We start from the raw sequence: 57,671 nt of genomic DNA on the forward strand, positions 1-57,671 counted from the left end.
AATCCTGTACTCTCCTTAAAAATATCCCTTAAAACGCTGATATTTCAGCGTTTTTATTTTTTCCGGGAACCTAAACGGGAACCAAACAAAAAGCCCCAGTCAAAAATCGACTGAGGCTATTTCTTTACCTTAAATTTCCCTCTACACCAAACCCAAATGCTCAAAAGCATGGAGCAACCCGTCAGCATCAACATCATCGGTCACGTAGTCAGCGGCCTGCTTCACCGGCTCTGACGCATTACCCATGGCCACGCTATACCCGCAGCATTCAAACATGGACAAGTCGATCTGAGCATCCCCAAAAGCGATGGCATCCTTAGCATCCATCCCCAGATAGTCCAGGAGCGTCTCCACGGCATACTTTTTGGTAATCCCCTTAGGGCCCAGGTCCCCAAACAAGGCTTCTTCACCCTTGCCGCCCCAAGTATTGGCGATAAGATCCGGGAACTCCTCTTTAGAGTCCAGGTGGTCCTGGTAGCTGTGCAAGACGAAGGAGACCTTGTTCACGTCGTCGCGGTAGAGGTCCTCGCCATGTTTCAAGATGTAGCCCTTACCAAAATTCTCTTTATATTCACTAATGTCGCCGATCTCCTTACCCTTGCCGGCAATGTACTTGGCCATGGCCACTGGGCCGTCTTCTAGGTAGTAGTCGTTAATGTACATCCCGCTGTTGGCTTCCAGGTAAAAGCCGATGTGGCGGGCATTGCACCAGTCGACGATGTGTTTGACTTCGGCTTTGGACAGGCTCTGGTGAAGGATCACCTTGCCCTCGCTTTCGACATAGCCGCCATTAGCACCGATCATCCCGTCCAGCTGCATGGTCCGGAAGTCCCGCTGGGCAATTTCGGCCTTGGAGCAACCGGTGCAGATGTAGACCAGGTTTCCCTTTGATCTGGCCAGGTTGACCGCTTTTTCCGCTGATTCCGGCAAAATTGCCTCGTAGTTGATCAGGGTGCCGTCGACGTCTAATAGAATCAGTTTACTCATTTTTTTGCTCTCTTTCTTACTTATCTACTTAAAATTGTAACCGATTTCCATGCTTGAAAGCAATTTTTCTGCAAAAAGAAAAAGCTGCCTCAGGCAGCTTCAACTCATATTTCAACTAAAGAGCAGCTATTTTTTCTCTAACCTCGCCAACCTGCTTTAAAACAGATGCTGGCGTTGGTCCTCCTAAAGACGTCCGCTTCAAGAGGCAATTCTTTAAATCGATCGCCTCAAAGACGTCCTCGTCAAATAAATCGCTTTTTGCTTGGTAAAAATCTAACGGCAAGTCTTCCAAAACCGTATCATGGTCGATGCAGTAGGCTACAAGCTGCCCAGACAGGTGGTAGGCATCTCTAAATGGCATCCCCTTCTTAGTCAGGTAGTCGGCTAAGTCGGTGGCGTTGATAAAGCCTTTTTGGGCAGCCTTGTGCATGGCCTCTTTGTTGGCCTTCATGGTCTGGATCATCGGAATAAAGGTGGCCAAAACCATCTTGACCGTGTCGATCGCATCAAACAAGGCTTCCTTGTCTTCTTGCATGTCCTTGTTATAAGCCAGAGGCAGGCCCTTCAAGGTGGTCAGGATTCCCATCAAATCGCCATAGACCCGGCCGGTCTTCCCCCGGGCTAGTTCGGCCATGTCCGGGTTCTTCTTTTGCGGCATGATGGATGAGCCGGTCGTATAGGCATCATCTAAGCGGATAAAGTGGAATTCCCAGCTGGACCACAGGATCAATTCTTCACTAAGCCGGGACAGGTGCATCATGGCCAAGGACAGGTCGCTGATCATTTCCACCACGTGGTCCCGGTCACTGACCCCGTCCAAAGAATTGGCAACCGGCGCCGTGAAGCCTAAGAGCTCAGCTTCATAGACCCGGTCGGTGGGATAGGTGGTCCCGGCTAAGGCACATGACCCAATTGGGGAATAGTTCATCCGCTCGCCCATTTCCTTTAGCCGGTCGATGTCCCGCAAGAACATGTAGCTATAAGCCATTAATTGGTGGCCAAAAGTAATCGGCTGGGCCCGCTGCAAGTGGGTGTAGCCGGGCATGAGGGCATCCTGGTTCTTTTCAGCTTGGTCACAGAGTGCTGCAACCAATTTTTTTAGCAGGTCTACCAAGGCTGCGTTTTCCCGGCGCATGTAGAGCTTCACATCTAGCGCTACTTGGTCGTTCCGGGACCGGGCTGTGTGGAGCTTTTTCCCATCAGCACCAATCCGGTCAGTCAAGACCTCTTCGATAAACATGTGGATGTCTTCAGCTGCTGGGTCGATAGCCAGCTTGCCGCTGTCTAGGTCTTCATTGATGCCCTCTAAACCTTGGATAATGTTTTGACTGGCCGCCTGACTGATAATGCCCGTCTTAGCCAGCATCTTGGCATGGGCGATGGAGCCTTGAATGTCTTCTGGGTACATTCTCTGGTCAAAGCGGATGGAAGAGTCAAAGTCGTCTGCAATCTTATCAGTTTGGCCCATGGTCCGGCCAGCCCACATTTTTTCCATATTACCACCTAATGTCCCTTAATCAAATTTCTAGTTATTTTCCTTCTTCAGCTTTTGGTCCAGCTGGGCCTGCACCTTGATTGGCAGACCGAACAGGTTGATGAAGCCAGCAGCTTCAGCTTGGTCGTAGTCTGATTCGTCAAAAGTTGCCAGGTCCGTGCTGTACAAGCTGTATGGTGACGTTACGCCAGCCTTGATGATATTGCCCTTGTAGAGCTTCAGCTTGACGGTACCCGTTACCTTTTCCTGGGTTGAGTCCATGAAGGCATCCAGCGCCTTCTTTAACGGCGTAAACCATTGCCCGTCATAAACCAGTTCACCGTAAGTGATGGCCAGTTCTTCCTTCTTGTGCTGCACTTGCTTGTCCAAAGTGATGGTTTCCAAATATTCGTGAGCAAAGTAAAGGATGGTGCCGCCTGGGGTTTCGTATACGCCTCTTGACTTCATGCCGACCAAACGGTTTTCGACCAAGTCAAGAATGCCAATGCCGTTTTCCCCACCCAGCTTGTTGACTTTTTCCAAAATTTCCATAACTGGCATCTTTTCGCCATTTAAGGCAACTGGGACTCCTTGTTCAAAGTCCAAGCTGATATAAGTTGGCTTGTCAGGCGCGTCAATTGGAGAGACGCCCATTTCCAAAAAGCCTGGCTTTTCATAAGTTGGCTCAAGGCTTGGGTCTTCCAGGTCTAAGCCTTCATGGCTTAAGTGCCACAGGTTCTTGTCTTTAGAGTAGTTGGTTTCCTTGCTGATCCGGAGCGGTACGTGGTGGACCGCTGCGTAATCAATTTCGTCTTCTCTTGAGACGATGTCCCATTCCCGCCATGGGGCGATGATTGGCATGTCAGGAGCAAAATGCTTGATCCCCAGCTCAAACCGAACTTGGTCGTTGCCCTTGCCAGTTGCCCCGTGGGCAATGGCGTCGGCACCTTCTGCTAGTGCTACTTGAGCCAAGGCCTTGGCGATCAAGGGACGAGCGTTGGCCGTACCCAGCAGGTAGCCTTCGTACTTGGCATCAGCCTTCAGGCATGGGATCAGGTAGTCATTCACGTATTCTTCTTCCAGGTTGGCCACAACCAATTTGGAAGCACCGGAATTCTTGGCCTTTTCTTCCAAGCCGTCCAGTTCATCGCCTTGGCCCACGTTGGCGGAAACCGCGATGATTTCTGGGTCATTATAGTTTTCCTTCAGCCAAGGAATGATCACGGACGTGTCCAAGCCGCCGCTGTATGCCAATACGATTTTCTTGATCTTGCTCTTGTCAATTTTCATTATTCAATTCTCCTTATATATTCTAATTACTCTTTAATCTGAACCCGTGCTTTGCCTCATTTTTTCCACCTTTTCTATAAAAAAATCGTCCTTTTGCTCATGCAAAAGGACGACAAATATCGCGGTACCACCTTAATTCCTGACTTAGTCAGGCACTCGAGATCTTTAACGCAGACCTACGGCGACCGCTACTCGGCCACTTTCCCGGATGCGTTCCCTGCGCTGGCTCTGTTTCCTCTCAACTACGAAACTCGCTTGAAGAGTCAGGGGAGCAGGTACTACTTCCTTCGTTTCTTGATATTTGCTATTCTAACACGTTTTTCATTTAATGCAAGCTATTTTCAAAAATATTTTGAAAATAGCGATTTTATGCACCTTTGTTAAATCTTAATCATCATATGCTTTGACTTGGATATGGCTAGATAGTAACATTATCAGTTAGATTATAATAGATGAGGTTAATCAGTAATACTAACAATGAATACAGATAAGCTTAAAATCTTTCTCAACCTGGCTGAGAGCCTCAGTTTTTCTCGGACTGCCCAAAACTTAGGCATCACCCAATCAGCCGTTTCTCAATCAATTTCTTCTTTAGAAGACTATGTTGGCACCAAGCTTTTTTACCGGAGCCGCAAGTCCGTGTCCTTGACCCCTGCCGGCAAGCTCTTGGCGGGCGGCTTAAAGCCGGTTATTACCCAGTATGACAAGGCAGTGACCCACGCTAGAGAGGTTGCCGACGCTAACGGCAACCTGCTGACCATTGGCTTTAGTGGGTCTGGATATGACAATTACGCCATTAAAAAGCTGGTCACTGGCTTTCAAAAGGACTATCCAGAAGTCAAGATTTTCCTAGAAAACTATGACCACCGGACCCTGATCAACCGCTTAAAGCAGGGCTTTTTAGACGTAGTCTTGACCCGGCCTGAATCTTTTGGATCAGTGATGGGCCTGACTTATGAAAAAATGCTTGAAGGCAAGTTTTATGCCGTTTTTTCTGATGCATATGAATATACCGGTGAAGTCCCGGTTACCCGCGAGGATCTAGCTAAAGAGCGGATGATTTTTCTTGATAAAAACTGGTGCCTGACCAAGCAAGCCAACCTGCAGCAATACTTGATTGCAAAAGTCAGCCACTTAGATTATGCAATTGCCAACAACATGACCGACTATACCCAGATGATTAATGCCGGGCTAGGAATTGGCATCTGCACCGACTTTGTCGTTAACCCTAAAGAAGCAAACCTGCATCTGCTGCCTTTGGCCAAAGAGGTCAACGATGAAATCGGTCTAGTACGCTTGACAGACGGCCAGATGCCGGCCGCTGAATCCTTTATGACTTGGGTTAAGCACCGCGGCTTGCCAACTACCCACCCAGTAGACCGCTAGAAAGGAGCCTGCCGTGAACACGGAACATATCGCAATTTTTCTCAATCTTGCCAATACCCTGTCTTTTTCCAAAACAGCCATGAACATGGGCATCTCCCAATCAGCTGTTTCCCAAGATATCTCGTCAATCGAAAAAGAGCTGGGTACTGAGCTTTTTTACCGCACAAGGAAAAAGGTCGCTCTAACCAAGGCGGGCAAGGCATTTTATGAAGACATACTACCCGTTTACCAGGACTATATCGATACCTTCAGAAAGCTGGAGGCGATGAACGAGCAAAATCACATCGAAATTCACCTAGGCTTTTCTGGTACCCCATATGAGATCTTTGCTTTAAACGAAGTGATCAAGAAGTACCGACGTGAACACCCAAAGGTCCAGTTTGTAGTTAACCACAACTCCCCGCAAGAGCTAGCCGCCAAGCTAAGCGAAGGAATTCTCGACATTGCCTTTTTGACCAAGGACTGTCTGTCAGATTCTGGCTTGAAGTTTAAAGCCCTGACTCAGGGCAAGTACTGCGCTGTTTTTGCAGATGGCGTACCGGTTCCGGCTGGCAAGAGCCTCAAGCACTTGGACCTAGCCAAGGAGAAAGTGCTCTTTTTAGATGAAAATATTTGCTCGCCGCAACAGGCAGCCTGGCAAAAAGCACTTGATCAAGATCAACCTCAGCTAAGTGTAATTAATGCCAATTCCATAGCAGCTGAGTTTTTCAACTTGAACGCTGGCCTGGGCATCGGGATCCTGCCAAGTACTGCATTACCGAAACTAGCCAGGGTGACCTGCCTCCCCCTCTCTGGTAAAAACGAAGTTACTTACGGTGTAGCTATTTCCAAGCATCCTTTTTCTAATCTAGTTGTTGACTTTTTCAACTGGCTGGATGCCGAGCAAATGCCAGAAACGATTGCTTATTAGCACCATTTAGCAAAATATCAGACGAAAGAAAAACGGAAGTGACTTACTATCACTTCCGTTTTTCTGCGTTAAATTTTCTTTTGCTGTCAGGGCCTCATCCCAAGTCAGCCAGTCTTGGTCGCTTTCCAGCCACTTTTTAAGCTTGCCAGCGCCAATCGGCACAATCTGGAGCCAGGCAGCCGGCGTTAGGCCATTGGCCTTGATTTGACCGGCTGGAATTTTGGCCAAAAAGCGCAGATCCTCTGGATCAAATCGGGCTTCTGATTTTTCGCCAAAAAACTTGACCTGGATCCCGCAAAAAGCGATTAGGTGGGCAATTGCCGCCAGCTCTAGCTGGTGTCTCTCGCTTAGCTCGGTTAAAGTCAGGCAGTCTGCAAGCTCTGTCCCCTTGAGCGGCCAAAAGTAGCGCTTGTGCCAGTCGGGGCAAGGAGAAAATGCATCCTCATCCCGGTCTTTTAGCTCTTCCGTGATCAAGGCGATATCTTCATCGTACTGGCGGACCTGGTCTGCCTGATAGGCCTTGAGCTTGATCAGGGTCTTGGCATTGACCCGGATCTCTTCGCCCCGCTCTTTAGCGGCATCTGCCGCCGTATCGGTCAAGAGGCTGCCAAAAATAATGGCCCACCGCCCCTGCCTTTTTTCTAGCAGAAGTTTTTTTAATTCACTGCTCTCATAGTCAGCTAATTCAGACATAAGGCACCTACTTCAGGAGATCCTTTAGTGGCTTAAATTGCCGGTCGTCTGCCGAACAATCCCGAACCAGCCACATGAACTCCCCTTCAAATTTGCAGTAAAGGTAGCAATAGTCCAGATAGTCATCTTGAAAGTCGGTGGCCCGGTCAAAGACTTCGATATCTGGATAATTTTCCTTGATCAGGTCATCATGGCCGTCTCTGGCATAGGCATAAGACTTTTCAGGGCTATCCCCTAAAGTCTTCAAGTCGCCTAAGTTGACCAGGCTCAAGACCCTTTCATAGTCTTGGTAGTGGTCAAGGAGGGTCTTGCCGGCTTTAGCCAATTCCCCATCGCGGTCCAGTAATAGGCTGGTGATGGTGTTGTCTTTTTCCTGAACGGCAATCATGCTTTGCTTGTCTGTCATGAAACGGATCTTCTTTTTCTCTCAATACTTAATAAATTACTTGAAGAAGCGGTCGAAAAAGCCCCGCTTCTTTTCTTCGTGCGGCTTTGCCAATTCTTCTTCCTTGGCTTTGGCCTTGGCCAGCTCGTCTTGCAGCTGGTGGATCTGGTCAGCCTGCTCTTGGTTCTTGGCCGCTGCTTCTTCGTTTTTAGCAGCTTGCTCTTCTTTTTCCGCCAGGAGCTGGGCATTTTGCTCGGTAACCTTCATCATCCGGTCCATCATTTCTGCATTCTTCTTCAGGTAAGGCGCGATATTGGCCCCCATGGTCTGGCCCTGAACTTCGGCAGCCGCCTTGGCCTTTTCCATTTCAAAGCGCTCCGCCGCAATCCCGGTCGCCTGTTCATAGCGGTCAACCAGCAAATGGTTGCCCTGCCACAGGTCCATGTTGGTAATATTGACGACTAAGCCCTGGCTGTCAAAAGTCTTGCAGATCTCGGCACTGGCCGGCAGGTAGCCAAAGTAGCGCTTGATGTCATTTCCCTTGTTCGGGAAGACCCGGGCCGGAATAACGCATTCTTGGCTTTCTCTAGCAAAAGAAATCTCGCGCAGAGTTGCTTCATCGTGCAAGAGGATAGACCAGTTCCGCCGGCCTAAGTCTTCCACGATAGAGTAGTTCTTCATGGAGAAGTAGTGGCTGGTTTCGGTGTTGACCAGGCCATATTCTTCCACCAGCTGCCAGAAGGCATGCTTGACCGGGTAGAGGAAGTCCCGCTTCAGCTTCAAGTAGTCGTCTTCGCTCATCTCGTCTAGCCAGCGGTCGATTTGCCGGGTTAGGTAAAGGTAAAGGGTGTTATTCAGCCAGTGACCGTGGTTGTCGATATTGCCATCCAGGTATTCAAAGAAGTGGATGTCGGCGTCGGTCTTTTTCCTAAACTGGTTGCCCTGGCTGATCACGTAACCGCGTCGACCCACTTCGGCCAAGAGCTCAATGTCCTTGCCCTTGGAGTTCATGGAAAAAATAGCCACTGGCTCAACTCCCAGCTTGTCCCCATGCCGGTTAGACCGCTTTTTCAAAAAGGTTTGGGCAGCCGCAGAAGAAAAGAGCGACACTTCTGGGTCATCGATGCAGATTGGGGTAATCACCTGAGCTTCATCCATGTAGTGGTCGGTGAAGTTCCAGATGTTCTTGTTAATGACCTTAGCGTTTGACGAGTAGGCATTGACCTGGTCCTGCTTGGTCAGGTTCTTGCCGGCCAAGAGCTTCTTGCGCACGGCTGCCGTCATGCCAAACAGCTTTTCTTCAGAGCTGGCTTGAACGATGGCCTTGGTGTTGCCAATGGTCAGGTTAGACGCAATCTTGAGCAGGGTCGACTTGCCCGTTTCCCCCTGGCCCACCAGGCCAACCACGATCGGAACGTCTTCGACGATACCGTTTCTGGCGTCAATTGCCTTGCGGATCTTCCAGATGCTGCCGCTTTCTAAGACGTACATCAAGAAGGAGAAGGCCGCTTGAGATTCGTTGTCCTGCTTGCGATCCCGGTAGAAGCGAATAATGTCAAAAATAGCTGAAACGTCTTGCCGGGTCGGCTTTTGAACAGGGGCTGGCTCTTCTTCATAAGAATCAACGGCTGGCTTTTCAATAATGGTGCCGGTCGCTTCATCTTGGAGGTAAAGCGGGCGCGGGTAGTAGGCAGCTTCGTTTGGCAAGACGAGAGCTTCGCCTTCCCCGCCGCCTTGGCTAAAGGCAATCTTGGCCAGCTGGTCGCCAATTTCCCCCTCTAGGAGGTCGGAAGCAGACAGCTTTTTGCTGTCAGCGGCTTCTTTTAAGCGCAACAACTTGGCAGTCTTCTTAAACTCGCTCCCCTCCTGGCTGTGCTTGACCTGGCCGAGGCGAGTAGCTTCTTTAAAAGTCTTGAGCGATTCTTTTTCTAAGGCATCAGCTAAGCCAGAGACTTCAAGAACATACTTTGGCCGGTCTGCTTCTTCCAGCTCTTCGTACTTTTGGCAGATTTTGTCATCTAAAAGCGTTTTGGAAGCGGTCAATAGGTCCGCCACCAAAAGCTCGTCTACTGCCCAGGCCTCGTTTTCAGCACTTTTGGCCCCGTAATTTAGCCAAAAAGTCTCCCCGTACCCCCAGTAGAGGCGGTAGTCGCTCTTGCTGGTCAAGAGCAGATAAGTATTGCCTTGACCGAGGGCCTGCATCACCTTCAGCTTGCCCTCTTTAATGGCCTGGTACAAATCCGGATGGTCTTGGGGCAAGAGGGCGAGAGCCTGGGCCAGGTCTTCAGCTAAGGGCAGCTGCGGAATTGCCCCCTCCTTGGTCAAAACCAGGGTGACTTGCCCAAACCTAGGCAAGTACTCTCTTTCCACCAAATTCCAGTCAATGTCGCTGGTAATTAAGGTCATCTGGTCATACTTTTCAGTTGCTTGCTTTAAATCTTCCAGCAGGCTGTGCTGGAGGAGGATCTTTTTCTGATTATCAATAATTTTTGCCATATTATTTCCTACTCATTTTCTTTTTTGGCCAAAAAGGCGAAGCGGTTTTCATTATTAATCCTAAAAAAGATTATAGCACTTGTACCGGGATTTGAGACCGTTTGCGGCCCCTTTTCTCCCGAGTAAAAAAAGTATTTTTCCATTATTTAAGCAAAGGATCTAGAAATAGTTTACTATAAATATGAGAATCAATGAAATGAGGAATGTTCAATGACGATCATGCAATACTGGATTGTCGGCTGGATCGCGGTGGGGGTCTTCGCTATTTTCGCCATGACCTGGCTGATTGGCCTGATCACCGACCAGCCAAGTCTCCGCTTTTTCTGCGACTTCTTGATGGTGATTGCCCTCTTTGGCATGCTGGTCGGCTTTGGGGGCCGCTACAAGCAGATCCGCCTAGCCAATGCCCGCAAAGAAGCTGCAGCCTTAAAGCGGAAAAAGCTGACTAAGGCCGAGACGACTTTTAAAGACCGGGCTCAAGAGGCCTACGACTTAATCAGCAGCTCAAGCAGCGATATTTCTGGTTCTTGGTCAAAGGCGGTCAGTGATGCCAAAAAGGCTGCCAAAAAAGCTGCCAAAAAAGCGAAAACCAGCAAGAGTAAAGGCAAGACTAAGAAGACAACGACAAAAACCGTTTCGCCTAGTGAAGCTGTAAGTTCGGCTTTTAAAAAGCACAAAGACGACATCGCAAAGGCCCAGAAGCTGTTAACTGATCAAAAGACCTACTTAACCCGGATTTACCAGTACGGGGCAAAGGCCAACTACCAAAAGTACCAAACGGCCGAGAAAAAGGAAGTTGCCTACTATAACGCAGTCGTCTCGATCAACAAGCTGACTTTGCCCAAATATCAGGAAAAGGTTAAGACGGCCAAAGCCGAATACCTAGCAGCCTGGAGGCTATTGATAAATAGTTAGTATTTTTTAACTGTTTGGCATTTTTTGAAAAATCATGATTTTTCAAAAGTTTTTTCGCCGAAAATCACAAACGATAAGGTTCAAATTATAGGATTTTTTCTGAAAGCCACCGCTTTCATGCATGTTTAGCTATCAAAAAGCCATTTTTTAACCTGAAAATACTAATTATTATTTGCTTTTCGCCCTGAGTATTCCAAAAAAGACTAGAATTAATATTCTTTGACTAATACGAAAAAGGCGTTATAATAATCTTATTGTGAATTTGAATTTGCAAATCAATTCACTGATTAAAGAGAGCGTGTAAGATGAAACAAGACGTACTTTACCAAATCTTGACAACTGCAGAAGAATGTCAAACTGTTAGTGATATTGCTAAGAAGCTATTTCTTAGCCAGCCATACGTCAGCCAGGTGCTGAGCAAGGCTGAAAAGAAGTATAATGTCGTTCTTTTGGAAAGAAGAACTCTGCCAATCGAACTGACCGAAGCCGGCAAGACCCTGTGCGAAGGCTTGGCTAAGCTGCACAGCGATCAAATGAAGATTGAACAAGACTTGCGCCGCTACACGGAAGAAGAACAATCTTACATCAAGATTGGTTTCTCTCCAATTTGGTCACCAGGCGAAAGTGGTCGGATTATCCCAGTTTTGCAAAAGCAATTCGAAACCACCCGCTTTGAACTGATCAAGACCTTCTCCACCAACTCTGCTAAGCGTTTGATCGACAACCGGATGATCGACATCTATATCGGTCCGCTTTTAAGAGGTGAAGACTTGAAGAACTACCTGCTCTTCCAGCCTAAGGTTTACCTGATCATCCCTGAAACCAGCAAGCTCTACCAACCAGGTAAGAAGGAAATCGAATTTAGCCAACAACTCTTAACTGACCTGAGCGAAGAAAAGATGGTTTCTTTAAGTGAAGATTCCGGCTTCCAAAAGACGGTTGACCACTTCCTGGAAGACCAAAACCTGTCCGTCAACAAGGCTATCAAGGTTAACGACTACGACGTGGCTGTCCAAATGGCAGTCGGCGGCTTGGGCTGGACGGCAACTTTGGAATACATGCTGTCTAACTTAAAGACTGACAACAAATTCAACCTGGTAGAATTGCCAAATACCACGATTCAATCCGACAACGGCTTGACCATTCACACTGAAACCAGTGAACGGGCTAAGGAAGTTGCTCACGTGATGAACGACTTGATGAAGGAAAGCGTTGAAAAGAATCGTTCCTTCAATGCCTAATGGCAGAGAAAAAGCGCTGAAAATCAGCGCTTTTTTTGTGCTCTTTTTGCTTTTTCCAGTTCTAGGTAAAAGCAGGCAAGCAAGATTAATGCCGCAAGAGTAGAAATAATCAAGCCGGTCCGCAGTCCTGGCGTTTGGTAGTACAAAACCAGGCGATGCTTGCCCTTTCTTACCTGGATGCCGACAAAGGCTTCATTGGTCTTAATGACCTTGACTGCCTTGCCGTCAAGCGTGGCATGCCAGCCGCTTGAATAGGGAATGGTTGACGTCATGATGCTGGACTTTTTGGCATTTAGCATCCCCGATAAACGGTTTTGACTCAATTTCAGCTGCTTGATCCCCTCCTGCTGAATTTGCCGCACCTCTTTGACGTAAGCGTGATTCAGCGGGATGGCCACTACCTTCCACTTTAGGCGGTAAGTGCCCAGCTTGCTTGGCTTCAAAGTAAGTGAAGATGGCAGAGTTTGGTAGCTGCCCAGGTTCAAAGTCCCGCCGTCAACCAGTCTAAAGAAGGAGGTCATCTCCTGACTGGGCTGGGCCAAAGTCTCAGTCGTCTTTTTCGTTGAAACTGATAATTTGTAGCTAGGATCAGGGCTGCCGGCCAACAGGTGGTAGCGCCAATACTTGTATTTAGTCTGGGTCTGGTTAAAAGCCTTACCCGTCAGGTCAGCCTGCTGTTTGGCTTTTTTCAGCTCAAGATCCAGCTGCTGAGACAGGGCCAAGGGCTGGTAAGACACCTGACTAAGCTCTACATGCAGTTCGCACTTGCCCAGTTTGGCCAGGGCCTTTTTGCTCAGCTTGATAGTGTATGTCTCCTGGCTATCGGTATAGTTGATTTTGTTCTTATTCACCTTTTGTCCCTGGTTGTTGACCAAGCTTGCTTTAACCGTCTTGACGCCGGACAATTTGGCCTTTTGGTAATTCCCCTTGGCGCTAGTCACGACACCACTGGCCAGAGCCCGCTCTTTTTGGCTGTCTGACAGCTTTTGGTAGCGGCTCGGGCTAATCACCTTATTCGTCAGCCAAACCAGCGGGAAGGCCTCTGTGGTCTTATAGAGCCGGGCCTGGTAGCTGATGGCCGTGTCTGGGTCGGTGACTGCCTTGGAAGCCCCAATCAGGTCATAGGTACCAGGAGTTTTTTGCGCATTCACGCTCCCCTTTTGGCTAAATATGTAGCGGACGCCAAAGAAATTGTTCAAGATGGTCCGGTCATCCAGCTGGTGGAGCGGGATGTTATTGTCATATTGGACATTGCCCAGGTCCATACTAAACTGTCCTAGGTATTTATTTTGGATGGAGTAGTAAGACGACACATTAGCCAGGCCACTGGTCAGGTCATTCCACAGCTTCTTTTGGCTGACAAACTGGTTGCTTGAGACGGTGTTGACCCGGTAAAAGCTCCCCGTCGGCAAAATTTTGTTTAAACCGCCGTACCGCTTTTCCGCAATCTGCTCATACTCACCTTGGGCCAGCATGCTGGAGGCAAAGGAGCCGTTATATGGCAAAGCGGCATAAACGGCGTTAAAGGCCAAATTAAGGACGACCACGCCGCTGATCGCCTTTTCCGGGGCAAGCCCCTGGGTATATGCTAAACAGGCGGCTAAGCTAAAGAATAAAAAGACCACCGGCAAAAAGAGATTGTAGTCGTTTTCTAGGAAGGACAAGACCACCAGGTAGATGAGGTAGATCCCGCATACTAGCAAAATGGTCCGCCATTCCTTTTTCGTGACTGCCTTTTCACTGACCGCCTTGAGGAAAATCGTGACCGTCAAGGCCAGCGGCAAATACAAAAGCAGGGTCCAGCGGTTTGACGGGGACATCCCCCCGTTAAATAGCGCCCCAATGGCCGGAATCAGGGTAAAAATGAAGCCCAGGATCAAGCTGGCCGCAATTACCCGGTACTTGCGCCAATTGGCAAAAAGATAGGCCAGGGCCGGCAAGATGATGCTGGCTAGGCCCAGCGCTGACCAAAACATCAGCTGCCAATTGTCCCCGTTGATTAGTTGCTTGGGCAAAAGCAAGTAGTAGTAAAAGGGGTAAAAGACCAGGCCATTGGCGAATTCTGAGCCGGTTCTAGTCGAATTCATGACGGCAATCAGTTCTGGGATCAGTAGGCCTGCCGACAAGGCAATGGCACCCACCGCCGCAAAGAGCAGCTTTTTAAAAGTAGCCCAAAAGTCGATCTTTTGGTAGTAAACCAGCCCATAGCGCAAGGCCAGGTAGAGTATGGCCCCAAGGCCTAAGACAAAGGCCAGATAGTAGTTGGAGACCAGCATCCAGACAAAAACGGCCAGCAGGCCCCAGGACTTTTGTCCGGTTAAGACTTTTTCCAGTTGGACGACAATGATCGGGAAGATCATGAAGGTCGTCGCAAACATGGGCTGGGCAATGGCCGCATAGAGTAAGTAGGCATTGACCATGTAAACGCCGCTCCCGACCAGGATGATCCAGTTTTTAAAGGCAAAATGTCTAGCAAAGTAGACAAAGGCTAGCCCTACGCAGTAGAGGCGCAAGACCAGGATCAACTGGTAGGCGAAGACCAGATGGCTGGTTGGAAAAAGCAAGGCGATATAGGCAAAAACATCCCCGATCGTGTAGTAGGAAAAAATCGAGAACAAGTCGCTCCCGACCCCAGCCGTCCAGGACCACTCAGCCGGCCCTTGGCTAAGGTGCCGCAAGAAGCTGAGCAAGTACTCCCGGTACTTGACCATCAGGGGCAGGTGCTGGTTGGCCGCATCCGTGTTCCAGATCAGGCTGTGCCCGGTTATTAGGTATGGGCCAAAGAAGCAGGCAGCGATCAAAAGGTAAAAAAGCGTGTACTTCCAGTAAATGTCGCGCTTTTTCTTGGTAAAGTCGAAGTGCATGGAAACCTCCAAATTTTGTGCTTATCTTTTATTTTACCGCTTGAAGCATTTTCTGTAAAAAAAGAACGCGGAATCATTTCCGCGCCCTAATTGTTCTATTCTTAAAATTTTATAGTTTCAACTTTGAGACTTTGCTCTTAAGCTAATTCTTGGTACAAAGCCTGCATCTCTTGGTCGTCTGGGACCAAGTCCAAGTAGTGCTTCAAGAGTTCGGCCGTCAAGTCCTTTTGCCCGCTGGCCTGGCCAAAGTCGATCATCTGTCTTAAGAAGGCTGGGTTGTCCTTGAGACTTGGATAAGCCAACAGATACTCGCTCTGAGCCTGTTTAAAGTCTTCCAGGCCCTGGTAGCTTCTAGCCATATTCAAGTGGCCTAGAGGCTCAATTTCGCCTTCTGCCAGGTCCTTAAAGAGGGCTAGGCTGTCTTCATACCGACCCTCTTTTAAGTAGAGGTCACTTAAAAGAAGCCGCAGGCTGGCGTTATCAGCGTTCACCTTGAGCCCCCGGGTCAGAAGGTCTTCAGCGTCGTCGTCTTTGCCCAGTTTCATGGCGGCTTGGGCCCCCATTTCGTAGAGCTCTTCGTCTAGCTCGTTATAGCCAAGACCTGTTTGCGCAGCATACAAGACTTCTTCTTGGTCGTCTTTAGCCTGGTAAGCTCTTGCTAAAAATGGATAGGCGTTAACGTAGTCAGGGCTTTGTTCAATCACCTGATCCAAAAACTTGATGGCGGAATCAGCCTGGCCAGCTTCCAGCATGATCACGCCGGCTTGGTACTTGGCATCAATGTCCAAGAGGTCTTCTTGGTGGGTCTTGATAAAGTCAGCCGCTTCTTCATACCGGCCGAGTTTAGCCAAGGTTTGGAAGATCCGCTGGTTCAAGTTGACTTCGCCAAACATGGACTGTCTGGTCGCCAGGTCCTGGTAAAGAGGCAAGGCTTGTTCGTTCAGCTCGCTCATGTAGTCTAGCTCTGCCAAGCCAAAGGTGATCGCATCTTCATCTGGTGCCAATTCTTTGGCCTCATTCATCTTGGCTCTGGCCGTTTCGATCAAGCCTTCGCTTTGGTAGTAGTCGGCCTGAACCAAAAGGCTTTCCAGGTAGGAATCAGAAGACTTTTTCACATTATAGAGCAGGCTTAAGCCATCGTCTTCTTCCCCATCATTTAAAAGGATTTCCGCTAGATAGACCTTAAACAGGTCTTCTTGGGGAAAGCTGCCGATCAGGCTGCGGTAGACTTCCTTGGCCAGGTCGGTAAAGCCTAAATCTGTCAGGTTTTCCGCTAAAGAAGCCAGGATTTCAGGATCGTCGTGGTTTAAGGCTTGCTTAAGCAGGCCCTGGCTTTCGCTAAAACGGTGTGCCTGGATGGCATCCAGCAATTGTTCAGAATATGTCATGTCAACCTCACTAGCTCAAAAAATTATGTCTTAAATACAGTCTGCATTCTATCTTTTCACATTAGTGGAATTTTTGCAAACAAAAAACGCTAGGAAATGCCTAGCGTTCTTTGTTTTAAAGCGCGTCAATTACTTAACAGCGTCCTTAAGAGCCTTACCTGGCTTAAATGCAGGAACCTTGCTTGCTGGAATTTCGATTTCAGCACCGGTTTGAGGGTTGCGACCCTTACGAGCGGCACGGTCACGAACTTCGAAAGTACCGAAGCCGATCAATTGTACCTTTTCGCCCTTAGCTAAGTCTTCTTGGATTGCTTCAAAAACTGCGTCAACAGCTTCAGCAACGTCCTTCTTAGTCAACTTAGTCTTAGCAGCTACTTCTGAAACTAATTCTGCCTTATTTGCCATGTGGAATTCACCTCCTATAAATTAGACCCAGGTCTAATTACTTCATCTCTTGAAAAGAAATGAGGGACACTGAGCGCTAGTGCATTCAATTAATTCCCTGTTCTCTAAAATATCACAAGAATGCGATCCCGACAAGCTTTTTCAAGCTTCCAAGGTTATTTTTCTTATCTTTTTCAAAAATGAAAAAAGTTCCGCTCACTACTTGCGCTTGCGTGGCAAAATCTTGATCGGCGTACCCGTGAAATCAAAGTTTTCCCGCAGCTGGTTGATCAAAAAGCGCTGGTAGGAGAAGTGCATCAGTTCTGGGTCATTGCAGAACACAACAAAGGTTGGTGGATTGGTCTTGACCTGGGTCATGTAGTAAACCCGCAGACGCTTGCCCTTGATCATTGGGGCTGGCACCAGGCGGCTGGCTTCCAGCAGCAGATCGTTTAAGACGCTGGACTGGATCCGCTGGTTCTTGTTCTTGTAGACCTGCTTGACCATTTCTGGCAACTGGTCGATGTTCTTGCCAGTCTTGGCGGAAACAAAGACGATTGGTGCGTAGTCCAGGTATGAAAATTCGTCCCGGATCACGGCTTCAAAGTCCTTGCCACTTGAAGAATCCTTCTTTGGCAGGTCCCACTTGTTAACAGCAATAATCACGCCTAGGCCCGCTTCATGAGCGTAGCCGGCAACGTGCTTGTCTTGCTCTCTGATGCCGGTTGAAGCATCTAAGACCAGGATCGCCACGTCAGACCGCTCCATGGCAGACATGGCCCGCATCACGGAGTACTTTTCGGTCTTTTCGTAGACCTTGCCCCGGCGGCGGATCCCAGCCGTGTCAACGACTCTAAACTTGGTATCGCCTTGGGTAAAAGGCGTGTCGATGGCATCTCTGGTCGTGCCTTCTTCGTTAGCCACGATCACCCGGTCTTCGCCAAGCAGGCGGTTGACGATGGAAGATTTGCCCACGTTTGGTCGGCCGATTACACAGAAGGAAATCACGCCGTCTTCGGTCTTTTCGCTGTCAGCTGGGAAGTTTTTCACGACTTCGTCCAGCAAGTCCCCGATCCCGGTCCCATGAGAACCAGAAACCGGAATTGGATCGCCTAAGCCCAGGCTGTAGAAGTCATAGATATCGTTTCTTTGTTCAGGGTTGTCGGCCTTGTTGACCGCCAACAAGACAGGCTTCTTGGCTTGGTACAAAAGGCGAGCAATCCGCTCGTCCAGGTCGGTTACGTGCTTGGTCACGTCACAAAGCATCACGATGACGTCAGCTTCCTCAATGGCGATTTCGGCTTGGGCCCGGATTTCTTCGTCAATCGTGCTGTCTTCCCAGGTAATTCCACCGGTATCGATGATGTTAAATTGGTGGCCCATCCAACTGGCTTGGGCATAGTTCCGGTCACGCGTTACGCCTGGTTGGTCTTCGACGATGGCCACCCGCTCATTGATAATGCGGTTAAACAGGGTTGACTTGCCGACGTTGGGCTGGCCAACAATGGCAACTACTGGTAATGGCATAGTATCACCTCTTTTATTTTCTCTTATTTCATAAATAGTCTTCTCATCAAAACAAAAAAACCGACCTGCGGTCGGTTTCTTGTTTGATTAACGGTTCTTCAATTGGTCACCGATCATGTCACCAAGTGAGAAGCCGTTGTCGTCGTTGTTCATGTACTTACGAGCAACTGAGTCGTTGTTTGATGAACGACGAGCGCGAGGTCTGTCATTTGATGAAGAAGCGTTCTCTGGGTCAGCTTGCTTGATTGACAGGGAGATTCTTCTTTCACTTGGGTCAACGTTAAGAACCTTAACCTTAACCTTTTGACCAACAGTTAAGACGTCGCTTGGCTTGTCAACGTGCTTGTTAGAAATTTCTGAAACGTGTACCAAACCTTGGATACCGTCAGCAACTTCAACAAAGGCACCAAAGTTAGTCAATGACTTAACTTCACCTTCGATAATGTCGCCTTCGTTTAAGTTAGCAGTAGCTTGTTCGAATGGTGATGGTTCAGTTTGCTTGATTGACAGGGAGATCCGGTTACGGTCGTTGTCGATGCCGATAACCTTAACCTTAACGTCTTGACCTACCTTCAAGACATCGCTTGGCTTGTCAACGTGCTTGTATGAGATTTCAGAGATGTGAACCAAACCGTCAACACCGCCGATATCAACAAAGGCACCAAATTGGGTCAAACGTGATACGCGACCTTCAACAACGTCACCAACAACTAATTGTGAAGCAACGTTTTCAAAGGCTTGTTCGCGTTCTTCTTCGATCAATTCCTTGTGTGAAAGGATTAAGCGGTTCTTAGCTGGGTCGATTTCAGTGATCTTAACCTTAATAGTCTTGCCGATGTATGGCTTAAGGTCTGAAACAAAGCGGTTTGAGATCAGGCTAGCTGGCAAGAAGCCACGAGTGCCAACGTCTACGAGCAAACCACCACGAACTGAAGAAGTAACCTTACCTTCGATGGTCTTGCCTTCTTCAAAGTCCTTTTGCAACTTGTCGTAAGCTTCACGTTCCTTAACGCGAGTTACTGAGAAGAAAAATTCACCGTTTTCCTTGTCGCCACCTGCACGGCGTACTACGTAAGCCTTGAAAGTGTCGCCTGGCTTAACGGCTTCACGCAGGTTAACGCTGCGGTCGTTAGTGAAATCACGGCGAGTGATTACACCTTCAACGCCGGCGCCTTGTACGCCAACGTTAATTTGCCCATCTTCAACGCTTAAAACATTAACGTCAACGATGTCGCCTGGCTTAACTTCTTGCATTTGAGCAAGAGCATCTAAAAATTGATTGTTTTCTGACATAAATACAAAATGCCTCCCTGTTTATTCGTTCTCTATTTTACCGAAAAATAGAGGAATTTGCTACTATTTTAGCAGACTTTTTTCAATTAATTAAGATTATTTCTTTTTTTAGCAATTTCCGCCAAGATAGCGTCAACAACTTGGTCGATAGTTAAATTAGTTGAATCGATCTCGATGGCGTCGTCAGCTTTTTGCAGTGGAGACACTTCCCGGTGAGAGTCCAAGTAGTCGCGCTTAGCAATATCAGCTTCGATTTCTTCAACGGTTTGCTTGGCTTCAATCCCCTTTTGCTGCCAGTCCAGCATTCTTCTTTCGGCACGGGACCGTGCACTAGCTACCAAGAAGATCTTGACATCAGCATTTGGCAAAACGGTCGTCCCGATGTCCCGGCCATCCATGATCACGTCGGTTGAGCCCGCTAACTCTCTTTGCAGCTCAACCATCTTGGCCCGGACGCCTGGCAAAGCGGAAACTTCTGAAACATTGGCGGTAATTTCTGGCGTGCGGATTTCCAAAGAAACGTCCTCGCCGGCCACCAGCACCTTTTGGCCATTTTCGCCTGGCTCTAAGACGATGCCGTCTTGGTCAATCGCCTTCAAGATCCCGGCTTCATCGCTATAAGCCAGGCCGTGATTTCTGGCGATCAAAGTACATGCCCGGTACATCGCACCCGTGTCAATATAGACAAAGGACAATTTACCTGCAACAATCTTCGCTACGGTACTCTTACCTGCTGAAGCAGGTCCATCAATTGCAACTTGCATAACATTAAAATGAAGCGACCAAAATCGCTTCAACCCTTTCTTTAGTTTACTATTTTATGTTTTACCTGAAGGCTATTTACTGGTCTTGATCACCAGTTTTTGCCCAACGGACAAGGTTTGGCTGGTATCCATGCCATTTTGCTTGGCTAATTCATCGGCCGTTAAGCCATACTTTTCAGCGATGCTGGCCCAGTAATCCCCGCTTTGAACGTAGTAGGTAACGGTCTTTTCCGTTTTGGCCTTTGACGTCTTCTTAGCGGCTTGAGACGCGGTCTTAGCCTTGTCTTTTTGGCCGTCTGCCTTCTTAGTCTTTCGCTCTTCTTTATTGGGCTTTTGATACAAATCGGCACTGGTATTCAGCAAGGGCACGACCGCCAAAAGGGCAATAATGATGACCAGCAAGGCGGTCAGCCAAGGCGCGCGGCGGTTTTCCCGCTTTTCCCTGGCAGCTCTTTGCCGGGCCAGGCGTGAGGGCACTTTGCGTTCTTTTTGATCCATGGGCATCCCCCTTTGACTTTCCATTTTAGCATAAAATGCCGCCCTTTTTAACCAAAAACAGACTTCTCTTTTACCGAGAAGTCTGTTTTAAATTATTTACGATTAATTATTTTGAAAAATTAGCAATTTTAGTACTTGCTAGAAATGTTGAAGTGCTTGCTTACAAAAGGCTTGATGTTCTTCAAAACAGCTTCAAACAAGATATAAACCACAACTGAGTTGATGGCACCTTTGATCAGGTTAAATGGGGCGATAATGCCCATGATGTAGCTGCTCATGCTTGGAATGTGGAGCATCTTGCCCAGGTAAACCTTTTCCGTAAAGGTCAAGAGTTGGCCGTAGCTCATCTTCATGCTGGCTGCTTGCGGAACTGACGTGTAGGCGTAAACTGGCGTAAGCAGGAATTGGTTGGCTAGGCTCATGACCAAAGTCAGGCAAAGAGTCCCTAATACTAAACCAGCGATTGGCAGCAGGTAGCCCTTAGCCTTCTTGCGGTCTTCTTCTTTAACTGAACCAGCTAAGAAGTAAAATGGCAAGGCGAAGGCCATTGAGGCTAAGAACGCGGCAATTTCTCCAACCAAGGATGGCAGGGCAAAACCAGAGAAGATCAAGGACAGCAAGCACTTGATCAGGGCGACCATGGTCCCACCAACTGGACCAAAGACAAAGGTGGTGATGACCACGATAACGTCAGAGAAGTCCATCTTCAAGAAAGAAACACCAGGCATGATTGGAAATTCAAACTTCATGACCACAAAGGCGATGGCCCCGATCATGGCGTAGGCCAGCCAGTTGCTAATTGATTTTGACTTTGAGCGATGCTTGACAGCTTCCATACTAAAATACCTCCAGTATTTAAAAAGATCCGTTGCCTTGAAGAGCAACAGACCTTTCTTTACTATTCGCCTTAGCATGTCAAAGTCTGCCTTCTTCCATCTAGACTGTAACTATCGGTAGCTTATGCATTCAACCACAAAAGTGGGTCGCGGACTCACACCGCCGGTTGGGACTTTCACCCTACCCCGAAGACAACTTGGATATTAATTTTTACTCTTATAGTTTAATCTAAGCGCTTTAATCTGTCAACCTCTTTATGGTTTAATTCCCGGTATTGTCCGGATGTAAGGCCTTGCAGGGTTAAGAAGGAATAGCGCTCACGAGAAAGCTTGTCGACCAAGTGGTTGACAGCCTTAAACATTTCCTTGACCTGGTGGTAGTGGCCTTCATGAATGGTTAGTTGCACGATCTGAGTGTCATTTTTCAGGCTGGTCTTCAAAATCTTCACTTGGGCCGGTTTAGTCTTAAACTTGCCGATCTTGACGCCCTTCTTCAAGGCCTTGATTTCTTCAGGAGTCAGCTGACCCTTAATCTTGGCCACATAAACCTTGTCCACCTCGTTTTTGGGGTGCATCAAGAGGTTGGCCAAATCCCCATCGTTAGTCATTAAGAGCAAGCCGGACGTGTCATAGTCAAGCCGGCCCACTGGGTAGAGCCGGTATGGCAAGTCAGTAAAGTAGTCAGCGACCGTCTTTCTGCCCTTGTCATCCTTCACAGCTGAAATTACGCCTCTTGGCTTGTAAAAAAGAAAGGTATGGTGGCTTTCTCTTTCAATCGGTTGGCCGTCAACAACCACTTGCTCAATCGAATGAACCTTGGTCCCTAGTTTGGTGACCACTTGGCCGTCGACTCTAACCCGGCCGGCCAGGATCATCTTTTCCGCTTCTCTTCTAGAGGCGATGCCCGCTTGGGCGATCACCTTCTGCAATCTTTCCTCTGTCATGATTGTCCTAATTATCCTCCGAATTATTTTTGTCCGCAAACAAATCGACTTGGCCCTCGCTGTCAAAGGCCGCATCTTCAAAGTTTTCAATAACTGGCAAGTCAGCTAGCGACTTGTAGCCAAAATATTGTAAAAAGTAGTCCGTCGTTACGTAGAGCTTGGGGTGGCCCGGCACGTCTTTAACGCCTTCAGCCTTGACCAGCCCTCGCCAAACCAGGGTCTGCAAGGCGCCAGAAGAGTTAACGCCGCGAATTTCGTCAATCTCCACCCGGGTGATGGGTTGCTTATAAGCAATAATCGCCAAAATTTCCAAGGCAGACTGGCTGATATTCTTGCTCAGATCCCGGTTAAAGTAGGTCTCAACCAGATCCCCGCACTCTCCGCAGGTTGTCAGCTTCAGATCATGGTTGATCTCAATCAAGGTCAAGCCGCTGTCTGGGTCTTGATCCAGCTTTTCTTTGAGTTTTTGGGCTTCATGTGCCAGTTCTTCTTCGCTAACGGCCAAAAGGCTGGCCAGGTCAGCCTGGTTGATCCCATTGTCCCCTGCTACGTAAAGCAAGGCTTCTAGCTGCGCCATTTTACTTGTCATCGCTGATTATCTTTTCTATTTCTAAATCGCCAAAGGCCCGCACCTGAGTCACCTTAAGGTACTTGTCCTTGATCAGTTCCAGCATGGCCATGAAGAGCCCGACAAAGTCGGCCAGGCTGGGCATGTTTTCACTAATCTCAAAAAAGCTGGCGTGGCCTTGTTGGTCAAGCTTTTCCTTTAAAAAATTGAGGAGTTCCTGAATCGGCCGGCCGGTTAAGGATACCTTGGCTTCTTGGGGGTGCCGGTTTTTAAAGCGTTGCATGGCCAGGGCAAAGGAATTAGCTAGGTCGCTGGCTGAAATCTGCCCATAAGGCAAAGGCTGCACCTGCCCTTTTTCTGCCGCACTAGGCTCTTTGGCCACCAAAACAGGCACATCCTCGCTTCTGACCTTAAGGTAAGCCGAAATTTTTTTAAAGACCGAATACTGGACCAGCTGCTCGACCAATTCTTCTCTCGGGTCTTCATAGTCCTCTTCCTCTTGGGCAAAGTCGTTTTTAGGCAAGAGGTACTGGGACTTGATCCGGAGCAGCGTTGACGCCATCACAAAGTATTCCCCGGCCAGCTGCAAGTTCAGCTGCTGCATCTGGTCCAAATAGTCCAGATACTGCTTGGTAATCTTGGCGATCGGGATATCATAAATGTCTAATTCCTGGGACTTGATCAAGTGGAGGAGCAAGTCCAAGGGCCCTGCAAAATTAGGCAGGTTAATCGTCATGCTTTGTTCTGTCATCTTTTAGGTATCTCAGTAAATAAGTATATTCCGGCACGGTCATCAGCTTGTCCTTGCCTGCTTCTTGCCTTAGTTCCTGCATCAAGTTAGACAGGTTTTCATCGTCGCGAAAGCCCGGAGCTAAGGATACATAGCGCAGAACCAAGCAGCCATCGCCTTTCTCCGTTCCTACCAGACCCACGATGTTTTGATCGGCATTTTTATAAAGGAACAGCTGCAGAGCCTCATCTTTACTATAGAGCTTCATTTCTTCTTGCAGGTTCTGCAGATTTTTAAAATCAGGCAAGTAAGACAAAAGACCCATGGCCATTTTCTCGTAATCCTTTTTATATGGTACTAGCACTTAATCACCTCGATCAACTCATTCGCGGGTGAGTCTTTTGGTAGACGTCCCGGATATGCTTTTGGGTCAAGTTGGTGTAGATCTGGGTCGTGGAAATATCGGTATGGCCCAAAATTTCTTGCACAACCCGCAAATCTGCCCCATTTTCTAGCAGGTGGGTGGCAAAGGTGTGGCGGAGGGTGTGGGGCGTCACGTCCTTATTGATGCCGGCCTTTTGGCAGTACTTTTTAATCATTTGCCAGACAGCCTGCCGGGTCAATTGCCCGCCCCGGCTGTTTAAAAAGACGTAGTCACTGTCTTTTCCTGCTTTTAACAAAAGTTTGCTGCGGACTGGCAGGTACTTGTCAATCCAGCTTAAGGCGTAATCCGTCACTGGGATCAAGCGTTCCTTTGACCCCTTGCCTAAAACCCGAATCAGGGCCAGGTCTTTGTGGATGTCGCCGAGGGTCAAATTGATGATCTCGCTGACCCGCATCCCAGTCGCATAGAGCAGTTCAAGAAGCGCCCGGTCCCTTAGACCCAGGCTTTTTTCAACATCTGGCTGGTCTAAAAGCCGCGTTACTTCCTCTTGACTTAAGGCCAGCGGCATCTTCTTTTCCCTTTTAGGGGCATCAATCTGGCTCATGGGGTCAATTTGAATCAGCCCCTGCCGGACCAGCCACTGGTAAAAGCGGCGCAGAGACGAAATCATCCGTGAAATCGAGCTGGTCGCCTTGCCCAAGTCCCTTTCTTTAGCCAAAAAAGCGTCGATCTCTAGGGCCTGGCTGGGCCAGGCAGTTAAGTCTTCTTCAGCTAAAAAGTCCAAAAATTCCGTCAAGTCCTGCTGGTAGGCAGCAATCGTGTTTTGACTAAGCCCCCGCTCCACCTGGCCAAAGCGTAGGTAGTCAGCGACTTGATCTTTAAGCTTCTCCATCAGTCTTTTCCTTTAAGGAGATGGTGCCTGCTTCTTTATCTTGAACGATTTCTCCCGCCTTGATCAAGTGACCTAGCGCCCGCTTGAAGGCTGACTTGGAGATGCCGAAATAGTCCTTGATGGCCTGGGCATCACTCTTGTCGCTGAAAGGCAGGCACTTGTCCTCCTTGCGGCGCAAAGACATCATGATCATGGCCGCGTCATCGTCAATTTCTTCAAAAGCTCGCGGCAAAACGCTCATGTTCAAGCGGCCATACTGACTGACCCCGATCACCCGAGCCTTGACTTCCTCGCCCAAACGCAGCGGCTGCTGCATTTGCGATTCATGGATGAAACCCAGGTAGTAGTCGTTAGTCAGTACAAAGCAACCTAGAGACTTGCTGGAATATACCCGGGCCAACAAATTCTTGTTAACCAGGTTGTTAGGGAAGCGGACAGAAATCTGGTCAAAGACATTTTCATCCGCTGCCTTGGCCCAAATTCGCTCTTTGTCATCAGTCTCTAAGCGCACCAGCAACCGATCGTCTTTTTGCGGCCAACGAGCTGGATCCAGGGGCAAGTCGTCCAAAGACATGACTATATCTTTATCTGGCAAGCCAATGTCTAAAAAGACCCCCAGCCCGCGCTGGACCTTGGTAACCGTGGCCCAGCCGTATTGGTCAGCCTGAGCAAACGGCAGAAACTGGGTCATTTCCCGTTCATGATTCTGGTTATCGTAAATAAAACCCGTGATTTGTCCACCAATTTCCGGTGTCTCTTCTTGGGTGATTTCTTCTCTCTTCAATTTAAACGTCAAGCCATCAATCTGCACGAAATAAGCTTCAGCGTTACTGTCAGTGATTTTACCGGTCCGGATTTCTCCAAGCATAGTTTGCCTCCAACTTTACATAATTATAATGCTAGTATACGGGAACACGGAAAGAAAATAAAGTAATTAACAATTGTTTTTTCTTCCCGGTCGCCAAATTTTTTTAATTCGCGCATAGTTTTTTCTATTTTGCAGCAAGTTTTAACCGAGTTCTTTATTTAACCTAAATAAACAAGACGCCCTTCTGCTCCAGTCATCTTTAAGGCAGGCATTAAAGCGAGGCAGATAAAAATTATGCAAAGAAAAAGAGCTCAATCGCGTGATTGAACTCTCTTCTTTGTGGTTGTCAGACTTGCAATCCTAGATTACAGGTTTGAAACTTCACCTTGGTAAATTGCGCCGCGACGTGCGTCAACAGTCAAAGTTGAGCCGTCAGCGATCTTGGAAGTTGCGTCAGCAGCACCGACAACAACTGGAATGCCGAGTGATACGCCGACAACAGCTGCGTGGCTAGTCAAGCCTGAAGCTTCAACGATCATACCACTAGCCTTCTTGATAGCTGGCATGTAGTCCTTGTCAGTAGTCTTAGCAACCAAGATGTCGCCTTCCTTAACCTTAGCGTTAGCTTCTTCAGCGCTGTTAGCAACAACAGCCTTGCCGATTACTGAGCCAGTACCAACGCCCAAGCCGCGAGCTACTTGGTCACCAATTACTTGCAACTTCATCAAGTTAGTAGTACCTGATTGACCAAATGGTACACCAGCAACGATGATTACCAAGTCGCCATCCTTAACGAAGCCGTGTTCCTTAGCTACCTTAGCAGCTTCAGCGAACATTTCGTCAGTGTTTGAAGGTTGCTTTGCCAAAACTGGTTCAACGCCCCAAACGATGCCAAGTGAGTGTTGGATCTTTTCATCGAAAGTCAAGGCAACGATAGTTGCGTCTGGACGGTACTTAGAAATCATCCGTGCAGTGTAGCCGGAGCTAGTAGCAGTGATGATAGTCTTAACGCCCAATTCTTGAGCAGTCCGAACAACTGATTCACCGATAGCTTCAGTAACGTTTGAACCCTTGTATTCTTCAAAGCGTTGCAAAGCCAAAGTGTTGCGGCTGTCAAGTTGCTTTTCAGTCCGAACGTCGATGTCGTGCATTGCCTTAACTGATTCTACTGGGTACAAACCGTTAGCAGATTCACCTGAAAGCATAGTTGCGTCAGTACCGTCAAGAACGGCGTTGGCAACGTCAGTAACTTCGGCACGAGTTGGACGTGGGTTTTCTTGCATGGAGTCAAGCATTTGAGTAGCAGTGATAACTGGCTTGCCCAAAGCGTTGCACTTCTTGATCAATTCCTTTTGTACGAATGGTACGTTGATGAATGGAATTTCAACACCCATGTCACCACGAGCAACCATCAAACCATCTGAAACTTGCAAGATTTCGTCGATGTTGTCGATACCTTCTTGTGATTCAATCTTTGGGAAGATCTTAACGTAGTCTGCGTTAGCTTCTTCGCAAAGGGCACGAATGTCAAGAACGTCTTGAGCCTTACGTACGAATGAGGCAAAGATGAAGTTGATACCGTGTTGCAAACCAAAGCGGATGTCGTCGGTGTCCTTTTCAGTAATCCCTGGGAGGCGGATTTCAACACCTGGTGCGTTAACACCCTTCTTTGAGCCGATTACGCCAGTGTTTTGAGCTTCGCAGACCAATTCGCGCTTTTCTTCGTCCTTAGCCTTGATAGTCAAACCAACAGCACCGTCGTCGATCAATACAGTACCGCCAACCTTGGTGTCGTCGTACAAACCTGGGTAGGTAACGTGGATCATGTCCTTGTTACCAGCCTTGGTAGCGTCCATAGAAATCCGGATTTGGTCACCAGTGTTGATGGTGAACTTGCCGCCTTCTTGGTCAGTAGTTCTAATTTCAGCACCCTTGGTGTCAAGAGCGATACCCAAAAGTTTGCCAGTCTTCTTTTCAACTTCACGAACCATGTTCATTCTTGCCAGGTGTTCTTCGTGGTCACCGTGTGAGAAGTTAAAACGGAATACGTTTGCACCTGCTTCGGCTAACTTAGTAATGGTTTCAATATCGTTTGAAGCTGGTCCTAAAGTACTAACAATCTTCGTTTTTTTCATTGTGAAAAAATCTCCCTAAATCAAAAACTATAAAAACAACTATCTTGATAAATCTTCGTTAAGCTTTAACAAGTCATAGTCACCCTTGTGAGATTCATCAAACAAATCAAGGATGTCGTGTGAAGTTACCTTGCCGTTTTCAATGCCGACTGCCAAACCGCCCTTGCCTTCAAGGAGAAGGTGAACAGCTTCAGCACCAAGCTTTGAAGCAAGCACACGGTCAGAAACCGTTGGCGTACCACCACGTTGCATGTGACCCAAGACATTGGCACGAGCGTCGAAGTCACCATGCTTCAACAATTCTGCCATGAACTTGTCAGCGGTCATGACGCCTTCAGCAACAACTACCAAGCCGTGGTCCTTGCCACGTTCTTGAGCTTGCTTTAAGCGAGTAGCGATTTCTTCAATGTCGTATGGCTTTTCAGGAATGACGATTGCGTCAGCCCCGCAGGCAACACCAACACGCATGGCGATGTCACCACAGTTGCGGCCCATTACGTTAACAATGAACACGCGGTGGTGACTTGAAGCAGTGTCACGAATCTTGTCGATCGCGTCCATTGCCGTCATACATGCCGTGTCGTAGCCGATCGTGGCATCCGTGTAAGGGATGTCGTTGTCGATCGTCCCTGGCAAGCCAATTGAGTTAAAGCCGTGAGCAGTCAGCTTCAAGGCGCCATGGTAGGAACCATCCCCACCGATAACGACAACAGCGTCGATGCCGTGCTTCTTCAATTGAACAATACCAGCCTTTTGGCCATCTTCTTCTGCAAATTCAGGATAACGTGCAGAGTAGAGGAAGGTACCGGAAACGTTGATCTTGTGGGCAACATCTTCACTTTCAAGTGGGAAAATGTCACCTGCGACCAAACCTGCAAAACCGTAGCGAATGCCGAAAACTTCCAGACCGTTCGCAAGTGCGACTCTAGTTACGGCTCTCACGGCTGCATTCATACCAGGGGCGTCGCCACCACTGGTCAAAATACCAATCCGTTTCATGAATTCACCTCATCATGATTTAAATTGTGTAATATCTCACATCACATAAATCATAACATTTTTACCGCATAAAGTCTTGTAAAATCTGGTTTAAATTCAACTTTTTTCGTTTTTTCAGCTGTTAGGGCTTACAAATCCTATGCTCGCGTTTATGCATTTTTTCACTAATTTCAACTTTTTTCAAAAAAATGAATTGGTCAAGAAAATTTTCGCTACTTTTGCAAATTTACTTGGCGGACGTGGTAGATCTTAAAATCAATGCCGGCATTTTGACTGGCCAGACCTTCGGTATCAATCAGGTAATAGCTGCCTGCTTGCGGCTTTTGCTTGATTGAGCGAAATTGCTCAGCAAAAAGCAGGGCCCGGTAGCGGCCACTGGAATCAGCAATTGACAAGGTTGCCATTTGATTGCCGTTTTTGTCCAGGTGGTCGCGGACAGCTAAGACCTTGACGATCGCCCGGGCTCTTTGCCGCAAGTGAATCTGTCTTAATCGCACCGTTTGAAACTGCTGGTCACAATACTGCTCAAGCGCCTTTTCCTTTGGCTTTGGCTGCTGTGCTTGCTTGACTTCTCTAGCCTTTTCTAAGAGCTTCTTTTCTGATAAAACCGTAAGCTCCCGCAAGATCAGCTGGTAGCCGCGCGGATCCTTTTGGTCATCTCTTTTGGACACCCGGATCAGACATAAAGTACCTTTCGGCAAGGCTTCCAGCTTGAAGCACCGGTATTCATCTGAAAAAATCGTGACTTTTTCAGACAACTGGGAATCGTTAAAGTAGGCATTGCTGCCCTTTTGTCCGGCATTAGCCCCTTTTTTAATCAGCCAATCATTTTTTCTGTCAAAAATGGTCAAGACATTAGCTGTTTGGCCCAAGTTAATGGCCGTAAATGGAACAGCCTGGTAGCTAGCACCCAGAACTCTTTGGGCCAGGGCAAGCGGGGACTTAGTAATGGCAAAGCCTAAGCTCTGGCGCTCCAAGTCCATCTTCTTACTGGCGGTCGGTTCCGGCTTCTGCTCTAGCTTGACCGTTAACATGTCCTGCAAGACCAGGCTCTTTTTGGTCATCTTGGTATTTTTGATCAAGGACTGACAATTGGCTAGCAGGTTATTGCGGTTGCTGTCCAGCTGATCAAAGGCTCCGGCGGCAATCAAGAGCTTGATCTGCGTTTCCTTCAGATTTTGCTCATCCAGCTGTCTTAAAAAAGCCGAGAAACTGGTAATCGGTCGCTTCATGGCCAAGAGGTTGTCGATAAAGGAATTGGTCAGGCCAATCACCGCCCGGAAACCCAGGTAAATGGCGCCGTTATGGACGCTGGCATTAGCTTCGCTGTGGTTAATGTCCGGCCCAAAGACTTGCAAGCCAAACTTTTGCGCTTCCCCATAATATTTGCCAAGATCCTTGCCCCGGCTCTTGCCAAATTGAGCTAGGAAAAATTCTTGCGGGTAGTGAACCAGTAAATAGGCTTCCCAGTAGGCTAGCAAAGCATAAGCGACGGCATGGGAGTGGTTGAAGCCATAGCCGGCAAAGGGCTCAATCGCCCGGAAAATCTCGAGGGCTTTTTCCTGGCTGTGCCCTTGTTTAAGGGCACCTTTGACAAATTTGGCCTTTTGTTCTTCTAAGACAGCGGCCTCTTTTTTGGAAATGGCCTGGCGGAAGATGTCAGCTTCACTTAGGTTAAAGCCAGCAAACTTCTGCGCCGTTTGGATCACCTGCTCTTGGTAGACCAGGATTCCGTAAGTTGGCGCGAGGATCGGCCTTAAGCTATCATCCAAATAGCTGACCGGGCTTTGGCCATTTTTTCTAGCGGCATAAAGGGGAACGCTCTTAATCGGACCCGGCCGGTAAAGTGCAATGGCGGCTGACAAGTCGTCAAAAGATTCTGGCTTCAGCTGCCTTAAGGTATCCTGCATTCCCCTGGACCCTAATTGGAAGATCAGCGCGGTTTTCCCAGCTTGCAGGAGGCGGAAAACTTCCGGATCATTAAGCCGAATCTTCAGCAAATCAAGGTCCGTGCCTCTTTCTTTGATTAACTTTAAGACCTGCTCCAGCATTTCCAGGTTGCTCAGGGTCAAAAAGTCGATCTTTAAAAGACCATATTTTTCAACGTATTCTTTGGTCTGCTGGACCGTCCATAAGGGCGCCTCTTGCCCGGTCATCAGGCCAATCTTACTGGACAAGGGCTCTTCACTGATCGCGACGCCCGGTGCGTGCGTCCCGGTATCTTCGGGCAGACCGGACAGTTTTTTAGCAGTTTGGTAGACCAATTGATTCAGCCAAGAAGCAGACACTGCGGTGCGAAAATCTGGCTGCTGGAAGGCCTCGTCTAAATTGTTGGCAGCTCCCATGGCAGTTTTTAATTGCTCAATAGCCGGTTTGGTCAAGCCAAAGGCATGGCCCACCCGCTCTAAGGCACTTTTAGCCTGCATGGTGGTGAAGGCTAAAATCCGAGCTACTAGGTCAGATCCCTGGCCAAAGCGGAGTCTTTGCCCATATTTTTCCTGCACATAAGCCATGGCGGCCTGGCGGCCGGCCGCGGTGAAGTCTAAGTCGATATCGGGCATCGTGCTTCTAGCCGGGTTTAAGAAGCGCTCAAACAAGAGGTCATACTTTAAAGGATCAATCTGGGTAATGCCTAAGGCATAAGCCACAAGTGACCCAGCGGCCGACCCTCTCCCTGGCCCCATTAAGTAGCCCTGCTTTTTGGTATAGGCAACGATATCGCCGACAATCAAGAAGTAGTCGCTAAAGCCCATCTGCTTGATGACCATTAATTCTTTTGCAAGCCTTTCTTGATAAGCCGGGCTAGTCAAACCCAGCCGCTTTAAACCGGCTACTGCCCACTTGGTCAAATAGTCATCAGAGCTGAGACCCGTTGTTTGCGGAAAAACCGGCAATTGGGGCTTGGCAAAGGGAATCTGGGCATCCGCATTTTCCGCGATCTCCCAGGTATTGAGAAAGGCCTCTTTTAAGCCCAGCTGCTCGCAGGCGTCAAAAAGCTCGCCGGCCGGCCGCAAGTAGTGAGACCCCCGCCCCTTGGCGATGGCCCTTAATTCATCTTCCGTGAAAACCTTTTTGCTCTTGATGGCGCCTAAGACCTTTTGGCTGAACTGGTCTTCCGGGTTTAGGTAGCGCACGTCTTCGGTAATCACCGTTTTTAAGGAATACTCTTTTGCTAGCTTTTGAACGAACTGGTTATAGAAAGCGGCGCTTTCAGCTGGGTAAAGGCCTAGGCAGAGGTCCCACCCACTAGTTTTTGCCTGCTGTGTTAAGGCGGTCAAAAAAGTCTGCCCTACGCTCTCTTGCCCCATGTCATAAAGGTAGCGGAGCTCGCTGGTGGGACCAGCCGGGACAATGGCCGTTAAATCTGGTAGATCTTTAGGCAGAGAAATAAGTGATGGCAGGCTTTCCCCTTTTAAATCGCCAGAAGCCAAATTTAAGCAGCTGGACAAGCGCATGAGCGACTTGTAGCCCCGCTGGCTCTTGGCTAAAAAAATCAGGTCAAAAGCCTGGTCACCGCTGCCCAAATACCGCCCCTGGATGCCCAATAAGGGCTTGATGCCAGCTTTTTTGGCGGTCAGGTAAAAGTCAGCCAGGCCAAAAGTAACATTGACGTCGGTCAAAGCGACCGCGCCGTAGCCGCGCTCTTTGGCCCCCAAGACCAAGTCCTTAACCTTCAATGGACTAGCTAAAATCGTATTGGCGGAAATTGCCTGTAAAACTGCTGCATTGACCATTTTTTCCCCTTTCTGCATTGCTTGTCTTTACTTTTTTACTATTTTATCGTCCTTTTAATTATAGCAAAGTCGCCCTTTTTCACATTGAATTTAGTCCTCAATTCTGCTAAAATGCATAGCGAAAGAAGGAAGATAGTATGGGACGTTATATTGTTTGTACCGTCTGGGGGATGATCTTTATGTTCATCGTTGGCTTCATTGGAGCTCCCCTGACTCAAAGCAGCTATGATCCTGTTACCTTGTTGGTAGTGGGTGCAATTTTTGGTTTCTTGTTCTCTTTGATCATTCCAAAAATCACCGCCCATTCTGTTAAAGACGATTCCGTTTATAGCAAATAAGGCACAGATGAATATGTTTCTAGGCTAGTCACTTCGTGGCTAGCCTTTTTGCATCGTACAAAAAGTAAGCAAACCCGCGCAAAACATGCTATCATATCTAGACAAACCAAAATATTAAGGAAGTTTCAATATGGAAGAAAACTTGATCGTTTTTAAAGTCGGAACCTCTTCCCTGACTAGTCCAGCCGGGGATTTGGATCCAAGCAAGATCTTGAAGATCACCAGTCAGCTGGCTGCCCTCCACCAAAAGGGCTACAAGCTGGTTTTGGTGACCTCAGGTTCAATTGCCGCTGGCTTTCGCCGGCTGGGCTTTGACAAACGACCCAAGAAGGTAGCTGACAAGCAAGCTGCTGCCGCCGTGGGCCAGGGCCTCTTAATTGAAGAATATACTAAAGACCTCTTGGCCAAGGGCGTGGTTTCCGCGCAGATCCTTTTGACCCAAGACGACTTTGCTGACCAGCGCCGCTACCAAAACGCTTCTAACGCTTTAAGCGTCTTGATCAACCGCCGGGTGATCCCAATCATCAACGAAAATGACACCATCGCCATCGACGAATTAAAGGTCGGCGATAACGACACCCTGTCAGCGCAAGTAGCATCCCTTCTAAAGGCTGACCTCCTGGTCCTCTTGACCGACGTGCCCGGCCTCTACAGCGCTAACCCCCGGACGAACCCTAATGCTCATCCAATTCCAGTGATTGAAAACATCACGCCAAAGACCTTTGAAATCGCTGGCGGTGCAGGCTCTAGCAACGGGACTGGCGGGATGGCCACCAAGATTAAGGCGGCTGACATGGCCACTAAGTCTGGCGTACCTGTCTTTATCTGCTCTTCTGAGAGTTCTCAAGCGATGATTGACGCCGTTGACCAGTTAAACCAAGGAACGCTGTTTACCGCCAACGAAAATGCCTTTAATCAAAAGAAGCAATGGCTGGCCTTTTACGCCCCAACCACGGCCAAGGTCTTTATTGACCAAGGTGCCGTCAACGCCATGGCTAAAAAAGGCTCCAGTCTCCTCATTTCCGGGATCAAGCAGGTTAAGGGCGACTTCCAAAAAGACGATATCGTAGAAGTCTACAGCTTAACCAGCAAGCACCTGATCGGCAAGGGCAAGGCCCGCTTTTCTAAGCCGGTCTTAAAGGAAATCTTGGAACAAAACCACCCTGAAGGGATCTTCATCCACCGGGATGACTGGGTAACCACTTTGTAATTTTGACAATTTCAGCTTATTATTTGATCAATACTATTTTTTAAAAGGAACAAGATTATGGAAGAATCATCAACGCAAAGGCTGATGGACAGCCTGCTGGACCACAAGCAAGAAGTCAACTTAGCTGCCACCAAAGAAAAGAACGCAGCCCTGGCTGCCGCGGCTGATGCACTTTTGGCAAGCAAGGACGAAATCTTAAAGGCCAATGAACTTGACCTAGAACAGGCCAAGGGAACGATCTCAGACGTCATGTTGGACCGCCTCCGCTTGACTGACGAAAGACTGACCGGGATGGCAAATGGGATCAGAGCCTTGATCGACCTGCCAGACCCAGTTGGCCGTGTCCTTGACAAGCACGTAGCTGACAACGGCTTGGTGATCGAAAAGAAGTCTGTGCCTTTTGGCCTCTTGGGCATGATCTACGAAAGCCGGCCAAACGTAACTTCTGACGTCGCTGCTTTAGCCATCAAGTCTGGCAACGCCGCTCTTTTGCGTTCAGGCAAGGAAGCCTTCAACTCTGCTAATGCCATCATGACCGCCTTGAAGCAGGGCCTAGAAAAGAGCACAATTTCACCGAAGACCATTGAACTGGTCCAAGATACCACCCGAAAGTCTTCAAGTGAAATGATGACGGCCCGGGGCAAGATCGACCTCTTGATTCCCCGCGGCGGCAAGGGCCTGATCCGGGCCGTCGTTGACAACGCCACTGTCCCAGTTATCGAAACTGGGACCGGGATCTGCCACATTTACGTTAACAAGGCTGCCAACTTAGACGAAGCGGTCAGAATTACGGCTAATGCCAAGATGAGCCGACCATCCGTCTGCAACGCCGCTGAAGTCTGCCTAGTTGACAAAGAAGTTGCGGCTGACTTTTTGCCAAAACTCGCTGAGGCTTTTGCCGGCAAGGTAGAAATGCGGGCTGACGAACGTGCTAAGGAATACCTGCCAGATGCCAAGCTGGCTGGTCCAGCCGACTTTGATACGGAATTTTTGGACTACATCATGGCCATCAAGGTGGTTGACGGACTTGAAGTTGCCATCAAGCACATCGCCAAGCACTCCACCCACCACAGCGAAGCCATTATTACCGAAGATCAAGCAGCCGCTGACCGCTTCACCCAAGCCGTCGACTCAGCTGCCGTCTACGTCAATGCTTCTACCCGCTTCACTGACGGGGGCGAATTTGGCCTGGGCTGCGAAATCGGGATTTCCACCCAAAAGATGCATGCCCGTGGGCCAATGGGCTTAAACGAGCTAAACACCTACAAGTACATCATCCACGGTGATGGGCAAATTAGAGAATAAGCCAATCAAAAAATATATAATAGCAAGAAATAAAAGTTAGGAGAAATACTCAATGTTAGTTGGATTTATTGGACTAGGCAACATGGGCTCAGCCATTGCCAAGGCGGTAGCCAAGGTTGAAGGTACGGATCTGCTCCTCAGCAATCACAACGTCGCCAAGGCCAGCAAGCTGCAAGCGGAAATTGGCGGTACTTTAGCTACTAATCAAGAAGTCGCTGAAAAAAGCGACGTGGTCTTTTTAGGCGTGAAGCCATACCAAGTGGGTCAAGCCATTGCCGAACTGGCTGGCAGCATCAATAAGCAGGCGGTTTGGATCTCCATGGCTACTGGCGTTGCTTTGGCTGACCTAGAAAAATTATTGCCCGGCCACAGCATTGTCCGTATGATGCCAAATACTCCCGTTGCCTTGGGAGCCGGCATGACCAGCTTTACCGCTAGCGATGACGCAGCTAAGGCAGTCTTCACCAAACTGATGGTCTACTCCGGGGAAACCGTGGAAATCGCCGAAAATCTGATGGATGCCGCAACCGCCGTGGCTGGCTGCGGCCCAGCCTACGTCTACCAGTTTATCGAAGCCATGGCCGATGCCGGCGTTCAAAACGGCCTAGCCCGCCAAGCAGCCATCAAGATGGCCGCTCAAACGGTTCTAGGCTCAGCTGAAATGGTCTTAAAGACCGGCCAGCACCCAGCAGAGCTGCGCGACGCTGTTACTTCACCAGGCGGCTCCACCATTGCCGGCGTCGTAGCCTTAGAACAAAACGGCTTCCGCTACGCTACGATCAGTGCGGTTAACGCGGCTTTGGCCCGGAACAAGGAACTGGGTTAGTTTTTTCAAAAGAAGAAAACTAAAAAAAATTCAAAATAAAAACAACTTTCTGACAAGGCTCATGTCAAAAAGTTGTTTTTTTATGCGTTTTATTTACCGCGTGCCTTCAACCGTAGAATAAGCCCGCTTGTCGTAAAGGTTACGTGCGCGAGAGTATTCGATGTTGGTCCCGGAATTGGTCCAAACGATTTGTTCGATTTCCAGAATTGGGGTCTCCTTAGTCGCGCCGAGGTACTTGATGTCGTATTCATCAGGTACGGCGGCCTTAATCTTCCGGTAAGCCCCGCCAAACTTGATGTGCAGCTTTTGGTGCAGGTAACCGTAAACGGACCCTTCTAGAACCTGCTTGGACAAACCTGGCACGTCCTTGACCGGCATGTAGGTGTGTTCAATGATAAAGGGCTCATTGTCGATTAAGCGCAAGCGGATGATTTCGTAAACTGGATTGTTTTGTTCTAGGTTCAGCTTGGTGCACAGGTCCTTGTCTGGGAATTCCACCGCGAACTTGATCACCTTGCTAGTGACATGCTCATCGCCTTGCTCACTGCTGAGACCCATAAAGGAGTCAACTGGTGCGTCACGCTTGTTGACCAAGGACAGGTTAGACAAAACCAAAGTGCCTAAGCCTGATTCCTTGTAAACAAAACCTTGCCGGGCTAATAAGTCAAGTGCGCTTTTGATCGTGATCTTGCTGACGTTAAATTCAGTTGCTAGCTGGTCTTGACTTGGCAAAAATGACTGAGCTGGATAAGTTCCATCAAAAATGCGGTTCTTAATTGTATCGGCTACTAATTGATATTTTTTCATCGTCTTGCCACCTTGATTAATAAATAAAGTTGTTCGCTTTGATATACTAATTCCATTTTATCAAGTTTTCGCAAGACATGGGCCAAACTTTGTTATTTTTTTACAAAGCTTTGGATATTCTTTTTAATCACCTAATAGTTTTTTTATCTTGCAACAAAATAATTATAGACTAGATATAGGATGCAAAGAGCTAAAGAGCCGAGAAAGGCCAGCAGCTTCAGCTGCCAAGGCTTGTATTTGCCAGAACTCCGCTTGCTTAAAGCAAATTCACCTTCCTCATAAAGAATGATCAGCCAGGCCCAAAATAAAAAGTTGCCTAGTTCCGCCTTGCCGCTCCACGGTGCCAGGATCGTGGCAATTGCCAAGAGGCCCAGCAGGAGGTAGCGAATTAGGCGCTTTTTGTCTTTGTACCAGTTCTTTACTTGCTCATTCATCGACTTCTCTCATTTCTTACTTGGTATTTTGGCCCTTTTCTACATCAGGCTTTCGTCGTAGATGGCTCTTTGCCCGCCAACATACTTAGGACGGCGCCGGGCACAGATGATATTGGCGGCCCCGATCTTGCTTAAAGAAATTCTAAGAGGAACGACAACTGGGTGGATGTGCATCCCGATCAAGGTGCCGCCGATGTCAATCCCGGCTTCTGCCTTGGCCTTGATGTCTTCGACCAATACCCGGTCTGGCATTTCCCGGTAGGCGATGGTCGCAAAGGCGCCGCCGGCGTGGTTGGGCTGGGGAATGGCATTGACCTGTTCAAAGTCGTACTTTTCCATGGCTTCGCGCTTAATGACCAGAGCCCGGTTTAAGTGCTCGCAGCACTGGGCCGCCATGTAGATGCCCTTTTCATCCAGCACGCTGCTGATTCCCTTGTAAAGGGCCACCGCTACGTCGACGCTGGTATTGGTCCCAATCTTTTCACCTAAAACTTCACTAGATGAGCATCCGACCACGAAGATCTGCCCCCGCTTGATCTTGGACGCTTCGACGATTTCCTTGGTTGCCTGCCTTGCCTGCTGTTCGATTTCTGCTAAATCCATTTTTTCCTCCTATTTTCTGTTTGCCTGATTGGCAATGCTATCTTTGATAGTTTCTCATTTATTTGTTATTTTCACACCTTAATTTTAGTACATTCTCTTAAAAAAGTGCTTTTTAAGTCTTATTTCTTAACTTATTTAAGCCTTCTGCTAAAATTGAAAGTAATCAGAGCTATTAATTTTTAGCTGACGTTTTTTAATGATAACTCAATACTTTCATCCTTGTGAGGAGTGATTCTTATGCGTAAACAAGCAATTGCCTTAAAGTTTACCTTTATCTTCGTGACCCTGTCCATGCTGGTTTCCTTAGTCACCAGTTCCTGGCATCTCTTGATTTTAGGGCAAAAAAGCTATGCCCTCTTAGTGGCAGAAGTCTTAGCGGGCTTAGTGCTAACCGTTTTACCCTATCTCTTAGGAAAAATCTTCCACTTCTACCTGCCCAATTTTTTGTACTTTTTCTTCATGGCCTTCATCTACTGCGCCATCTACCTGGGAGACGCCTACCACTTCTACTACGTCGCCTACTGGGACAAGTTTCTCCACGTCGTCAGCGGCGCCCTGCTTTTTGGGGCGGGCCTAGCCGTCTTGGGGATCTTTACTAAAAAAGAGCTCCCGGCAGCTTTTATCTGCCTTTATGGCATCGCCTTTGCCGTTTTCTGCGGGGTCTTGTGGGAGTGCTACGAATTTACCTGTGACGGCCTCTTTAACATGAACCTGCAGCGCTACCTGTCAGGGAACACCCCATTAGTCGGCCGGGCAGCCCTGATGGACACCATGGGCGACTTAATTGCTGACTTAGCCGGAGCTTTTTTCTTCAGCCTCTGGGCCCACCACCAGCTAAAGAGCGATCCAACCTGGATTGAGAGCTTCTTTTTTAAGAAGCGCCTAAAGAAAAAAGTAATAACATTATTTCAAAGACATTCTAACTGCCTTCAAGAGAGACTCTTGCGAGATGTCCTTATGCTTGAGGCTGGCCAAGACATGCTGGTCAATCGTCCCCTTGGTTAACAAGTGGTGGATGATGACCGGCTTTTTTTGTCCCTGCCGGTAGAGGCGACCATTCATCTGCTGGTACTGCTCTAAGCTCCATGGCAGGGTAAACCAAATGAGGGTGTGCCCCCCTGCTTGCAGGTTGAGGCCCGCCCCGGCACTGGCCGGCTGGACCAGCATGACCTGGATCTCGCCCTGGTTCCAGCGCTTGATCATCTGGGGACTGCCGTCAAAGAGCTCCGCCATCACGCCATTTTTCTTGTAGTACTTTAACAGGCGGCTGGCGTCTGAATGGAAGTAGTAAGCCACTAGACATGGCGAAGAGGTGTTGCTAGTCAGGTAAAAGCACCGCTCTAATTTATCGGCAAAAAATTCCTGGTAATTGACCCCGTCTTCTTCGTAGATGGCGCCGCTAGCCAGCTGCCGCAAGCGGCCAGCTAAAACAGCCGCATTGTCAGCCGTGATTTCGCCACCGCCAACTTCTAGCACCTGCTCTTTTTTTAGCTGCAGGTAGCTGTTTTTGGCTTTTGGCGGCATCTCTACCGTATCTGTCACCATCGTCAATTTCGGCAGCTCCAAGCGGGTATTTTTCATGGAGATGACCAAATCGCCAATTGCCTGGTAGATCTGCTCCTCGCTGCCAGGAAGTGGCCGCCAGTCGACCGGGTGGCCATTGATCAGCATCCCTGGCTTAAAGTACTTAGACCGGTACTGGCTGATGCTGGTACCTAGCCGCTCTCCTTGGTCTAGCAAATAAATCTGCGACCAGAGGTCTTCCAGAGAATTAGGCGCCGGCGTCCCGGTTAATTCAACCAGGCGCTGGATTCGCCCACGCACCTTTTTTAGCGCCTTAAAGCGTTTGGCCGTTGGCGATTTGAAGGATTGGGACTCATCGATCACCACGTTTTTAAAAAGCCAGGGACCAAGATCCACTAACTTGGTGACCAGCTCCCGGTTGATAAAGTAGAGGTGCCAGTCGCTCTTGGCAGCAAATGCCGCGGCTTCTTCGTAGATCTCCTGCCGCTTTTTGGCCGAAACGGCATGGCCTTTCTCATCTGCTAAAAAAGAAACCGTCTTAAAAGGCAAGTTCCACTTGGCGATCTCATCTTGCCAGGTGGACTGGGCAATGGCCTTGGGGGCAATGACCAAAATGTGGCCGGTTAAGCCTTTTTCCCGAAGCTGGGCAAAGGCAGCCAGGGTAGTCAAGGTCTTCCCCAGCCCAATATCCAGAAAGATCCCGCAATACGGGTGCTCCTCGATAAAGTTCAAGGCGTAGAGCTGGTAGTCATGAAGCGGCAGAGTTTGGCCGGCAATCTTGACTTCTTGGTCAACTAGTTTAGGCTTAAAAGTCTCTGCTATGGCTTCTTTTTCAGTTTCTTTCTTTTGCTGTCTTTCAACTGTATTCTTTTCTACTTTAGCTGCCTGTTCCCTGCCCAGGATGACCCCGGTTAGGGCAAGTTCCCGCTTTTGCGGGTCTTTCACGGTGACTTGCAGGGTGACGCCTTGCCCCTTTTTCACCTCTTGGCCAAAAAGCTGGGTCAACTTCCCATCTTCTGCTTTAGCCAGCCAGGGCAAAACGCCTTCGCCGGCCTCAGCTTGAAAAACGGGACTAGCCAAAAGCTGCTCTTTGAGCCAGGCTGGTGCGTCGCCTGAAACTAGCTCAGCCTCTTCAATCCGGATAAAGGCAAAGGGATGCTGGTGGACGACCCCGCCCATCACGGCTTCTCCTGCTTGCAATTTTTGCAAGTCTTCGCCCATGACAAAGCTGGTCAGGTGGCTGATTTCCGTCATGCCGCTAATCCTAATGCTGGTTCCCATACTCTGCTTGCTCATGTTCTCACCTCAATTCTTTTTTCCAGTATAACATTTTTTCTAAAAGTGCCAATTTCACTAAAGATGCAAAAAAGAAGGCCAAATGGCCTTCTTTTGCTTTTCTACCAAAAATCATTGATTAGAACAAATTAGTAAAAGCGGTAGTACTTCTTGGTGTCCACGTGAACGTCAGCTTCCGTCAGATATTCTCTGAACATTTGCACGTAGTCCTTGTCTAGGGACATCTCAATCTTGTCCAGGCTGTATTCTGGGTAAAAGCCGCCGCCGTTAGCTCGGTAGTTGTTAACGGCCAAGTGGTAGACCTGGTCGTCTTGGATATCTTTGCCGTGCAATTTCAGCTTGGTCAAGCGGTGACCAGCTGGCTTAGACAGGTCTGCCTCATATTCCAGCGGATAAAAGACGTCAAAGTGGTAGAGCTCCGGCTTTGGCTTTAAGTAGCGGTCGATAAAGTGGATGGACCCATCTTCGTCTTTGCGCAAAAAAGTTGCCGTGTGCTCGACGATATGGCGGAGCTCTTTACCGGTCAAGCGCACCTTGACCAGTTGATTGGCATATGGGTAGTTGAGCAGGATGTCCCGCATCGTCACCGTCTTGCCAAAGCCCTTAGCCACGTCGTTCATGACGGCAGTCGCTGACAAGTCAGCGCCCGTAAAGTAAAGCTGCATCTGCTGGAGGAGGTTGATAAACGGCGCCCCTTCAATTCTCCCCTTGTTGGCATCTTCGATTGGGGCTGGCTCATCCAGGTGAACGATTGGCTGGTCCAGCCACTTTTGGGTGGCCCGGTCAAGTGGCTGCACGATTTGGGCCAATTCTGGGTCAGAATCGTAGTCCTTGGTGTCGATCAGCGTACTTTCTGCACTCTTGACCTTGTAGCCGTCTTCGGTCTTGTCTAAGTCCAAAACAACTTCAGCAATGGCTTCGCCCCGGTAGCCTGGCTGCACACATGGCTTGCCGTCCTTGACGACGTTTAAGCGCCGGTGCTGGTGACCGGTTAGCATCACGTCTACTTCCGGAATTTCGGTCAAGATCCGGTAGCCTTCGTTTTCCCCGTTATGAGGCTCAGTTGCGTGGCCATCCTCAATGTCGCTTTCAAAGCCGCCATGGTAAAGGACCGCTAAAACATCGACTTGCGGCTTCAGCTTTTTAGCCAGCTTGTTCACTTGCTCAAAGGCTGACTTAAATTCCAGCCCCTTGATCCGGTCTGCTGCTTCCCAGTGCGGGATGTACTGGGTGGTGATGCCGATCACGCCGATCTTCACGCCGCTTCTCTCCAAGATGACGTATTCCCGGCCAAGAGCTGGCATGTGGGTTTCAGCGTCTAAAATATTGCAGTTGACGAATGGCGCCTGGTTGTTATCCACGTAATTGGTCATGTAGCTTTGACCAAAGTTGAAGTCGTGGTTGCCCAGACAACGAACGTCGTAGCCAACGGCATTGTAGGCCGCAGTAAAGCGGTCAAGGTTCTTTAAATCGCCGCTGCCGTGGGCATAAGCGGCTAAAGGCGAGCCTTGAAGGCAATCACCGGCATCGGTGACTACCACGTGCTCAGCGCCCCATTTGGCCTTTTCAGCCTTGATGGCGCTAGCCACCCGGCTTAAGCCGAATGGGGCATTATATTCGCCATCGTTTTGGTAATCAGTTGGCAATAAGTAACCGTGCGTATCGCTAGAATGTAAAAAAACTAACTTCATTTTTTTGATTTCTCTTTTTCTCTTGCTTTTTTCGCTTTTTCTCTTTTTGCTTGGCCTACCAAGCAAATTTTTACATGAAAAAAAGACACCATAAAACAGGTGTCTTTTAATTAGTCGTTATCGCTAGCGGTGTTTTCGCTTACTACTTGACGACCCTTGTAGTAACCCTTTGGGGATACACGGTGGCTCAAGCGGTATTCACCAGTAGTAGCGTCGTAGTGCATAGCTGGTACGCTGAGCTTCAAGTGAGCGCGACGTGAACGTTTCTTTTGCTTAGAAGTATGTCTTGCAGGAACTGCCATTTATAACTGATCTCCTTTATTGTAGTATCACAGCATCTGGTCTTGGACCAAAATACTCAAGTAATTAAATAATACTATTGCTTGGCAAATAAATCAAGAAAAAGATGATTTTATTTATTTGCGAGAAGCAAATTCTAATGATAAGTAGTCTCCAATCGTTGGAAACAGGTTGTAAAGCTTGGCCAAAACCGCCAGACTGACTGGCAGGTTCAATTCGCGCTTGGCAGAGCCAAAGTAGTGGACGACTTCCCAAGCAACGTCATCCGGGTCAAGCATGAAGGCCTGGACGTTCTTCACATAGTCGCCCTTTTCGTCGGCGATGTTGAAGAAGTTGGTGTAGACAGGGCCAGGGTTTACTGTCATTACTTTAACACCAAATTGCTTTAATTCCAACCGCAAAACGTTAGAAAATTGAATTACGGCTGCCTTAGCGGCGCTGTAAGCAGCGGACTTGGTGGTTGGCACCTTGCCGGCCATAGAGGCAAAGTTGATGATTTGGCCGCTTCTTTGGTCCATCATCACCCGGCCAAAGAGGCGGGTCATGTACATCAGGCCCAGAACGTCCACTTGGAACATGCTGGTAGCATCTTGCATTGGTGCATCCATGAAGTATTCAAACTTGCCAAAGCCAGCAGCGTTGACCAAGTAATCAATGTGGCTGACCTTGCTGGTCACTTCTTTAAAAGCCTCTTCGATTTCACTGGCGACGCCCAGGTCCACCTTAATGGCAAAAGCGGCTGAGCCAGACAATTCTTGGGCTTCAGCAGCGATTTCTTCCAGCTTGTCCAGGCTTCTAGCCATTAAGACCACCGTTGCCCCCCGGCTTGCGCTTTCCATGACAATGGCGCGGCCAATGCCGCTAGAAGCACCGGTAACAACTACAACTTTATTGCGTAATGAATCACTCATTTTTTTCACCTTTCATCGGAATGACAAAACAATCCAGATCTTTGGCCAGAGTCGTTTCTGGGAAGATCTTCCTAGCCTGCTTGACCATTTGGCTGGCTAAAGGCCCGACGTAGCGCGCCGAAACGTGAGTCAGGTACAAGTGCCCGACCTGGGCGGCTCTAGCCGTTTCTGCAGCCTGGGTGCAGGTTGAATGGTAGTACTCTTTAGCCAGCTTGCTTTCGCTAGCGTCAAAAGTAGCCTCATGGACCAAGACGTCGGCATGGTCGGCTAAACGGCCAATTGCCGGCGTGGACCGGGTATCATAGATGACTGTGACTACCCGGCCCTTTTTGGCTGGGCCTAAAAAATCATGCCCGTCTAAGACTGTCCCGTCTTCTAAGGCAACCTGCTCGCCCCTCTTTAGTTTACCAAGGAGTGGCCCATTTGGCACATGATATTGCGCCAATTTGTCCATTAACAGTTCTCCGGCTTTATCGCCTTCCACTACCCGGAAGCCCCAGCTGTCAATCCGGTGGTCCAGTTTTTCAGTATAAACCTTAAAGCCCTTTTCATCGACGATCTTGCCCGCCTTTTCCAAGTTAACGAACTTGATCGGGTAAGACAATTTCGTCTTCGAAATCCGGAGTGACGTTTTGACGAATTGGTCAAGGCCAGGTGGCCCATAGATGGTCAAGGGGCCAACGTCCCCTTGAAAAGACCGGGTAGCTAAGAGTCCCGGCAGGCCAAAGATGTGATCACCGTGGTTGTGGGAGATGAAGATCTTGGTAACCTTCCTTAAGCGAATATTGGTCCGCAGGATTTGGTGCTGGGTGGCTTCCCCGCAGTCAAAGAGCCAAATTTCGTTTAATTCATCCAATAATTTTAAAGCAAGCCCCGACACATTCCGCAACTTTGATGGCTGGCCTGAACACGTTCCGAGAAATTCCAGTTCCATTGATTACCTATTTTCTAAAAATCCAAAAATTTCGCTTACTCACCTTTACTCAACATTTCTTTGACGACATAGCTGCTGTAATACATCTGTCCCACATTGTTGGGGTGGGTCTTGTCATCATAAAACCAGCTGGAGTTGCCGTGGGCATATCCATACCAGTCAATCACATGGAAGTTCTTGTGCTTCTTGGCAACGCTAGCCAGCTGCTGGTTGACCTGGTTTTGCCAAGGCCTGGTTGGGACCACTACGTTGATCCAGTAGATTTGTCTATGCGGTCCCACTAAGTCCAAAATCTGCTGCATGTCAGAGTCGCTAATTGGGCCGTTTGTGCCCAGCCCAATCAGGACGTTTTCTTGCAGTTGCCCCTTTTGCAGGTATGAGTTGATCAAAGAAACCCCAACATCGCCTTGGCGGGAAACGGCCGCATCCACGATGGAATTGGGCATCAGCTTGTGGAGCAGGTCACTTGAAGAAGCCATGACCGAGTCTCCAATTGCCGTGACTTGCAATTTTTGCGCAGCCTGCAGCTGGGCTTGGCTGATTCCATACTTTTCAAATTCCTGGTTGACCTTCTTGCCGCTGACCTTCTGCTTTGGCTTAGCCTTGGAGCTGGATGCAGAAGCCTTCTTCGCTTTAGAGCTTGAGCTAGACTTGGACTTAGCACTAGACTTGGCTGATTGCTTGATAGACTCTAGAGCCCGCTTGTTCATTTCTGCCTGCTTTTTAGAGTTGTTGTTGATCGTCTTGATCAAGGCGCTGTCCTTGTCGTCAGCCTTGGCTAACGGTGAAACGGCAATCCCGCAGGTCCCAATTAAGAAAATTAGGAAAAAGGCTGCCGTTTTTAGCCATGACTTAGACAATTGCCGGGGCCGGCGGAAAAGTTGCTTTAAGCTATTGATAACTTCCACCGGATCAAAGCGCGGCTTTTCGATTAAGCGGTAAGCGATTTCGCTAATCAGCAAAATCAAGGCCACTTCCAGCACCCGGTACCAGGCCACGTGGTCTGCCAGGTCACTGACCCGGCTTTCGAAGAAGATCATGACCGGGAACTGGTAGAGATAGATTTCATAGCTTCTTGACCCCAGCCAGTCAAAGACCGGATTGGTCAAAAACTGGTTCCAGATGCCAACTGGCGCGGCTATGACCGCCGCCAAGATGGTGACTAACAGGCTAAAGAGGAACATCCCCCCGTAGTAAGGAAAGGCTGTTTGGGCATCCATCAAAGGGGTAAAGAGCAAGGCTATCATGCCTAAAAAGGCTGCTAAACCGGTCCAGTTGAGGATGCGGGCATCGCTTTGGGTGAAGCGATTGTCCAGTTCTTCATAAGGCCAAAGCAGTGCCAAGGCTGCCCCTAAGCCTAGGGAGTAAAAGCGGGTATCCGTTCCGTAATAAATCCGGCTGGTGTCTTGCCCCGGCTTAAAGAGAATAGCCATTTCGACCGCCGAAATCAGGGACAAGGCAACTAATGCCCAAAAGATATTGCGCTTTTTCTTAACCAGTTTAACCAAGACCGCCATGATAATTGGCCACAGCAGGTAAAACTGCCAGTCAATGGACATGGTCCACAGGTGAATAAAGGGCGATTCGTTGTTGGCAAAGCGCTCAAAGTAGCTCTGCCCGTTAAAAATCTGCCACCAATTATATACGCCCAGCAGGTTGGTCAAGACGATCTGGTAGAGCTTGTTCAGCAAATTCCTTTGAAAAAGAATAATATAGGCTGACGTCACCCACAGCATGGCAATCAGCGGCGGGTACAGCCGCTTAAACCGCCTTTGGTAAAAGGCCCTGACGTCAAAAAAGCCAAAGCGCCGGTGGGCCGCCATAATCTGGTCGGTGACCAAGTAGCCAGTCAAGACCAAGAAGATTGGCACGCCAAGATAACCACCTCCAAAATGGTTCGGGTCCAAGTGATAGAGGATAACTCCGATCACAGCCAATGCTCTTAGGCCAGAATAACCCGTAATGTATCTTTTTTTCATTGTTTACTCCATATTACAAGATTACGATTTGCAAAGATCGATTCTTTATCTGTTATACCCTTATTGTACAAATTCAAAGCTAAAGTTGCCGATGTAGACGTCATCACCGTCTTCGGCCCCTTGGGCCCGCAGCTCATCGTCAACGCCCAGCTTCTTCAGCTTACGGGCTAAACGCATAATCCCATCTTGGTGGTCCATGTTGGTCATGGCAACCAGGCGTTCCAACTTTTCGCCGTGAATTTCAAATTCGTGGTCACCAATCTTTTCAACCGTGAATTCCATCTTTTCAGGACGACGGTACTTGTAGGTCTTGCTTTCAGCTGGAGCTTCAGCAGCGGCCTTGGCCTTGGCAGCGGCTTGCTCAGCTTCAACCTCACTGACCAGGTTAGCGGCGTCGCTCATCAACTTGTCAACCCCTTGGTGGGTAATGCTGGAGAGTTCGTATACTGGCTGGTCAATGCCGTTTTCTGCCAGGTCATGCTTAAACTGAGCCAATTTTTCATCGGCGCCTGGAATATCCATTTGGCTGGCGACGATTAATTCCCGCTTGCTGGAGAGGTCGTCTTCTGTATAAGAAGCTAGTTCGTGCAAGATGGTTTCGTAGTCATCGTATGCATCTCGGCCGTTATTTGGATCCATGGACACCATGTGCAGGATGACCTTGGTTCTTTCAACGTGGCGCAGGAACTGAATCCCCAGACCTACGCCTTGGCTGGCGCCTTTAATCAGCCCTGGCAAGTCAGCCATGGAGAAGTCCCGGCCATCTGGCAAAACCACCATGCCCAGGTTAGGCTTCAAGGTCGTAAACTGGTATGCCGCAATCTTCGGCTTGGCCTTAGTCACAACTGACAGCAAGGTTGACTTCCCAACGGATGGGTAGCCAACCAAACCGACATCGGCTAACACCTTTAATTCTAGACGCAGGGTCCGGAACTCGCCTGGTTCACCGTTTTCTGCGATTTCTGGCGCCGTGTTGACGCTAGTAGCAAAGTGGATGTTGCCCCGGCCGCCCCGGCCGCCTTTAGCCACAACCAGTTCTTGCCCATTTTCGGTCAAGTCCCCGATTTCTTCGCCGGTATAAAAGTCGTAAACCGTGGTCCCGACTGGCACCTTTAAGTAGAGGTCCTTGGCTGCCCGGCCATATTGGGACTTGATCCGGCCGTTTTCACCAGGATCAGCCTTGAACTTGCGCCGATAGCGGAAATCCATCAGGGTTCTTAAGCCGTTATCGGCCACAAAAATAATGGATCCACCGCGGCCACCATCGCCGCCGGCTGGGCCACCATTTGGCACGTATTTTTCATGGCGGAAGGCCACCATACCGTCCCCGCCCTTACCGGCTTGGACTTCGATCTTTGTTTGATCAACGAATGTTGAAGGAGTTGGCATTCTTTATTTTTACCTTTTCTTTCTTTAACTTAATTTCTGTCTATTTCTGCTTAGAATCGTAGTAGTTAACTCTTTATTATAGGCTATTTTTGCCCATTACTAAAGGCAAATCACAAAGAAAGTTTAACTGCTTGGGCCTGGGGAAGCGTTAACCCGGCTTTTCGCAAATCATCAATAGATGCTTCTTTGATCTTTTTCAAGGACCCAAATTCTCTGAGCAGCTTGGTTCTAGTCTTTGGGCCAATCCCCTTGATCGAATCAAGGCGACTGGTCAGGGCATTTTTAGCATGAGTTTGCCGGTGGAAGGTGATGGCGAAGCGGTGGACCTCGTCTTGAATCCGGGTCATCAGGTAAAAGCCTTCAGACTTTGGATCAATCGGGATCAAGCGGAACTCTTCCCCTCTAAAAGGATCCCCGTAAAGGAGGTGGTTGGTCCGGTGCTTGTCGTCTTTGACCATGCCGGCCACCGGGATATCCAAATTCAATTCGTTTCTTAAAACGTCTTCGCAGGCCTCCACCTGGATCTGCCCCCCGTCCATTAGAATCAAGTCTGGCAGGCGCTGGTGCTCTTTGAGCAAACGGGTGTAGCGGCGGCGGACGACTTCTCTGGTGTTGCCGACTTCGTCAGCCGCGTTTTGGTGCTCGACTTCGCCCTTTAATTTGTACTTGCGGTAGCCCGTTTTAAAGGGCACCCCGTCTTTAAAAACGACCAGGGCTGACACCGGGTCTGCCCCTTGGATGTGGGAGTGGTCAAAGCTTTCAATGTAAGAACCATAGGGCAAGCCCAAAGCCTTAAAGATTTCGGCTTGAGCGCCCTTGGTCTTGCGGTCGGTGAGTTCAAGCAGGCGGAACTTGTCATCCAGCTTCAGCTTGGCGTTTTCCTTGGCCATCTTCAATAAAGACGCCTTTTGCCCTCTTTGCGGCACCCGAACCGGGATGCCGATGGCTTCTGCCAAGGTATCTGGATCCAGGTCTTTAGGCACCAGGACTTCCCGCGGCTTCACCCGGTTTCTTTGGTTGTAAAACTGGGCAATAAAGGACATCATTTCGTCTTCCGGGTCGGTCACGTCTGTCAAAGGAAACATGTAGGATTCCCGTCTTAAAAGCTTGGCCTGTCTCAAGAAGAAGACCTGGATGGAGATCCAGGAGTGATCTACATAGTAGTTGAAGATGTCTCTTTGGGTGTGGTCGTTAGAAATGATTTTCTGCTTTTCCACCGTTTCTTCGATGTACTTGAGCTGGTCGCGCAGTTCCGCTGCCCGCTCAAATTCCATCTGGCTGGCCGCCTCGGTCATTTTCTGGGTCAAGTCTTTTTTGACTTCTTGGATGTCCCCGTTTAAAAAACGCTTGATCTTCTTGATCTGCTCGTCGTATTCTTCTTTAGGCACTTCCTTAAAGCAGGCCCCTAAGCACTGCCCCATGTGGTAGTAAAGGCAGGGCCGGCCGGTATAGCCGGTACAGCGGCGCAAGGGGAAAACTTTTTGGATAAACTTCAAAGTTGCTTGGGCAGCGTAAACGTTGGGGTAAGGCCCAAAATAGTAGCCCTTATCCTTATAGACAATACTGGTTAAGCGCGTTTGCGGGTTGCGCTCATTGGTGATTTCGATATAAGGATAGCCCGTGCCGGACTTTAGCGCCACATTGTAATATGGCTGGTATTTCTTGATTAAGGTGATTTCCAGCAAAAAAGATTCTTTATCTGAATCCACCACGATGATGTCGTAGTCGGCAATGTTGCGGACCAGTTCCGCCCGTCTGCCCTCTTGCTTACTCTTAAAGTAAGAGCGAACGCGATTTTTCAGATTTTTGGACTTGCCGACATAGATCACCTGGCCATTGACGTCTTTCATCAAATAGCAGCCTGGCTTCTCCGGCAGGAGTTTCAATTTTTGCTCAATCAGTTGGTTTGCCACTTCCTGACCACCTTTCTGTAGTACCGGAGCAATTTTATCATGAATGGCATCTCTTTTACACTTTTCCGCTTTACTTAACAGAATTCTTTAATAAAATGTTTTTTCGCATTGCCTAATGCTGATCCAGCATAGTACAATTATTAGATAAGTTTTAAAAAATGGATTAGAAAAGGAAGATATAGTTATGTCGATGAACATTTTTCGCAAGGAACATGCGGATAACTTGCTCTTAGAAGACAAGCACTTCGAGCGTTCCTTAACCGCCAAAGACCTGATTGCCCTGGGCATTGGGGCCGTGATCGGCACGGGGATCTTTATTTTGCCGGGAACGGTCGCTGCTACAGAAGCTGGACCGGGGATTTCCCTCTCCTTCTTGATTGCGGCCGTCGTCTGTATTTTGTCTGCCATGTGCTACGCTGAATTTGCCTCTGCTATCCCTGTCGCTGGGTCGGCCTATTCTTACGGCAACATTGTTTATGGGGAAGCCGTTGGCTGGGTATTAGGCTGGGCCCTGGTCCTGGAATACATGCTGGCTGTAGCCGCCGGTGCAGCGGGCTTTTCCAGCTACCTGCAGTCATTTTTAAAGTCCTTTAACCTGGCCTTGCCTCAGGCCATCTCTGGTCCCATGGACATCAAGCACGGCGTTTACTTTGACATTGTAGCAATCACGGCGATTTTGCTGGTCTGCGTCTTGCTCTCACGCGGCCTGCGGACATCGGTCAAGATCAACAACGTTGCCGTTTTTATTAAGATTGCCATCGTTCTCTTATTTATCGCCGTTAGCCTCTTCTTCATCAAGCCGGCCAACTACCACCCATTTTTGCCATATAAGTTCTCCGGCGTCTTGAAGGGGGCAACCACCGTCTTCTTCGCCTATCTGGGCTTTGACGTCGTTTCTGCTTCAGCTGCCGAGGTAAAAAATCCCCAAAAGAACATGCCGAAGGGGATCATCGGGACCTTGTCCATCGTGACCGTCTTGTACATCCTGGTTTCCCTCGTCTTAACTGGCATGGTCAAGTACACCAAGCTGAACGTAGCTAACCCAGTTGCTTACGCCTTAGTGCAGGTCCACCAATCCTGGCTGGCACAGCTTTTATCCTTAGGGATCCTGCTAGGCATGGCGACCATGATGGTGACCATGATTTATTCCAGCTCCCGTCTGGTTTACGCTATGGCCCGCGATGGCCTTTTGCCTCACTTTTTGGCCAAATTAGACGAAAAGCACAACTCCCCTCAAGGAGCCCTGTGGCTGGTCGGAATCATCATCGCCTTAGCCGGCGGGGTCTTCTCGGTCAACCAATTGGCCAACCTGGTCAACTTCGGAACGCTACTAGCCTTTGCCTTTGTCTCCTTTGGGGTGATTCCTTTGAGAAAGCGGACTGACTTGGTCAATGAAGGCTACAAGGTTCCGCTCTTCCCATTCATTCCGATCTTGTCTGGCCTGGCTGCCGTCTTCATGCTCACCCGCTTATCAGGAGAAATGTGGCTGGTGGCCGGCATCTGGTTCTTGATCGGGATTGCCATCTACTTCAGCTACGGCTACTGGCACAGCCAATTAAACGACAAGCAATAGCTGGAAAAAGCAAAAAACAAAAAAGCAAAAATTCGTTTTTACTGCCCTTCGGGGCAGTTTTTTCTTGGATGATCTCGAACTAACAGGCTTTTTCCCGTATAATAATCTTGGTAAAACAGATTTGATTCATAGGAAGGCAAGAAAGAACATGAAGAACTTTTACTTAAACCATGACTCCAACATGGATGACTTTACTTCTCTTTTGTTGATGCTGCTGGCTCCAGACATCAAGCTGATCGGCGTTGGGGTCACTGACGCAGACGGCTATGTTGAACCCGGCGTTTCTGCATCCCGCAAGATCATCGACCGCTTCAACCAAAGAGGCGACAAGCTGGAAGTAGCCCGGTCCAACTCCCGTCCCATCAACCAATTCCCGGAAGCTTGGCGGGTATCTTCTTTTTCCGTTGACCACTTCCCAATCTTAAACGAAACGGGCGTGGTTAAGACTCCAATCGCTAAAAAGCCAGCCCACCTGGACATGATCGACAAGATCCACAAAGCTGACGGCCCGGTTACCTTGGTCTTCACCGGTCCTTTGACCGACCTGGCTCGGGCTCTAGAAATCGACCCAAGCATCCAAGACAAGGTCGAAGAACTCTACTGGATGGGCGGCTCTCTTAACGGTCACGGCAACGTCTTTACCCCAGTTTCAGACGACACCCAAGAATGGAACGCCTGGTGGGACCCAGAAGCCTGCAAGACGGTTTGGGACTCTAAGCTAAAGATCCAGCAAGTGGGTCTGGAATCAACGGAAGAATTGCCACTTACCGACGAAATGCGCCAGCACTTTAACCAAAACCGCAAGTACCCAGCCTTTGAATTTGTTGGCTACCTCTACTCCTTGGTCAACTCCTTTGAAGTCGACTCCACTTACTACCTGTGGGACGTTTTGACCACCATGAGTGCTCTTTACCCAGAAATCGTCACTAGCCGGGACACCAAGTCCGATGTTTACACCGATGGTCACCGGGCCGGCCGCTTCTTTGAAACGGAAAATGGCCGCCCAATGACTTTGGTAACTTCCGCCAACTACGACAAGTTCTGGGAACATTTTGACAGCTTGTGCAAGAATGCCAAGCTTTTAGGCTAAAAGCAAATCACAGCATAGAAAAAGACAGGCATTGCCTGTCTTTTTTCTTTACAAATTCTAAGCGTAATTTTTGATCACGGCCATCATGGTCTGGCCATAGTTGGCTAGCTTTGCCTCCCCGACCCCGGAGCAGGCCAAAAATTCTTCCGCTGTCTGCGGCTTTAGGCGGGCCATATCCCGCAGCGACCGGTCCGAGAAAATAACAAAAGGCGGCACGTTCTTTTGCTGGGCCAGTGCCCGCCGTTTTTGTCTAAGAGCCTCAAAGAGGTCTTGGTTGTCCGCCTCCTGGGTAGCGACTTGGATGGCGGCTTCTTGTCTTCTCTTGACAAAGGCCTTGCCATCTAAAACGTCCCACCCCCGGTTGGTCACATGGACTACCGGGTAGCGGTCGCCAGCCAGGGTCAGGTAGCCTTTAGATACCAGGTAGTCGATCAAGTTGGAGACATCCGTTTGCTTGTGACCCTTCAAGCGGCCGTAGTGGTCGCAGTCTTCTGCCCCAATTTCTTCCAGTTTTTTCACCTTGGAACCAGTAACGGCTTGAGCAACCAGCTTTTTCCCGTAGCGGCCATCCAGGTCATAGACCATGCCAATGATCTGCTTAGACTCGTCAGTCACATCGACCAAGTCGCCTTTACTCAGGCAGTTGCTGCACTTGCCGCAAGGCGGGCAATCCTGGCCAAAGTAGCGAACGATAAACTGCTGCAGGCATTCATCGGTATTGGCATAGTCGGTGATGGTCTGGAGTTTTTGGTACTGGACCTGGCGGTAGGCCTCGTCGGCTTCAGAATTATCGATAAACCAGCGAAACTGCCGCATGTCACTGGCATGATAAAGCATGACGGCTTCGCTCTCTAAGCCGTCTCGGCCAGCCCGACCCGCTTCTTGGTAGTAGGCCTCAAGATTTTTGGCGCTATTGGCGTGCAGGACAAAGCGGACGTTGCTCTTGTCGATCCCCATGCCAAAAGCGTTCGTGGCCACAATCAAGGGGATGCGGTCATAAAGGAAATCGTCTTGGACGGCGGCTCTAGCCTCATTGCTCATCCCGGCGTGGTAGCCTTCAACGCTGAAGCCCTGCTTTTGTAAAAATTCGGTCAAGCCCTCAACCTTTTTCCGGGTGTTGGCATAGATGATGCCAGCTTCGCCTTGGTGCTTTTGCAAATAATTGACAATGTAAGCCCGGGTATTTTTCGGCGAATTGACCAGCTTAAAGTGGAGATTTTTCCGCTCAAAGCTGGTGATGACAAAGTTTGTTTCCGGTATATCCAGCTGCTGGCCAATATCCTCCCGAACCGCCTTGGTGGCTGTCGCCGTAAGGGCTAAGACGTTGGGGTGGGTATGAAGCGCCGAAATCCCCGCCTTCAGCTGCCGGTAAGCTGGCCGAAAGTCGTGCCCCCACTGGGAAATGCAGTGGGCTTCGTCGATAGCGACTAAATTGACCTCCAAAAAGTTCAGCTGGTAGCGGAAGTAGTCCATTTCCATCCGCTCCGGAGTCACATAGAGCAGCTTGATCCGGCCCTCATAGCAGGCTCTTAAAATCGGGTTCACGTCTTCTTGCGGAGTCGAAGAATTAAGAGCTGCTGCTGGAATCCCATATTCCTTCAAGCTGTCGACTTGGTCTTTCATCAGGGAGATCAGGGGCGAGATGACCACGGTTGTGCCTGGAATCATCAGGGCCGGTATCTGGTAGCATAAAGACTTCCCGCCCCCCGTTGGCATGACGGCTAAGACATTTTCGCCCTTAAATACTTTTTCAATAATCTCCCTTTGCCCTGGCCGAAAACTGTCATAGCCAAAATACTTTTTCAATACTTGCTGCGGATCAAGCAAGTCCTCTCCCCCTTTATCTGCTTAATTTACGCGGTTGACCGGCTGGCCGTCGACTAAGAATGACAGCAAGTTGTAGCTGGCCTCTTTTAGCACGTTGCGCCGCGCTTCTTTCGTGGCGCTCCCAGCATGCGGCGTCAAAATAACGTTGTCCAGCTGGCAAAATTCCTGGTTAAAGTCCGGCTCATTGGCAAAAACGTCTAGCCCGGCCCCGGCCAGGCGGCCATTTTTCAGGGCCCGCAATAGGGCCGCTTCATCCACCAGGCTGCCCCGGGCCGTATTGATCAAGTAGGCGGTATCCGGCATCATGCTGATCGCAGCCTCATCGATCACGTGATAGGTTTCTGGCGTCGCCGGTGCGTTTAAGCTTAAGTAGTCGGCCCGGGCTAAAAGCTCAGCCAATTGTACATAGTTGGCGCCCAGCTCCCGCTCTGTTTCTTGGGGCAGGCGGCGGCGGTTATGGTAGAGCACGTTCATCCCAAAGCACTTGGCATAGCCGGCTAAGGTCTGCCCAATCCGCCCCATGCCAAAAATGCCCAGGGTCTTGCCCACCAGGCTTTGCCCCTGGTTTTCCGGCAGGCTAGTATCAAGAAATGCTCCTTTTTGCATGCCTTCATCGTACTTGATCAGTTTCCGGCTCAAGGCCAAGATCAAGGCAAAAGCCATCTCAGCCGTTGGCTGCATGACGCTTTCCGGGCAATTGGAGACCACGATGCCTTGCGAGCTGGCATAGTCCACATCAATGTGGTCAAAGCCGACCCCGCAAGCGGTAATAATCTTCAATTTGGGCGCGGCATCGATCATTTCCTGGCCAACCTGCACCTTGCCGGCAATCATCCCATCAATGTCCGGTAAGACCTGCTGGTACCAGGCAAGATCGGCATTTTTCGGGGCAAACAGCAAGTCAAACTTGGCTTCAAGCTCCGGCAGCTGGTCGATCGACAATCCGGCAATTAAAATTTTGCCATTCATTTTATACACCTTACTTAATATAGCATAAAGAGGCTTTTAGTAGCGGAAAAGCCTCTTTTACATTCTTACTCTCGTACTGGTTTTTCTAAGCGATTAGCCAACAGCGTCAGTAACTTCTTAGCTACTTGGTCCTTGGTCATCCTGGGCCAGGTAACCGGATCTTGCTCCTTCTCTAGAATGGTTACCTGGTCATAGTCGCCCCCAAAAGCATCCCCGCTGACGTCATTAGCCACGATGAAATCAGCGCCCTTTTCTCTTAACTTGCGCTCAGCATTAGCTAGCAAGTCATTGGTTTCAGCCGCAAAGCCGATGACCACTTGCCGATCTTTTTGCGCAGCAACGGTTTTTAGGATATCAGGATTTTTGACAAAATGCAAAGTCAGCTCATCAACGCCTGGCTGCTTTTTCAGCTTGTGATCGGCCTTTTCCTTAACCCGCCAGTCGCCAACGGCCGCTGCCATAATTAAGGCATCACTGTCTGGAAAAAGGCTTTCCACTTGGGCCAGCATTTCGGCAGCATCCCCTACTGGGTAAAGGCTAATCTGGCTATTCTTTGGCACAGGTACCGAAATATTGCCGTAAACCAGGGCAACCTGGGCTCCCATTTGGGCTGCCCTTTTAGCTAGGGCCAGGCCCATTTTGCCGCTAGAATGGTTGCCAATGTAGCGGACCGGGTCGATGGCTTCTTTGGTGCCGCCGGCCGTAATCATGATTTTTTTACCCAAGAGTGGCCGGTCAAAATGCTGGTCAACCCAGGCTAAAATGACTTCTGGCTCTGGCATCCGCCCCTTGCCGCTGTAGCCTTCGGCTAAGTAGCCCGTAGCCGGCTCTAAGACTTCATCGCCTTGCTCTGTTAAATAGGCCAAATTGCGCTGAACAGCGGGATTGGACCACATGTGAGAATTCATGGCTGGGACGATTAATCGGGGACCAGTACTGGCAAGTAGAGTGGTTGAGACAGCATCATCGGCAATGCCGTTAGCCATCTTGCCAATAATGTTGGCATCGGCCGGCACGACCAGGGCTAGGTCGCTCCAGTCAGCCAGGTCAATATGAGCCACGGAAGCTTGCACCTCTTTGGCAAACAGATCGTCTAAGACGGGATGCTTGGTTAAGGAGGCTAAGGTGGCTGGCCCCACAAACTGCTCGCTGTTTTTAGTCATGGCTACGCGGACTTCATGGCCAGCTTTTTGCAAGCCGCGAACCACGTTGATCGCCTTATAGATAGCGATGCCACCGGTCAAGTAGACTGCAATTCTAGCCATTAATATACCTTGCGGTCCTTCACGATCGCATCTGCCCAGTCGGCAAATTCTTGGGCAGCCTCATTGTTCTTCATGATGACTAGCAGCGTGTCCGTCCCCGCAATGGTGCCGGCGATATCATCATTTTCAACATCGTCAATCAGCCCCGCCAAAATTGGCGCATAGGTCAGCTTCATGCTGGTTTGAATGACCACCGTAAACTGGACAGCAGTGACCGTGGCAACCCGGTCGCGAATCGCTTCCCGGAGCTGCCTTTCCCGGTTGACAGCAGCTGATGGGGCCTTAACGTAGTAGCTGCGGCCATCGTCGTCTGGCACCTTGGAGATATGCAGGGCATGGATGTCCCGGGAAATGGTTGCCTGGGTGGCCGTAGCCCCGTGGGTCTTCAAAAGGAGCAATAATTGTTCCTGGGTTTCAATCTTGTTGGTTTGAATCAGCTCGTAAATTAATTGTCTTCTCTCTTTATAGTTCATGAATTTGCTCCTCAAAATGGTTATAAAAAATATTAGCTAGTATTAATTCTAGCGCATTTTGATAATTCAAGAAAGCCGTTACGAAATAATTCTGCCTTCATTTTATGCACAGCTGGCAGTCCTAATAAAACGCGAATTAAGCGGTTAACTGAGTTAAGAATATTATTATTTTTCAATCATTTATGCTAAAAAATAAAAAATGCCTTGAAATCAATTTCAAGACATTTTTTTATTTAATGTACAATAAGAATTACATTTCGTCTGGAGCCTTCACGTCCAAGAGGTTCAAAGCTGACTTGATGACTTCGCTGACTGCCTTAACAACAGCCAAACGTGCTTTCTTCACGTCTTCGTCAACGTCGTCAACCAAGATCCGGGTGTGGGCGTAGTACTTGTTGAAGCGCTTAGCCAGTTCCAGGGCAAACTTGGCAACGGCACTTGGGTCGTAAGTTTCCAAAGCCTTTTGCAAAACGTCAGCGTAGCGGCCC

Annotated in this window: 50 protein-coding genes, 1 riboswitch and 1 other annotated feature (1 of these 52 running past the window's edge); of the genes, 11 read left to right on the forward strand and 39 right to left on the reverse strand. The window is 48.9% G+C overall.

All coding sequences use genetic code 11. The annotated features are described in order from the left end of the window. Positions 1–141: 141 nt before the first annotated feature. From FC20_RS01820 to FC20_RS01830, 3 genes are all read right to left on the reverse strand, one after another. Positions 142–987 (reverse strand): Cof-type HAD-IIB family hydrolase, encoded by an 846-nt coding sequence (locus FC20_RS01820; RefSeq protein WP_008461277.1) that lies wholly within the window; start codon positions 985–987, stop codon positions 142–144. 115 nt (positions 988–1,102) lie between these two features. Then, entirely contained in the window at positions 1,103–2,482 is a 1,380-nt protein-coding gene (gene argH, locus FC20_RS01825) for an argininosuccinate lyase (protein ID WP_008461278.1), read from the reverse strand. Between the two features lie 30 nt (positions 2,483–2,512). Next, positions 2,513–3,751 (reverse strand): argininosuccinate synthase, encoded by a 1,239-nt coding sequence (locus FC20_RS01830; RefSeq protein WP_008461279.1) that lies wholly within the window; start codon positions 3,749–3,751, stop codon positions 2,513–2,515. 102 nt (positions 3,752–3,853) lie between these two features. Beyond that, positions 3,854–4,047: a binding site (T-box leader), on the reverse strand. Positions 4,048–4,228: 181 nt separating this feature from the next. On the opposite strand from FC20_RS01830, the gene FC20_RS01835 reads away from it, so the two are divergent. Together FC20_RS01835 and FC20_RS01840 are read left to right on the forward strand one after the other, a co-directional pair. Next, the gene (locus FC20_RS01835; RefSeq protein WP_008461280.1) at positions 4,229–5,137 is read left to right on the forward strand and encodes a LysR family transcriptional regulator; all 909 of its coding nucleotides are present in this window, start codon (positions 4,229–4,231) and stop codon (positions 5,135–5,137) included. A 13-nt stretch (positions 5,138–5,150) separates the two neighbouring features. Continuing rightward, complete coding sequence (locus FC20_RS01840; protein ID WP_008461281.1) at positions 5,151–6,047, forward strand: LysR family transcriptional regulator; 897 nt, start codon at positions 5,151–5,153, stop codon at positions 6,045–6,047. 6 nt (positions 6,048–6,053) lie between these two features. Here the strand turns inward: FC20_RS01840 and FC20_RS01845 are convergent, their stop codons facing one another. From FC20_RS01845 to FC20_RS01855, 3 genes are read right to left on the reverse strand one after another with little or no spacing between them, the layout of a single operon-like run. Beyond that, entirely contained in the window at positions 6,054–6,740 is a 687-nt protein-coding gene (locus FC20_RS01845; RefSeq protein WP_008461282.1) for a hypothetical protein, read from the reverse strand. A gap of 7 nt (positions 6,741–6,747) precedes the next feature. Beyond that, entirely contained in the window at positions 6,748–7,146 is a 399-nt protein-coding gene (locus FC20_RS01850) for a hypothetical protein (RefSeq protein WP_008461283.1), read from the reverse strand. A 36-nt stretch (positions 7,147–7,182) separates the two neighbouring features. Further along, positions 7,183–9,621, reverse strand: a complete 2,439-nt coding sequence (locus FC20_RS01855; RefSeq protein ID WP_008461284.1) for a hypothetical protein — start codon at positions 9,619–9,621, stop codon at positions 7,183–7,185. 210 nt (positions 9,622–9,831) lie between these two features. Between FC20_RS01855 and FC20_RS10730 the strand changes: the two genes are divergently transcribed. Both FC20_RS10730 and FC20_RS01865 read left to right on the forward strand, forming a co-directional pair. Then, positions 9,832–10,536, forward strand: a complete 705-nt coding sequence (locus FC20_RS10730; RefSeq protein WP_008461285.1) for a hypothetical protein — start codon at positions 9,832–9,834, stop codon at positions 10,534–10,536. Positions 10,537–10,841: 305 nt separating this feature from the next. Beyond that, a complete protein-coding gene (locus FC20_RS01865; RefSeq protein WP_008461286.1) occupies positions 10,842–11,777 on the forward strand; it encodes a LysR family transcriptional regulator in 936 nt (311 codons plus the stop codon). A gap of 23 nt (positions 11,778–11,800) precedes the next feature. On the opposite strand, the gene FC20_RS01870 is transcribed toward FC20_RS01865, so the two are convergent. The 17 genes from FC20_RS01870 to dnaE all read right to left on the reverse strand — a co-directional run bounded on the left by FC20_RS01870 (position 11,801) and on the right by dnaE (position 32,526). Further along, positions 11,801–14,641, reverse strand: a complete 2,841-nt coding sequence (locus tag FC20_RS01870; RefSeq protein WP_008461287.1) for a YfhO family protein — start codon at positions 14,639–14,641, stop codon at positions 11,801–11,803. A gap of 137 nt (positions 14,642–14,778) precedes the next feature. Continuing rightward, complete coding sequence (locus FC20_RS01875) at positions 14,779–16,029, reverse strand: tetratricopeptide repeat protein (protein WP_008461288.1); 1,251 nt, start codon at positions 16,027–16,029, stop codon at positions 14,779–14,781. Positions 16,030–16,158: 129 nt separating this feature from the next. Beyond that, positions 16,159–16,434, reverse strand: a complete 276-nt coding sequence (locus FC20_RS01880; RefSeq protein ID WP_008461289.1) for an HU family DNA-binding protein — start codon at positions 16,432–16,434, stop codon at positions 16,159–16,161. Positions 16,435–16,632: 198 nt separating this feature from the next. Then, complete coding sequence (der, locus tag FC20_RS01885; protein ID WP_008461290.1) at positions 16,633–17,940, reverse strand: ribosome biogenesis GTPase Der; 1,308 nt, start codon at positions 17,938–17,940, stop codon at positions 16,633–16,635. Positions 17,941–18,027: 87 nt separating this feature from the next. Then, the gene (gene rpsA, locus FC20_RS01890; protein WP_008461291.1) at positions 18,028–19,233 is read right to left on the reverse strand and encodes a 30S ribosomal protein S1; all 1,206 of its coding nucleotides are present in this window, start codon (positions 19,231–19,233) and stop codon (positions 18,028–18,030) included. Between the two features lie 86 nt (positions 19,234–19,319). Further along, positions 19,320–19,997: a (d)CMP kinase gene (gene cmk, locus FC20_RS01895; RefSeq protein WP_008461292.1), complete on the reverse strand. Its 678-nt coding sequence runs from the start codon at positions 19,995–19,997 to the stop codon at positions 19,320–19,322. 72 nt (positions 19,998–20,069) lie between these two features. Continuing rightward, a complete protein-coding gene (locus FC20_RS01900; protein WP_039943663.1) occupies positions 20,070–20,495 on the reverse strand; it encodes a LysM peptidoglycan-binding domain-containing protein in 426 nt (141 codons plus the stop codon). Positions 20,496–20,623: 128 nt separating this feature from the next. After that, the gene (locus FC20_RS01905; RefSeq protein ID WP_008461295.1) at positions 20,624–21,331 is read right to left on the reverse strand and encodes an ECF transporter S component; all 708 of its coding nucleotides are present in this window, start codon (positions 21,329–21,331) and stop codon (positions 20,624–20,626) included. Positions 21,332–21,415: 84 nt separating this feature from the next. Next, a riboswitch (FMN riboswitch) is annotated at positions 21,416–21,529 on the reverse strand. A 26-nt stretch (positions 21,530–21,555) separates the two neighbouring features. Beyond that, positions 21,556–22,275, reverse strand: coding sequence for a pseudouridine synthase (locus tag FC20_RS01910; RefSeq protein WP_009557932.1), 720 nt, complete (start codon positions 22,273–22,275; stop codon positions 21,556–21,558). 7 nt (positions 22,276–22,282) lie between these two features. Further along, positions 22,283–22,864, reverse strand: a complete 582-nt coding sequence (scpB, locus tag FC20_RS01915) for an SMC-Scp complex subunit ScpB (RefSeq protein ID WP_008461297.1) — start codon at positions 22,862–22,864, stop codon at positions 22,283–22,285. After that, the gene (locus tag FC20_RS01920) at positions 22,854–23,594 is read right to left on the reverse strand and encodes a segregation and condensation protein A (protein WP_008461298.1); all 741 of its coding nucleotides are present in this window, start codon (positions 23,592–23,594) and stop codon (positions 22,854–22,856) included. The genes scpB and FC20_RS01920 overlap by 11 nt, the downstream gene beginning before the upstream one ends. Beyond that, entirely contained in the window at positions 23,569–23,937 is a 369-nt protein-coding gene (locus FC20_RS01925) for a reductase (RefSeq protein WP_201779600.1), read from the reverse strand. Before FC20_RS01925 ends, FC20_RS01920 begins: the two co-directional genes overlap by 26 nt. Before the next feature lie 13 nt (positions 23,938–23,950). Then, positions 23,951–24,850 carry a site-specific tyrosine recombinase XerD gene (xerD, locus tag FC20_RS01930; RefSeq protein WP_008461301.1) on the reverse strand — a complete coding sequence of 300 codons (900 nt, stop codon included), beginning with the start codon at positions 24,848–24,850 and terminating at the stop codon, positions 23,951–23,953. Further along, complete coding sequence (locus FC20_RS01935) at positions 24,837–25,718, reverse strand: CvfB family protein (RefSeq protein WP_008461304.1); 882 nt, start codon at positions 25,716–25,718, stop codon at positions 24,837–24,839. The genes xerD and FC20_RS01935 overlap by 14 nt, the downstream gene beginning before the upstream one ends. Before the next feature lie 305 nt (positions 25,719–26,023). After that, the gene (pyk, locus tag FC20_RS01940; RefSeq protein ID WP_008461306.1) at positions 26,024–27,793 is read right to left on the reverse strand and encodes a pyruvate kinase; all 1,770 of its coding nucleotides are present in this window, start codon (positions 27,791–27,793) and stop codon (positions 26,024–26,026) included. A 39-nt stretch (positions 27,794–27,832) separates the two neighbouring features. Further along, positions 27,833–28,792 (reverse strand): 6-phosphofructokinase, encoded by a 960-nt coding sequence (gene pfkA / locus FC20_RS01945; protein WP_008461309.1) that lies wholly within the window; start codon positions 28,790–28,792, stop codon positions 27,833–27,835. Positions 28,793–29,004: 212 nt separating this feature from the next. Next, positions 29,005–32,526, reverse strand: coding sequence for a DNA polymerase III subunit alpha (gene dnaE, locus FC20_RS01950; RefSeq protein ID WP_008461311.1), 3,522 nt, complete (start codon positions 32,524–32,526; stop codon positions 29,005–29,007). Between the two features lie 137 nt (positions 32,527–32,663). Between dnaE and FC20_RS01955 the strand changes: the two genes are divergently transcribed. The 4 genes from FC20_RS01955 (at position 32,664) to proC (ending at position 36,205) form a co-directional block, all read left to right on the forward strand. Then, positions 32,664–32,864 (forward strand): YjzD family protein, encoded by a 201-nt coding sequence (locus FC20_RS01955; protein ID WP_008461313.1) that lies wholly within the window; start codon positions 32,664–32,666, stop codon positions 32,862–32,864. A gap of 130 nt (positions 32,865–32,994) precedes the next feature. Further along, on the forward strand, positions 32,995–34,074 hold the full coding sequence (proB, locus tag FC20_RS01960) for a glutamate 5-kinase (protein WP_008461315.1): 1,080 nt from the start codon (positions 32,995–32,997) through the stop codon (positions 34,072–34,074). Between the two features lie 57 nt (positions 34,075–34,131). Next, positions 34,132–35,379 (forward strand): glutamate-5-semialdehyde dehydrogenase, encoded by a 1,248-nt coding sequence (locus FC20_RS01965; protein ID WP_008461317.1) that lies wholly within the window; start codon positions 34,132–34,134, stop codon positions 35,377–35,379. Between the two features lie 52 nt (positions 35,380–35,431). Further along, positions 35,432–36,205 (forward strand): pyrroline-5-carboxylate reductase, encoded by a 774-nt coding sequence (gene proC, locus FC20_RS01970; RefSeq protein WP_056945288.1) that lies wholly within the window; start codon positions 35,432–35,434, stop codon positions 36,203–36,205. A 93-nt stretch (positions 36,206–36,298) separates the two neighbouring features. Here proC and FC20_RS01975 read toward each other — a convergent pair whose 3' ends face one another. The 3 genes from FC20_RS01975 to FC20_RS01985 all read right to left on the reverse strand — a co-directional run bounded on the left by FC20_RS01975 (position 36,299) and on the right by FC20_RS01985 (position 38,049). Further along, entirely contained in the window at positions 36,299–37,012 is a 714-nt protein-coding gene (locus FC20_RS01975; RefSeq protein ID WP_008461325.1) for a GntR family transcriptional regulator, read from the reverse strand. Between the two features lie 143 nt (positions 37,013–37,155). Further along, a complete protein-coding gene (locus FC20_RS01980; protein ID WP_008461328.1) occupies positions 37,156–37,446 on the reverse strand; it encodes a hypothetical protein in 291 nt (96 codons plus the stop codon). 39 nt (positions 37,447–37,485) lie between these two features. Continuing rightward, positions 37,486–38,049: a TIGR01440 family protein gene (locus FC20_RS01985; RefSeq protein ID WP_008461330.1), complete on the reverse strand. Its 564-nt coding sequence runs from the start codon at positions 38,047–38,049 to the stop codon at positions 37,486–37,488. 237 nt (positions 38,050–38,286) lie between these two features. On the opposite strand from FC20_RS01985, the gene FC20_RS01990 reads away from it, so the two are divergent. Next, positions 38,287–39,054: a DUF2238 domain-containing protein gene (locus tag FC20_RS01990; protein WP_008461333.1), complete on the forward strand. Its 768-nt coding sequence runs from the start codon at positions 38,287–38,289 to the stop codon at positions 39,052–39,054. Here the strand turns inward: FC20_RS01990 and FC20_RS01995 are convergent. The 8 genes from FC20_RS01995 to uvrC all read right to left on the reverse strand — a co-directional run bounded on the left by FC20_RS01995 (position 38,953) and on the right by uvrC (position 49,986). Next, a complete protein-coding gene (locus FC20_RS01995) occupies positions 38,953–40,869 on the reverse strand; it encodes a DEAD/DEAH box helicase (protein WP_008461335.1) in 1,917 nt (638 codons plus the stop codon). The genes FC20_RS01990 and FC20_RS01995 overlap by 102 nt on opposite strands. 128 nt (positions 40,870–40,997) lie before the next feature. Then, positions 40,998–42,560: a bifunctional metallophosphatase/5'-nucleotidase gene (locus tag FC20_RS02000; RefSeq protein ID WP_056945289.1), complete on the reverse strand. Its 1,563-nt coding sequence runs from the start codon at positions 42,558–42,560 to the stop codon at positions 40,998–41,000. A gap of 110 nt (positions 42,561–42,670) precedes the next feature. Continuing rightward, positions 42,671–42,862, reverse strand: a complete 192-nt coding sequence (rpmF, locus tag FC20_RS02005) for a 50S ribosomal protein L32 (RefSeq protein WP_008461345.1) — start codon at positions 42,860–42,862, stop codon at positions 42,671–42,673. 114 nt (positions 42,863–42,976) lie between these two features. After that, positions 42,977–43,771 carry an SDR family NAD(P)-dependent oxidoreductase gene (locus FC20_RS02010; protein WP_008461348.1) on the reverse strand — a complete coding sequence of 265 codons (795 nt, stop codon included), beginning with the start codon at positions 43,769–43,771 and terminating at the stop codon, positions 42,977–42,979. After that, entirely contained in the window at positions 43,764–44,705 is a 942-nt protein-coding gene (rnz, locus tag FC20_RS02015) for a ribonuclease Z (RefSeq protein ID WP_008461351.1), read from the reverse strand. Before rnz ends, FC20_RS02010 begins: the two co-directional genes overlap by 8 nt. Positions 44,706–44,740: 35 nt before the next feature. Further along, positions 44,741–46,684, reverse strand: coding sequence for an acyltransferase family protein (locus FC20_RS02020; protein ID WP_056945290.1), 1,944 nt, complete (start codon positions 46,682–46,684; stop codon positions 44,741–44,743). Between the two features lie 60 nt (positions 46,685–46,744). After that, a complete protein-coding gene (gene obgE, locus FC20_RS02025; RefSeq protein ID WP_056945291.1) occupies positions 46,745–48,073 on the reverse strand; it encodes a GTPase ObgE in 1,329 nt (442 codons plus the stop codon). A 110-nt stretch (positions 48,074–48,183) separates the two neighbouring features. Continuing rightward, complete coding sequence (gene uvrC / locus FC20_RS02030) at positions 48,184–49,986, reverse strand: excinuclease ABC subunit UvrC (RefSeq protein WP_008461362.1); 1,803 nt, start codon at positions 49,984–49,986, stop codon at positions 48,184–48,186. A gap of 184 nt (positions 49,987–50,170) precedes the next feature. Here uvrC and FC20_RS02035 point away from each other — a divergent pair, with 184 nt between their 5' ends. Together FC20_RS02035 and FC20_RS02040 are read left to right on the forward strand one after the other, a co-directional pair. Next, positions 50,171–51,559, forward strand: coding sequence for an APC family permease (locus FC20_RS02035; RefSeq protein ID WP_056945292.1), 1,389 nt, complete (start codon positions 50,171–50,173; stop codon positions 51,557–51,559). A gap of 148 nt (positions 51,560–51,707) precedes the next feature. Further along, complete coding sequence (locus FC20_RS02040) at positions 51,708–52,649, forward strand: nucleoside hydrolase (RefSeq protein WP_008461376.1); 942 nt, start codon at positions 51,708–51,710, stop codon at positions 52,647–52,649. A gap of 57 nt (positions 52,650–52,706) precedes the next feature. Here FC20_RS02040 and recQ read toward each other — a convergent pair whose 3' ends face one another. From recQ to argS, 5 genes are all read right to left on the reverse strand, one after another. Continuing rightward, a complete protein-coding gene (gene recQ / locus FC20_RS02045) occupies positions 52,707–54,476 on the reverse strand; it encodes a DNA helicase RecQ (RefSeq protein WP_008461377.1) in 1,770 nt (589 codons plus the stop codon). A gap of 21 nt (positions 54,477–54,497) precedes the next feature. Next, positions 54,498–55,445 carry an NAD(P)-dependent oxidoreductase gene (locus FC20_RS02050; RefSeq protein WP_008461380.1) on the reverse strand — a complete coding sequence of 316 codons (948 nt, stop codon included), beginning with the start codon at positions 55,443–55,445 and terminating at the stop codon, positions 54,498–54,500. 65 nt (positions 55,446–55,510) lie between these two features. Beyond that, positions 55,511–56,710 (reverse strand): bifunctional phosphopantothenoylcysteine decarboxylase/phosphopantothenate--cysteine ligase CoaBC, encoded by a 1,200-nt coding sequence (gene coaBC, locus FC20_RS02055; RefSeq protein WP_008461383.1) that lies wholly within the window; start codon positions 56,708–56,710, stop codon positions 55,511–55,513. After that, entirely contained in the window at positions 56,710–57,183 is a 474-nt protein-coding gene (locus FC20_RS02060) for an arginine repressor (protein ID WP_008461384.1), read from the reverse strand. The genes coaBC and FC20_RS02060 overlap by 1 nt, the downstream gene beginning before the upstream one ends. 250 nt (positions 57,184–57,433) lie before the next feature. After that, a protein-coding gene (gene argS / locus FC20_RS02065) for an arginine--tRNA ligase (RefSeq protein ID WP_008461386.1) crosses the window boundary here: on the reverse strand, positions 57,434–57,671 show its 3' portion. 1,460 nt of this gene lie beyond the right edge of the window; only the last 238 of its 1,698 coding nucleotides appear in the window; its start codon lies beyond the right edge, outside the window — the gene reads right to left on this strand; it ends in the stop codon at positions 57,434–57,436.

It is taken from the genome of Lactobacillus equicursoris DSM 19284 = JCM 14600 = CIP 110162, from assembly GCF_001434815.1.
GTDB classification, from domain to species: Bacteria; Bacillota; Bacilli; order Lactobacillales; family Lactobacillaceae; genus Lactobacillus; species Lactobacillus equicursoris.

What these genes read in the sequence shown, in the direction of transcription:
- FC20_RS01820 (WP_008461277.1), bottom strand. Translation starts at nt 987, where the DNA reads ATGAGTAAACTGATTCTATTAGACGTCGACGGCACCCTGATCAACTAC.
- argH (WP_008461278.1), bottom strand. Translation starts at nt 2,482, where the DNA reads ATGGAAAAAATGTGGGCTGGCCGGACCATGGGCCAAACTGATAAGATT.
- FC20_RS01830 (WP_008461279.1), bottom strand. Translation starts at nt 3,751, where the DNA reads ATGAAAATTGACAAGAGCAAGATCAAGAAAATCGTATTGGCATACAGC.
- FC20_RS01835 (WP_008461280.1), top strand. Translation starts at nt 4,229, where the DNA reads ATGAATACAGATAAGCTTAAAATCTTTCTCAACCTGGCTGAGAGCCTC.
- FC20_RS01845 (WP_008461282.1), bottom strand. Translation starts at nt 6,740, where the DNA reads ATGTCTGAATTAGCTGACTATGAGAGCAGTGAATTAAAAAAACTTCTG.
- FC20_RS01850 (WP_008461283.1), bottom strand. Translation starts at nt 7,146, where the DNA reads ATGACAGACAAGCAAAGCATGATTGCCGTTCAGGAAAAAGACAACACC.
- FC20_RS01855 (WP_008461284.1), bottom strand. Translation starts at nt 9,621, where the DNA reads ATGGCAAAAATTATTGATAATCAGAAAAAGATCCTCCTCCAGCACAGC.
- FC20_RS10730 (WP_008461285.1), top strand. Translation starts at nt 9,832, where the DNA reads ATGACGATCATGCAATACTGGATTGTCGGCTGGATCGCGGTGGGGGTC.
- FC20_RS01865 (WP_008461286.1), top strand. Translation starts at nt 10,842, where the DNA reads ATGAAACAAGACGTACTTTACCAAATCTTGACAACTGCAGAAGAATGT.
- FC20_RS01870 (WP_008461287.1), bottom strand. Translation starts at nt 14,641, where the DNA reads ATGCACTTCGACTTTACCAAGAAAAAGCGCGACATTTACTGGAAGTAC.
- FC20_RS01875 (WP_008461288.1), bottom strand. Translation starts at nt 16,029, where the DNA reads ATGACATATTCTGAACAATTGCTGGATGCCATCCAGGCACACCGTTTT.
- FC20_RS01880 (WP_008461289.1), bottom strand. Translation starts at nt 16,434, where the DNA reads ATGGCAAATAAGGCAGAATTAGTTTCAGAAGTAGCTGCTAAGACTAAG.
- der (WP_008461290.1), bottom strand. Translation starts at nt 17,940, where the DNA reads ATGCCATTACCAGTAGTTGCCATTGTTGGCCAGCCCAACGTCGGCAAG.
- rpsA (WP_008461291.1), bottom strand. Translation starts at nt 19,233, where the DNA reads ATGTCAGAAAACAATCAATTTTTAGATGCTCTTGCTCAAATGCAAGAA.
- cmk (WP_008461292.1), bottom strand. Translation starts at nt 19,997, where the DNA reads ATGCAAGTTGCAATTGATGGACCTGCTTCAGCAGGTAAGAGTACCGTA.
- FC20_RS01900 (WP_039943663.1), bottom strand. Translation starts at nt 20,495, where the DNA reads ATGGATCAAAAAGAACGCAAAGTGCCCTCACGCCTGGCCCGGCAAAGA.
- FC20_RS01905 (WP_008461295.1), bottom strand. Translation starts at nt 21,331, where the DNA reads ATGGAAGCTGTCAAGCATCGCTCAAAGTCAAAATCAATTAGCAACTGG.
- FC20_RS01910 (WP_009557932.1), bottom strand. Translation starts at nt 22,275, where the DNA reads ATGACAGAGGAAAGATTGCAGAAGGTGATCGCCCAAGCGGGCATCGCC.
- scpB (WP_008461297.1), bottom strand. Translation starts at nt 22,864, where the DNA reads ATGACAAGTAAAATGGCGCAGCTAGAAGCCTTGCTTTACGTAGCAGGG.
- FC20_RS01920 (WP_008461298.1), bottom strand. Translation starts at nt 23,594, where the DNA reads ATGACAGAACAAAGCATGACGATTAACCTGCCTAATTTTGCAGGGCCC.
- xerD (WP_008461301.1), bottom strand. Translation starts at nt 24,850, where the DNA reads ATGGAGAAGCTTAAAGATCAAGTCGCTGACTACCTACGCTTTGGCCAG.
- FC20_RS01935 (WP_008461304.1), bottom strand. Translation starts at nt 25,718, where the DNA reads ATGCTTGGAGAAATCCGGACCGGTAAAATCACTGACAGTAACGCTGAA.
- pyk (WP_008461306.1), bottom strand. Translation starts at nt 27,793, where the DNA reads ATGAAAAAAACGAAGATTGTTAGTACTTTAGGACCAGCTTCAAACGAT.
- pfkA (WP_008461309.1), bottom strand. Translation starts at nt 28,792, where the DNA reads ATGAAACGGATTGGTATTTTGACCAGTGGTGGCGACGCCCCTGGTATG.
- dnaE (WP_008461311.1), bottom strand. Translation starts at nt 32,526, where the DNA reads ATGGTCAATGCAGCAGTTTTACAGGCAATTTCCGCCAATACGATTTTA.
- FC20_RS01955 (WP_008461313.1), top strand. Translation starts at nt 32,664, where the DNA reads ATGGGACGTTATATTGTTTGTACCGTCTGGGGGATGATCTTTATGTTC.
- proB (WP_008461315.1), top strand. Translation starts at nt 32,995, where the DNA reads ATGGAAGAAAACTTGATCGTTTTTAAAGTCGGAACCTCTTCCCTGACT.
- FC20_RS01965 (WP_008461317.1), top strand. Translation starts at nt 34,132, where the DNA reads ATGGAAGAATCATCAACGCAAAGGCTGATGGACAGCCTGCTGGACCAC.
- proC (WP_056945288.1), top strand. Translation starts at nt 35,432, where the DNA reads ATGTTAGTTGGATTTATTGGACTAGGCAACATGGGCTCAGCCATTGCC.
- FC20_RS01975 (WP_008461325.1), bottom strand. Translation starts at nt 37,012, where the DNA reads ATGAAAAAATATCAATTAGTAGCCGATACAATTAAGAACCGCATTTTT.
- FC20_RS01980 (WP_008461328.1), bottom strand. Translation starts at nt 37,446, where the DNA reads ATGAATGAGCAAGTAAAGAACTGGTACAAAGACAAAAAGCGCCTAATT.
- FC20_RS01985 (WP_008461330.1), bottom strand. Translation starts at nt 38,049, where the DNA reads ATGGATTTAGCAGAAATCGAACAGCAGGCAAGGCAGGCAACCAAGGAA.
- FC20_RS01990 (WP_008461333.1), top strand. Translation starts at nt 38,287, where the DNA reads ATGCGTAAACAAGCAATTGCCTTAAAGTTTACCTTTATCTTCGTGACC.
- FC20_RS01995 (WP_008461335.1), bottom strand. Translation starts at nt 40,869, where the DNA reads ATGAGCAAGCAGAGTATGGGAACCAGCATTAGGATTAGCGGCATGACG.
- FC20_RS02000 (WP_056945289.1), bottom strand. Translation starts at nt 42,560, where the DNA reads ATGAAGTTAGTTTTTTTACATTCTAGCGATACGCACGGTTACTTATTG.
- rpmF (WP_008461345.1), bottom strand. Translation starts at nt 42,862, where the DNA reads ATGGCAGTTCCTGCAAGACATACTTCTAAGCAAAAGAAACGTTCACGT.
- FC20_RS02010 (WP_008461348.1), bottom strand. Translation starts at nt 43,771, where the DNA reads ATGAGTGATTCATTACGCAATAAAGTTGTAGTTGTTACCGGTGCTTCT.
- rnz (WP_008461351.1), bottom strand. Translation starts at nt 44,705, where the DNA reads ATGGAACTGGAATTTCTCGGAACGTGTTCAGGCCAGCCATCAAAGTTG.
- FC20_RS02020 (WP_056945290.1), bottom strand. Translation starts at nt 46,684, where the DNA reads ATGAAAAAAAGATACATTACGGGTTATTCTGGCCTAAGAGCATTGGCT.
- obgE (WP_056945291.1), bottom strand. Translation starts at nt 48,073, where the DNA reads ATGCCAACTCCTTCAACATTCGTTGATCAAACAAAGATCGAAGTCCAA.
- FC20_RS02035 (WP_056945292.1), top strand. Translation starts at nt 50,171, where the DNA reads ATGTCGATGAACATTTTTCGCAAGGAACATGCGGATAACTTGCTCTTA.
- FC20_RS02040 (WP_008461376.1), top strand. Translation starts at nt 51,708, where the DNA reads ATGAAGAACTTTTACTTAAACCATGACTCCAACATGGATGACTTTACT.
- FC20_RS02050 (WP_008461380.1), bottom strand. Translation starts at nt 55,445, where the DNA reads ATGAATGGCAAAATTTTAATTGCCGGATTGTCGATCGACCAGCTGCCG.
- coaBC (WP_008461383.1), bottom strand. Translation starts at nt 56,710, where the DNA reads ATGGCTAGAATTGCAGTCTACTTGACCGGTGGCATCGCTATCTATAAG.
- FC20_RS02060 (WP_008461384.1), bottom strand. Translation starts at nt 57,183, where the DNA reads ATGAACTATAAAGAGAGAAGACAATTAATTTACGAGCTGATTCAAACC.